Annotated in this window: 60 protein-coding genes, 1 other RNA gene and 1 riboswitch (2 of these 62 only partly in view); of the genes, 41 read left to right on the top strand and 20 right to left on the bottom strand. The window is 50.4% G+C overall.

Translation table 11 applies throughout. From position 1 onward, the window contains the following. The 8 genes from IPL17_RS02645 to IPL17_RS02680 all read right to left on the bottom strand — a co-directional run. Positions 1-674 carry the 5' portion of a glycosyltransferase family 2 protein gene (locus tag IPL17_RS02645; RefSeq protein ID WP_345305526.1) on the bottom strand. 331 nt of this gene lie to the left of the window's left edge, so the window shows 674 of its 1005 coding nt (coding positions 1-674); it begins with the start codon at positions 672-674; its stop codon lies off the left edge, out of view. A 60-nt stretch (positions 675-734) separates the two neighbouring features. Beyond that, positions 735-2120, bottom strand: coding sequence for a HAMP domain-containing sensor histidine kinase (locus IPL17_RS02650; RefSeq protein ID WP_345305527.1), 1386 nt, complete (start codon positions 2118-2120; stop codon positions 735-737). 109 nt (positions 2121-2229) lie between these two features. Beyond that, positions 2230-2910 (bottom strand): response regulator transcription factor, encoded by a 681-nt coding sequence (locus tag IPL17_RS02655; RefSeq protein ID WP_345305528.1) that lies wholly within the window; start codon positions 2908-2910, stop codon positions 2230-2232. A 50-nt stretch (positions 2911-2960) separates the two neighbouring features. After that, a complete protein-coding gene (locus IPL17_RS02660; protein WP_345305529.1) occupies positions 2961-3344 on the bottom strand; it encodes a RidA family protein in 384 nt (127 codons plus the stop codon). Between the two features lie 108 nt (positions 3345-3452). Further along, positions 3453-3986, bottom strand: coding sequence for a hypothetical protein (locus IPL17_RS02665; RefSeq protein ID WP_345305530.1), 534 nt, complete (start codon positions 3984-3986; stop codon positions 3453-3455). 934 nt (positions 3987-4920) lie between these two features. Beyond that, positions 4921-8181: a GAF domain-containing protein gene (locus IPL17_RS02670; RefSeq protein ID WP_345305531.1), complete on the bottom strand. Its 3261-nt coding sequence runs from the start codon at positions 8179-8181 to the stop codon at positions 4921-4923. Further along, positions 8178-8588, bottom strand: coding sequence for an ATP-binding protein (locus tag IPL17_RS02675; protein ID WP_345305532.1), 411 nt, complete (start codon positions 8586-8588; stop codon positions 8178-8180). Before IPL17_RS02675 ends, IPL17_RS02670 begins: the two co-directional genes overlap by 4 nt. A gap of 84 nt (positions 8589-8672) precedes the next feature. Then, positions 8673-9008 carry an STAS domain-containing protein gene (locus tag IPL17_RS02680; protein ID WP_345305533.1) on the bottom strand — a complete coding sequence of 112 codons (336 nt, stop codon included), beginning with the start codon at positions 9006-9008 and terminating at the stop codon, positions 8673-8675. 234 nt (positions 9009-9242) lie between these two features. Between IPL17_RS02680 and ffs the strand changes: the two genes are divergently transcribed. The 7 genes from ffs to gcvPB all read left to right on the top strand — a co-directional run bounded on the left by ffs (position 9243) and on the right by gcvPB (position 14955). Continuing rightward, positions 9243-9341: signal recognition particle sRNA small type (gene ffs / locus IPL17_RS02685), an RNA gene on the top strand. A gap of 31 nt (positions 9342-9372) precedes the next feature. Continuing rightward, the gene (locus IPL17_RS02690; RefSeq protein WP_345305534.1) at positions 9373-9732 is read left to right on the top strand and encodes a hypothetical protein; all 360 of its coding nucleotides are present in this window, start codon (positions 9373-9375) and stop codon (positions 9730-9732) included. Continuing rightward, complete coding sequence (locus IPL17_RS02695) at positions 9729-10661, top strand: hypothetical protein (RefSeq protein WP_345305535.1); 933 nt, start codon at positions 9729-9731, stop codon at positions 10659-10661. Before IPL17_RS02690 ends, IPL17_RS02695 begins: the two co-directional genes overlap by 4 nt. A gap of 64 nt (positions 10662-10725) precedes the next feature. Continuing rightward, entirely contained in the window at positions 10726-11241 is a 516-nt protein-coding gene (locus tag IPL17_RS02700) for a hypothetical protein (RefSeq protein ID WP_345305536.1), read from the top strand. A gap of 71 nt (positions 11242-11312) precedes the next feature. After that, a riboswitch (glycine riboswitch) is annotated at positions 11313-11455 on the top strand. A 229-nt stretch (positions 11456-11684) separates the two neighbouring features. Continuing rightward, on the top strand, positions 11685-12062 hold the full coding sequence (gene gcvH / locus IPL17_RS02705) for a glycine cleavage system protein GcvH (protein WP_345305537.1): 378 nt from the start codon (positions 11685-11687) through the stop codon (positions 12060-12062). Positions 12063-12115: 53 nt separating this feature from the next. Continuing rightward, positions 12116-13465 (top strand): aminomethyl-transferring glycine dehydrogenase subunit GcvPA, encoded by a 1350-nt coding sequence (gene gcvPA / locus IPL17_RS02710; RefSeq protein WP_345305538.1) that lies wholly within the window; start codon positions 12116-12118, stop codon positions 13463-13465. After that, positions 13465-14955, top strand: a complete 1491-nt coding sequence (gene gcvPB / locus IPL17_RS02715; RefSeq protein WP_345305539.1) for an aminomethyl-transferring glycine dehydrogenase subunit GcvPB — start codon at positions 13465-13467, stop codon at positions 14953-14955. The genes gcvPA and gcvPB overlap by 1 nt, the downstream gene beginning before the upstream one ends. Before the next feature lie 77 nt (positions 14956-15032). Here gcvPB and IPL17_RS02720 read toward each other — a convergent pair whose 3' ends face one another. Beyond that, positions 15033-16043, bottom strand: a complete 1011-nt coding sequence (locus IPL17_RS02720; RefSeq protein ID WP_345305540.1) for a hypothetical protein — start codon at positions 16041-16043, stop codon at positions 15033-15035. A gap of 213 nt (positions 16044-16256) precedes the next feature. Between IPL17_RS02720 and IPL17_RS02725 the strand changes: the two genes are divergently transcribed. The 7 genes from IPL17_RS02725 to IPL17_RS02755 all read left to right on the top strand — a co-directional run bounded on the left by IPL17_RS02725 (position 16257) and on the right by IPL17_RS02755 (position 21382). Then, positions 16257-17060: a class I SAM-dependent methyltransferase gene (locus IPL17_RS02725; protein ID WP_345305541.1), complete on the top strand. Its 804-nt coding sequence runs from the start codon at positions 16257-16259 to the stop codon at positions 17058-17060. Between the two features lie 88 nt (positions 17061-17148). Beyond that, the gene (locus IPL17_RS02730) at positions 17149-18021 is read left to right on the top strand and encodes a VIT1/CCC1 transporter family protein (protein WP_345305542.1); all 873 of its coding nucleotides are present in this window, start codon (positions 17149-17151) and stop codon (positions 18019-18021) included. A gap of 28 nt (positions 18022-18049) precedes the next feature. After that, entirely contained in the window at positions 18050-19210 is a 1161-nt protein-coding gene (locus IPL17_RS02735; RefSeq protein ID WP_345305543.1) for a DUF1786 domain-containing protein, read from the top strand. Positions 19211-19273: 63 nt separating this feature from the next. Beyond that, positions 19274-19705 (top strand): hypothetical protein, encoded by a 432-nt coding sequence (locus IPL17_RS02740; RefSeq protein WP_345305544.1) that lies wholly within the window; start codon positions 19274-19276, stop codon positions 19703-19705. 70 nt (positions 19706-19775) lie between these two features. Continuing rightward, a complete protein-coding gene (locus IPL17_RS02745) occupies positions 19776-20174 on the top strand; it encodes a VOC family protein (protein ID WP_345305545.1) in 399 nt (132 codons plus the stop codon). A 107-nt stretch (positions 20175-20281) separates the two neighbouring features. Further along, positions 20282-20473 (top strand): hypothetical protein, encoded by a 192-nt coding sequence (locus IPL17_RS02750; RefSeq protein ID WP_345305546.1) that lies wholly within the window; start codon positions 20282-20284, stop codon positions 20471-20473. Between the two features lie 168 nt (positions 20474-20641). After that, complete coding sequence (locus tag IPL17_RS02755) at positions 20642-21382, top strand: DUF2202 domain-containing protein (RefSeq protein WP_345305547.1); 741 nt, start codon at positions 20642-20644, stop codon at positions 21380-21382. A 57-nt stretch (positions 21383-21439) separates the two neighbouring features. On the opposite strand, the gene IPL17_RS02760 is transcribed toward IPL17_RS02755, so the two are convergent. Next, on the bottom strand, positions 21440-21766 hold the full coding sequence (locus IPL17_RS02760; RefSeq protein ID WP_345305548.1) for a luciferase family protein: 327 nt from the start codon (positions 21764-21766) through the stop codon (positions 21440-21442). A gap of 258 nt (positions 21767-22024) precedes the next feature. On the opposite strand from IPL17_RS02760, the gene glmS reads away from it, so the two are divergent. The 5 genes from glmS (at position 22025) to IPL17_RS02785 (ending at position 25773) form a co-directional block, all read left to right on the top strand. After that, positions 22025-23812 (top strand): glutamine--fructose-6-phosphate transaminase (isomerizing), encoded by a 1788-nt coding sequence (glmS, locus tag IPL17_RS02765; protein WP_345305549.1) that lies wholly within the window; start codon positions 22025-22027, stop codon positions 23810-23812. A 242-nt stretch (positions 23813-24054) separates the two neighbouring features. Continuing rightward, on the top strand, positions 24055-24354 hold the full coding sequence (locus IPL17_RS02770) for a type II toxin-antitoxin system HigB family toxin (RefSeq protein WP_345305550.1): 300 nt from the start codon (positions 24055-24057) through the stop codon (positions 24352-24354). Further along, complete coding sequence (locus tag IPL17_RS02775; protein ID WP_345305551.1) at positions 24338-24736, top strand: helix-turn-helix domain-containing protein; 399 nt, start codon at positions 24338-24340, stop codon at positions 24734-24736. Before IPL17_RS02770 ends, IPL17_RS02775 begins: the two co-directional genes overlap by 17 nt. 5 nt (positions 24737-24741) lie before the next feature. Beyond that, a complete protein-coding gene (locus IPL17_RS02780) occupies positions 24742-24996 on the top strand; it encodes a DUF559 domain-containing protein (protein ID WP_345305552.1) in 255 nt (84 codons plus the stop codon). Positions 24997-25281: 285 nt separating this feature from the next. Beyond that, positions 25282-25773 (top strand): alpha/beta hydrolase, encoded by a 492-nt coding sequence (locus IPL17_RS02785; RefSeq protein WP_345305553.1) that lies wholly within the window; start codon positions 25282-25284, stop codon positions 25771-25773. Between the two features lie 473 nt (positions 25774-26246). Here IPL17_RS02785 and IPL17_RS02790 read toward each other — a convergent pair whose 3' ends face one another. Further along, positions 26247-27404, bottom strand: coding sequence for a patatin-like phospholipase family protein (locus IPL17_RS02790; RefSeq protein ID WP_345305554.1), 1158 nt, complete (start codon positions 27402-27404; stop codon positions 26247-26249). 205 nt (positions 27405-27609) lie between these two features. Between IPL17_RS02790 and IPL17_RS02795 the strand changes: the two genes are divergently transcribed. The 11 genes from IPL17_RS02795 to IPL17_RS02845 all read left to right on the top strand — a co-directional run bounded on the left by IPL17_RS02795 (position 27610) and on the right by IPL17_RS02845 (position 38089). Then, a complete protein-coding gene (locus IPL17_RS02795; RefSeq protein WP_345305555.1) occupies positions 27610-28128 on the top strand; it encodes a hypothetical protein in 519 nt (172 codons plus the stop codon). Between the two features lie 194 nt (positions 28129-28322). Beyond that, on the top strand, positions 28323-28673 hold the full coding sequence (locus IPL17_RS02800; RefSeq protein ID WP_345305556.1) for a hypothetical protein: 351 nt from the start codon (positions 28323-28325) through the stop codon (positions 28671-28673). A 91-nt stretch (positions 28674-28764) separates the two neighbouring features. Beyond that, positions 28765-29697, top strand: a complete 933-nt coding sequence (locus tag IPL17_RS02805; protein WP_345305557.1) for a hypothetical protein — start codon at positions 28765-28767, stop codon at positions 29695-29697. 142 nt (positions 29698-29839) lie between these two features. After that, on the top strand, positions 29840-31534 hold the full coding sequence (locus tag IPL17_RS02810) for a hypothetical protein (RefSeq protein ID WP_345305558.1): 1695 nt from the start codon (positions 29840-29842) through the stop codon (positions 31532-31534). A gap of 211 nt (positions 31535-31745) precedes the next feature. Then, positions 31746-33554, top strand: a complete 1809-nt coding sequence (gene pepF, locus IPL17_RS02815; RefSeq protein ID WP_345305559.1) for an oligoendopeptidase F — start codon at positions 31746-31748, stop codon at positions 33552-33554. A gap of 96 nt (positions 33555-33650) precedes the next feature. Then, positions 33651-33962 carry a metalloregulator ArsR/SmtB family transcription factor gene (locus IPL17_RS02820; protein ID WP_345305560.1) on the top strand — a complete coding sequence of 104 codons (312 nt, stop codon included), beginning with the start codon at positions 33651-33653 and terminating at the stop codon, positions 33960-33962. An 84-nt stretch (positions 33963-34046) separates the two neighbouring features. Next, a complete protein-coding gene (gene arsM / locus IPL17_RS02825) occupies positions 34047-34844 on the top strand; it encodes an arsenite methyltransferase (protein ID WP_345305561.1) in 798 nt (265 codons plus the stop codon). A gap of 167 nt (positions 34845-35011) precedes the next feature. After that, the gene (locus tag IPL17_RS02830; protein ID WP_345305562.1) at positions 35012-35605 is read left to right on the top strand and encodes a TetR/AcrR family transcriptional regulator; all 594 of its coding nucleotides are present in this window, start codon (positions 35012-35014) and stop codon (positions 35603-35605) included. 5 nt (positions 35606-35610) lie between these two features. Then, positions 35611-36585: an NAD-dependent epimerase/dehydratase family protein gene (locus tag IPL17_RS02835; protein WP_345305563.1), complete on the top strand. Its 975-nt coding sequence runs from the start codon at positions 35611-35613 to the stop codon at positions 36583-36585. A gap of 35 nt (positions 36586-36620) precedes the next feature. After that, entirely contained in the window at positions 36621-37484 is an 864-nt protein-coding gene (locus IPL17_RS02840) for a DegV family protein (protein ID WP_345305564.1), read from the top strand. A gap of 71 nt (positions 37485-37555) precedes the next feature. Further along, positions 37556-38089: a GNAT family N-acetyltransferase gene (locus IPL17_RS02845; RefSeq protein WP_345305565.1), complete on the top strand. Its 534-nt coding sequence runs from the start codon at positions 37556-37558 to the stop codon at positions 38087-38089. A 7-nt stretch (positions 38090-38096) separates the two neighbouring features. Here IPL17_RS02845 and IPL17_RS02850 read toward each other — a convergent pair whose 3' ends face one another. Next, positions 38097-39221 carry a M48 family metallopeptidase gene (locus IPL17_RS02850; RefSeq protein ID WP_345305566.1) on the bottom strand — a complete coding sequence of 375 codons (1125 nt, stop codon included), beginning with the start codon at positions 39219-39221 and terminating at the stop codon, positions 38097-38099. Positions 39222-39382: 161 nt separating this feature from the next. Between IPL17_RS02850 and IPL17_RS02855 the strand changes: the two genes are divergently transcribed. Next, positions 39383-40201: a GNAT family N-acetyltransferase gene (locus IPL17_RS02855; protein ID WP_345305567.1), complete on the top strand. Its 819-nt coding sequence runs from the start codon at positions 39383-39385 to the stop codon at positions 40199-40201. 65 nt (positions 40202-40266) lie between these two features. Here IPL17_RS02855 and IPL17_RS02860 read toward each other — a convergent pair whose 3' ends face one another. Genes IPL17_RS02860 through IPL17_RS02870 form a run of 3 tightly spaced genes read right to left on the bottom strand, consistent with a single transcriptional unit; the run spans position 40267 to position 43114 of the window. Continuing rightward, positions 40267-40836, bottom strand: coding sequence for a cysteine hydrolase family protein (locus IPL17_RS02860; RefSeq protein WP_345305568.1), 570 nt, complete (start codon positions 40834-40836; stop codon positions 40267-40269). Between the two features lie 51 nt (positions 40837-40887). After that, positions 40888-42483 carry a tetratricopeptide repeat protein gene (locus tag IPL17_RS02865; RefSeq protein WP_345305569.1) on the bottom strand — a complete coding sequence of 532 codons (1596 nt, stop codon included), beginning with the start codon at positions 42481-42483 and terminating at the stop codon, positions 40888-40890. Between the two features lie 7 nt (positions 42484-42490). After that, positions 42491-43114: a ribonuclease H family protein gene (locus IPL17_RS02870; protein WP_345305570.1), complete on the bottom strand. Its 624-nt coding sequence runs from the start codon at positions 43112-43114 to the stop codon at positions 42491-42493. Positions 43115-43257: 143 nt separating this feature from the next. Here IPL17_RS02870 and IPL17_RS02875 point away from each other — a divergent pair, with 143 nt between their 5' ends. Continuing rightward, positions 43258-44097: a sulfurtransferase gene (locus IPL17_RS02875; RefSeq protein ID WP_345305571.1), complete on the top strand. Its 840-nt coding sequence runs from the start codon at positions 43258-43260 to the stop codon at positions 44095-44097. Between the two features lie 54 nt (positions 44098-44151). After that, the gene (locus IPL17_RS02880; protein WP_345305572.1) at positions 44152-44586 is read left to right on the top strand and encodes a SufE family protein; all 435 of its coding nucleotides are present in this window, start codon (positions 44152-44154) and stop codon (positions 44584-44586) included. A gap of 53 nt (positions 44587-44639) precedes the next feature. On the opposite strand, the gene IPL17_RS02885 is transcribed toward IPL17_RS02880, so the two are convergent. From IPL17_RS02885 to IPL17_RS02905, 5 genes are all read right to left on the bottom strand, one after another. Further along, positions 44640-44996: a Gmad2 immunoglobulin-like domain-containing protein gene (locus IPL17_RS02885; RefSeq protein ID WP_345305573.1), complete on the bottom strand. Its 357-nt coding sequence runs from the start codon at positions 44994-44996 to the stop codon at positions 44640-44642. Continuing rightward, entirely contained in the window at positions 44987-45568 is a 582-nt protein-coding gene (locus IPL17_RS02890; RefSeq protein ID WP_345305574.1) for a hypothetical protein, read from the bottom strand. The genes IPL17_RS02885 and IPL17_RS02890 overlap by 10 nt, the downstream gene beginning before the upstream one ends. Before the next feature lie 12 nt (positions 45569-45580). Beyond that, the gene (locus IPL17_RS02895; protein ID WP_345305575.1) at positions 45581-46609 is read right to left on the bottom strand and encodes a hypothetical protein; all 1029 of its coding nucleotides are present in this window, start codon (positions 46607-46609) and stop codon (positions 45581-45583) included. Positions 46610-46715: 106 nt separating this feature from the next. Next, positions 46716-47906 (bottom strand): acetyl-CoA C-acyltransferase, encoded by a 1191-nt coding sequence (locus IPL17_RS02900; RefSeq protein WP_345305576.1) that lies wholly within the window; start codon positions 47904-47906, stop codon positions 46716-46718. A gap of 14 nt (positions 47907-47920) precedes the next feature. Next, positions 47921-49552, bottom strand: a complete 1632-nt coding sequence (locus IPL17_RS02905; RefSeq protein WP_345305577.1) for a phospholipid carrier-dependent glycosyltransferase — start codon at positions 49550-49552, stop codon at positions 47921-47923. A 148-nt stretch (positions 49553-49700) separates the two neighbouring features. Between IPL17_RS02905 and fabL the strand changes: the two genes are divergently transcribed. The 8 genes from fabL to IPL17_RS02945 form a co-directional block, all read left to right on the top strand. Beyond that, entirely contained in the window at positions 49701-50477 is a 777-nt protein-coding gene (fabL, locus tag IPL17_RS02910; protein ID WP_345305578.1) for an enoyl-[acyl-carrier-protein] reductase FabL, read from the top strand. Between the two features lies 1 nt (position 50478). After that, the gene (locus tag IPL17_RS02915; RefSeq protein WP_345305579.1) at positions 50479-51414 is read left to right on the top strand and encodes a multidrug resistance efflux transporter family protein; all 936 of its coding nucleotides are present in this window, start codon (positions 50479-50481) and stop codon (positions 51412-51414) included. A 16-nt stretch (positions 51415-51430) separates the two neighbouring features. Beyond that, positions 51431-52192, top strand: coding sequence for a site-2 protease family protein (locus tag IPL17_RS02920; protein WP_345305580.1), 762 nt, complete (start codon positions 51431-51433; stop codon positions 52190-52192). Positions 52193-52322: 130 nt separating this feature from the next. Then, positions 52323-53159, top strand: a complete 837-nt coding sequence (locus tag IPL17_RS02925; protein ID WP_345305581.1) for an NAD(P)H-binding protein — start codon at positions 52323-52325, stop codon at positions 53157-53159. Between the two features lie 15 nt (positions 53160-53174). Continuing rightward, a complete protein-coding gene (locus IPL17_RS02930) occupies positions 53175-53738 on the top strand; it encodes a PadR family transcriptional regulator (RefSeq protein ID WP_345305582.1) in 564 nt (187 codons plus the stop codon). A 16-nt stretch (positions 53739-53754) separates the two neighbouring features. Next, the gene (locus IPL17_RS02935; protein ID WP_345305583.1) at positions 53755-55869 is read left to right on the top strand and encodes an NAD(P)/FAD-dependent oxidoreductase; all 2115 of its coding nucleotides are present in this window, start codon (positions 53755-53757) and stop codon (positions 55867-55869) included. A 17-nt stretch (positions 55870-55886) separates the two neighbouring features. Continuing rightward, a complete protein-coding gene (locus IPL17_RS02940; RefSeq protein WP_345305584.1) occupies positions 55887-56615 on the top strand; it encodes a type II CAAX endopeptidase family protein in 729 nt (242 codons plus the stop codon). Position 56616: 1 nt separating this feature from the next. After that, positions 56617-57187 carry the 5' portion of an NAD(P)H-binding protein gene (locus IPL17_RS02945; protein WP_345305585.1) on the top strand. Its footprint extends 308 nt past the window's final position, so the window shows 571 of its 879 coding nt (coding positions 1-571); its start codon is at positions 56617-56619; its stop codon lies beyond the right edge, outside the window.

The following is a 57187-nucleotide window of genomic DNA, read 5'->3' on the forward strand; positions in this document are numbered from 1 at the left end:
TGAACCGCGAGTTTCTTTAATGTACTTCGCGAAAAATAAACCGAACGAATGGCAGGATCCAGCCAGACCGTCCCGCCCGATTCGCGCACACGCGTGTTGAATTCATAATCTTCATTCGACAAAAGCGTCTCGTCGAACGCTCCGATCCTTTCGATCAAGCTGCGGCGGAACGAGCCGAACGGCACGGTATCCACCGCGCCCGCTTTTGCGTTGAGCCGATACATCGCATCGCCCACGCCCAGCGGATGCGCCGCCGCGAATGAAATCGATTCCGCGATCCAGGTATCTGCGCCCGCGCGGATATCCCACACGCCACCGACATTTTCACCTTTACCTGCTTCAAGCGCGGATACAGAGCGTTCCACATATTCTGGAATGGGCATGGAATGCGCATCAAGCCGCACGATGATCTCGCCTCCGGACTCGCGAATGGCTTGATTCAGTCCCGAGGGAATTGTCCGCGTCGAATTATCCACCACACGCACAGCGAGATCCGCATGTTCCTTTTGGAACTCAGCAATGACAGCGCGTGTGCGGTCTGTGGACAGCCCGTCAGAAATGACCAACTCCATCTGCGCGCGCGGATAGGTCTGCGCGAGAACAGCATCGAGCAGGTGGCGAATGGTGGTCTCTTCGTTATAACAAGGGACAATGATGGAAACAAATGGTGGCATAAGAGTTACAAAACGACAGCCACCCTCGCTTGGGTGACTGTCACTTCATTATAATAATGTTCATTTTTTCATCAGCGGCAGGAAGACATCGAAAGAGGTTCCCTCACCCAGGCGGCTGCGGACGCTTATTTTACCACCATGCGCCTGCACGATCTCATGCGCGATCGCCAGCCCAAGCCCCGCGCCGTGTTTCTCGCCGCCTTTGCGGGCAGGGTCTGCCTGATAGAAACGGTCAAAGATATGCGGCAGGTCATCAGCCGAAATTCCCGCGCCAGTATCTGAAACCGAGACCAGCATGATTCTGCCAGACAGCAAGCTGTCTGACTCCAGAGTAACACTTAACGTAATCACACCGCCCTGCGGGGTGAACTTTAGTGCATTATCCACAAGATTGGTAAAGACTTGCGCCAAACGGTCGCCATCCGCGCTGAAGGCCGGCAACGCGGCAACCGTTTTCACTTTTATTTCCACACCTGCCCGCTGCGATTGCGGCGTGAATTTTTCAGCGATCGCATTCAGCAAAGCAGAGATGTCCACAGGCGACATGGTGATATCGGCTGTGCCGGCATCCAGCCGCGCGAGGTCGAGCAGGTCTAACACCATACGGTGCATGCGCGCGGATTCATCGTAAATGATCTGCGCGGCTTGCTGACGCGATTCGACGGTATCGGCTGTGCCATCTATAAGTGCCTGGGCAAATCCCTGCACCGAGGTGAGCGGTGTCTTTAATTCATGCGAGACGTTGGCAACGAATTCGCGTTGTGATTTTTGACTGGCCTGCGTGCGTTGGATCATGCCGTTGAATGCGCGCGTTAATTCCTGAACCTCGTGCGGACCCTGCGGTTCCACCGCTTTTATCGCCGCTGACGGCATTTGGCGCGCGGCGATGACAACTTTCTGCAGGGGGTCTGCGATCCAGCGCGCAAAAAAGAACGCGACCACCAGCGAAAGCAGTAATGCGAAAATACCGCTTTGCAGGATCAACGGCAGGAAGTCATCGGTGAACACGTTCGTCAACGCAATCCGCGGACGAGGCGCGGCAACCATGATATAGGAATTATCCGGCAATTTTTCAAGGGAATATATCCAGGCAGACTTTTTCTCGTCACGGAGAATGGGCGTACTGCGCGGCAATATTTTTTCATTGGGAAATTGTAGTGCGGGTTCTTTTTTTGCAGCGGTATCCAAAAGAACCTGTTGATCGGCAGAGAATAAAACAATTCGGACGTTGAAATTTTTGGAAGCGCGTTGAGCGACAACAGAAAGAGATTGTCCATCCCGCTCCAGAACAACGGTTTGAACCGCCTGCAGGCGTTCCAAAGTTTGACGGTACAAAAATGGATTGCGGATTAAATACACAAACAAGATGATCGCCACAACACTTAACGCTGTGACGACCAGCAGGGCATAGCTTAACCAGAGGCGGGAACGTAATGAGGAAAACATGGAAAATTTTATGTCGTTGCGAGGACGTCTTTGCTCTTCGTCCGAAGCAATCTCCAATCAATTAGGAGGTTGCTTCGTCGCTCACTAGCGTTCGCTCCTCGCAACGACATCAAGACACCAATTTATACCCAACCCCAGTGACAGTTTCTATCTTCACAGTTGAGCCTTCGATCTTTTTGCGGAGGTGGGCAATGTGGACATCCACGGTGCGGGTCTGACCGTAGAAGTCAAAACCCCAGGCGAGCTGTAATAATTGTTCGCGGGAAAAGACTCGGCCGGGCTGCTCTGCCAGGGTGAGAAGCAGATCAAATTCCTGGGCACGCAGGTCAAGGGTCCGATCCATGAGGCGCACTTCACGGGCAGCGGGCAAAATCGTCAAGTCACCGCGATGAACGGGATCGGTGTCCGCTTGTTTTTTGTTGTCGCTTCTTCTTAATATCGCTTTTGTTCGAGCAACCAATTCGCGCGGATTGAACGGCTTGGTCAGGTAATCATCCGCCCCGAGTTCGAGGCCGAGGATCTTATCTATATCTTCGTCGCGCGCGGTGAGCATGATGATAGGAGTTGAATCTCCGCCCGCGCGCAGTTTTCGGCAGACCTCAAAACCATCCAGTTTGGGGAGCATCACATCCAGCACGATCAAGGCTGGATGATATTTTGCAACCGCTTCCAACGCGGATTCGCCGTCCATGACTTCCTGAATGCGAAAACCATCACGCTCAAAATACAGGCGCGCGAGTTGAAGGATGGATGGTTCGTCGTCAACGAGCAGGATCAGTTCGGAGGACATGGGATTTAAACCCTAAAGGTCTTTAAGATCTTTAGGGTTTGATAATAAATTTACGCGATCAACGCCACCGCTTCGATCTCGACCAATCCGCCTTTGGGCAATCCCGCCACCGCGACCGTGCTGCGGGCGGGCGGATTCTCGCCAAAGAATTCGGCATAGATGGGATTCATTTTTGAAAAATCATTCATGTCTTTCAGGAAGACCGTGGTCTTGACCACATGCCCAAGCGAAGAACCAGCCGCTTCGAGCACGTTCTGTAAATTGGTGAGCACCTGACGGGTCTGCGCTTCCACTCCACCTTGGACCAGTTCCCCGCTGACTGGGTCAAGGCCAGTCTGACCTGCGGTATAGATCATCGAGTCGGTGCGGATGGCTTGTGAGTATGGACCGATGGCTTTGGGCGCTTTATCTGTATGAACAATGTCTCTGGTCATGATTACCTCTTGTGATATGGTATTTTTTCGTGATGAAACATGTTCATTTTACCGCTTGTTGTAAAAATTAAGAGCGCGGGTCAGGAGACCCGCGCTGAATTTCATGGATTAAGAATCGCTCTTGGGTGGTTTATTCGCTTCGCGGAAGGCCTTGAACGCTTCACGCAGCGCCTTGCCTGTTCCGTCCATTGAGGATTTGACTTCCTTCAGCTTCGCGCCCAGCGCCTGCACAGTGGACTTGGCTTGCGCGGCATCGGTGACCTTGCCATCCGCATCAAATCCGTTGTGTGCGTTGACAATGGCTTCCAGGCTGTCATAGACTGGTTTCGAACTTTTCAGCGCGGCTTCGAAGGCATCCAGCGCGGCTTGCAGGGCAGTGACATCCTTGCCGTTCTCGGCAGCCTTGTCAATGCGCTTCTGGAATTTTGCGATCTGGGCGTCAATATCTTCGAAGCCTTTGCCGAGGTTGTTGTATAACTTCAACTGGCGCGCCCAGGCTTTCTCCAGCTTTTCATTGCTGACCTCGCCATTTGTGGTCGGCGGGTTTTCGCCCTGGGCAAATGCACTGGTTGCAGGGAATGCCGCAAAGACGAGGGCGGCGGTCATGACCGCCAGGATCATTTTCTTGAATACATTTTTCATCGTAAGCTCCTTTTTGATTGGTTACGATGTGATTTTAGATGCGCAAGGTTATGGGGATATGGCGCGGGTGTAAAATGGTTGTAAATTGGGACGGTGTTGGTCAGGAGACCACCCAAAGCCAACACTATATTTAGGAACCAAAAGGTGTAGCCAATCGGTGGGGGAAAGCTACGGTTTATTTGGGAGGTGTAGCGACCATGCGCCAGTTACGAGGGGATCTGCCAATTTTGTAACTATCTAAAGATAGCGGCGCCACAAGTTCCCGGATCAGTTATCTTTATTTGTTTTGGATTAATATATTACAGTATGCAAAGAAAGCATGAAAACAGAAATCAAAAAATAAAAGCCGCGATTGGGATTGGTTTAATATCGCTTCTTATACTCATTGTGATTTTTGCAGATATAGGGATTTATTTTTGGGTGACAGTCTGGAGACTTTCGCGCAGCATTAAGTTTTTAATGTGAGCAATATAATAGGCGATATTAATGATGGATTTGTCCTCAAGCCTTACAATGCCTCTCCAACAACCATACAGTCACGGCCCTAGCTTTCTATTAAATTTTGAAAGTCATCTTTATCAAGGAGTTTACTATGAGTTACGAATCTTTTACTCTGCTTACTCTTGGGCTTTATCTAGCCCTCACGGCAATTCTTTTGTATCAAAGTTGGATGAATCTAGCAAAAAAAACAATTCACAAAATATTCTTGGGATGCTCTTTGGTTGATATCAATTAGAGCACGGCGTGGAAAAAAGGCACTCAGCGATGTTAAAAAATTGTTCACGCAAGAGCCTAATCGAATGAGGGTTTTTGGATTAGTTTCATTCCTTCAAGGGTGCGTATCTTTTTACCTTGCAATCGAGTGGTATATGGAGCATTTTCGTTGATTTATTCCTTACAGGATATGTACCGCCCTCAGCTGACCCGCGTCCCTTTACATCCTCTTCACCGAAAGCATCGTCAGATCATCCCCAAGCGGAACTGTCTCGATAAATTCATTCAAGCGATGTTCAACCAGCACAAGGACTTCATCGGCGGTATGTTTTTGGATGGAGATCAGCGCGTCCATCAAACGCGAATCACCGAACAGATTTCCGTCGGGCGAGAAGGCTTCGGTCAGGCCGTCGGTGTAAAGCAACAGGTTGTCCCCTACTTCAAGCGAGATCGTGCGTTCCTCCATGAAAGGCTGGTCCAATACGCCCAGCGCAACCGCGGTGCGGGTCAGTTTTGCGATCTCGCCGCTTCCCTTGACCCAGAACGGCGGGTTATGTCCCGCGTTGACGTAGGTAAAAGTCCCAATTGTAGTATCCAGCACGCCATAGACCGCGGTCACGAACATGCCCTGCTGGGTATCTGGCAAAAGCTGGTCGTTCACGCGCCGCAATACTTCAGCGGGAGAATTCATCTCGTTCACAGCCGCCCGCACCAGGGTGCGCGTGAGCGCCATGAATAACGCGGCGGGCATGCCCTTATCTGCCACATCCGCGATGAACAGACCGAAATTCCCATTCGGCAATTCGATCACATCGTAAAAATCACCGCCCACCTGACGCGCAGTCCGCCAGCGCGCCGCGAACTGCCACGAGTCATGCGTCGGCAGCGACTGCGGGATGAAGGTCTGCTGGATCTGGCGCGCAAGCTGCACTTCGGTCTGCAGGCGTTCGCGCACCACCATCTCCTGCTGCAACAGGTCGTTCTGGATCGCGAGCGCGGCCTGCTGGGCGATGCCGTTGATGATCTCGATACGGCGCGCGCGGAAGCGGCGTCCGTTCTCGGCTTCTTCGATCAGCACGACGCCGAACATGCCATTCTTGATCGAAAGCGGGACCGCCATCAGCAGCCGATCCGCATTGAGGGCATCCGCCTCCCGCTCTGCCTCTGGCTGGATCTTCAACCACGACATTGGCGCAGCCTTGAGCTCGATCGGGTGGATCAACATGCGGTTCTGTTCACAGGCGGCATCCAGCAAAGGGAACTCTCCCAGCTTGAATTCCTTTTCGGTCATCTCGGCTTCTTCCTCTTCAGAAAAGCCATACTCATGGGAAGCGCTGAAGATATTGCGCTCTGCATCAAACCGATATAACGCGACCCGATGCACACCCACCAAAATAGGCATGATGCGTGTGATGGTGCCGAGGATCTCCTCGACATCGTTCAAACTGACAACCGCCTGCGCCACCTGCAACAGCGCCGCGGACGCATAGGCCTGTTCCTGCGCCGAATCATACAAACGCGCATTCTCTATCGCGACCGCGGCATAACTTGCAAAGGTGGTGGTAATGGCTTGGGCCTCGTGTCCATAACGGCCAGAGGTATGGTGCGCGAGGGTCAGCACGCCTAGCGGACGGTCGCTCACACGCAGCGGCGCGGCAATGGATGAATAATTACTTTCATAACCAGCCGTCAGCCCCGACGGCCAGAGCGGGTCATCAGGGCGGCGGATCACAGGGACATCCGCCATCAAGGCGTCAGCCATGGAATAGATCGCATCTGGATTCGAGATGCAGACGCTTTCAAGCTGACTCGCATCCGTCCCATGCACGGCAGAAAGACAAAGATCACCATCCTGCAATAACCAGATCGCGGAAATATCGATCGGCAGATTGCGGTCCAATTCAGAGAGGATCGTTTCCAAGACCTCATCCACGCCGACATTGTCCGAGACCAGACCCGCCACTTCGCGCAGGCTGTCAGATACCTGCCGCCGCCATTGTTCCGAGCGGTACAGGTCCGCGTTGCGGATGGCAGCCGCCATTGTGTCCGCGACCGCTTCGAACATGATCTGGTCATCTTCGGTGAACGCGTTAATTTTGTCTGATTGAATATCGAGCAGGCCGACCACTTTATCATCAAAGAGCAGGGGCACGCACAGTTCAGAATGTGTATTCTTCGGGGGCAGCAATGAGGGGACGTAGCGGTCATCCATGCTGACATCGTTGACCAGGATCGTTTTCCCAAGCCGCGCCGTCCAGACCATAATTCCCTTCGGGCTGTCCAGGGAGAGCGTAAAGCCTTCCAGTTTCTTACTGCGCTTGCCGCTGCCCGCTTCATAGGCAATGATCCTTCTATTCGGGTGGACCGTAAATAATGAAACATGCGGATACCCGAATTTTTCATGGATCAGATTCGCGGCTTCCCGCATGATCGTCGAAAGATTCAGTGTGGATGTGACGCTCTTGCTGACTTCCGATACCAGCGTGAGCTGGTCGGCTCGGCGGCGCAGGCGGCTGTATAAGTGCGCGCCATCCACTGCGCGCGCGATATTATCCGCCAATGCGTGCAGGATCAAAATATCGTTTGGATGAAAAGCCTTTAGTTGATTGCTTTGCACATCCAAAATACCCAGCACACGGTCTTCAATTTTTAGCGGAAAGACAACTTCGGATTTTGTCTCAGGCAGGCTGTCAATGAAGCGGTAGCGGGCATCCGCGCGGACATCGTCACACACGATCTGTTCTCCGTGCAGGGCGGCTTCCCCGATCAGTCCCTCTCCGATCTCCACCTCCAGTGGAACGGAGGCTTTCTTTTTGCCTTTGCGGGCCGCCACGGCGCTGAATCGAAAACGGAGCGCGGTGGATGCCGGCTCCAGCGTAAAGATCGCAACATAGTAATAGTTGAACGTTTTTTGGATCAGTTTGGTCACGCGCGCAGAGAGTTCATCCACATCCAAAACATTGGCGATCTGCGTGCTGACCTCGCGCACCAGGTTAAGCTGCCGAAGGCGGAACTGCTCAACCTCGGCACGATGCGAAGAGAACAGGCTCATCGCCACGATCTGCCCAAGGTCCTGAAGCAGTGTCAACTCTTCAATCGAAAAAGCGAGCCCCTTGGCGCGGGAGATCTGGAGCGCCCCCAGCGTGATGCCATGATCCTCGAGCGGTATCGCAGCCACCGCTCCGCTGGATGCGTTCTTTTTGGTAAAAAGCCTGCCCGCTTTGATGGCGCGCTTCATTCCATCCGATGTGGGCTGGGGTGGAAAGATCGTTCCATCCTCCCAATCCGGCAGACGGAAAAAATTCTCATTCAACCAGACATCCACCCGGCCTTTGATAAGGCGGCTGGTCATTGCAATGATGCGGTCGCGCTGTGCGCTAAAAGAGTCCTCGCTGCGAATCTGTTCCCCAAGGCTGGCGAGTTGACTCCATTCCAATGAGTCGGTTTTCCCGGTGCGTGCCTGGACAGTCATGCGGGTCATCCCCTGCGCTTGGTCATGGTCAGCAAATTGCCTGTCTTTGGATTTGATGCGTAGGAAACCTCATCCATCAGTTTCCGCATGAGATACACCCCAAGTCCCCCGATCTGGCGGTCAGATAGATCTGCCTTCAAGTCGGGTTTCTTGACCTTTGAAGGATCAAAGGACAGGCCCGTATCCCGCATGGTGATCACAAAGAGATCGCCTTCCATATCGCAATTGATATCGATCGACGCATCAGAAATGCCCTCATATGCGTGTTCAATAATATTGGAGGCGGCTTCATCAGCGGCAAGCTGCAAAGAATAGATCACTTTCTCGGTAAAGCCGCCTTCGCGTGCGATTTGCGCCACAAGGTCACGGATCTCATCCAAGAACTCGAACCTGGCTGGAAAAGTTTTTTTTGACATAATAAATAAAAAAATTAAATGCCGCCCCAGGATAATAAAGGCGGCATTTTATATTTGGGCTGATCGGGAAGCTCTAACTTTTAATTAGAAGCTGCCAACTGCGTCTATTGTGTTATCGAAGGACTTGAATAATTCAGTAAAACCTGCAAGCTCGAGAGCTTCACGAATCCGCTCGGAGACACTTACCAACACCAATTCGCCACGGTTGTATTTCTTGCAGTTCCTTTGTGTGGCAAGCAGCGCCCGAAAGCCCGCGCTGGACATGTATTCAAGACCGCTCATATCCACTGCGATCTTATAACGCCCGGCATTATTGATCTTCTCAAGCGCCTTGGAAAAATCGGGGGCAGTGGCGCTGTCTACGCGGCCTTGTACTTTGACCAAATCACAGTGCTTATATTCCTGAGTCGTGATTTCCATGTTACTCCTCCGTCAGTAAAATAAATTTTATTCCTGAGTTCAAAATTATATCACGCTCCCGGGCGGTCTTTTCATTTTTTTGGCGGAGTCATGTACAATTCACAAATCCATACTGGGAGCGGGTGAACCCAAACACGGATATTTATTTCCATCCGCGTTACATGAAACACTCCATCTGAGAATAAAAGCCAAAGTTGACACCCCCCCTCACTTCGGGTATGCTTGCACCCGTCCGGGCAGGCCCGGCGCGGCGCAGCCTTTCGAACCCCGCCAGGATCGAAAGATAGCAACGGTAAGGAAGTGTCTACGGGTGCCGCCGGTCGCCTGTCCGGATATTTTTAATAATTGTGTTTATAATCTCATCATGAGCATATCAAGTTGGATCAGGATCATCCTCGCCGCGATCGCTGGCATTGCGCTTGGGCTGGTCTATGGCTGGGTCATTGACCCAGTCGAATATGTTGACGTTACGCCAAATATTTTGCGCGCAGATTTTCGCGCAGATTACGTCATGATGGTCGCGGAGGCTCATCAGAGCGAACAAGACCTGGAAACCAGCGCCAAACGGCTTGCCATGCTGGGCAGTGAATCCCCCGCACAGATCGTTACATCCACTTTGGACTACGCCAAAAAGAATAACTTCACGCAAAATGAAATAGATCTTTTGCAGGAATTGCTAACTGCCATGCAGACCTATCAACCGCAGGAGGCAGCCGAGCCATGAAGATGATCCACCTCCTGATCGCGCTTCTTCTCGGACTTGGGCTTGGTCTGGGGTACTCGTGGATGATCTCCCCTGTGACGTATGTGGACGCGAGTCCGGACATTTTGCGCGCCGACTTCAAAGATCAATATCGCAGCGTGATCGCCGCCTCATACGCATCCACCCATGACCTGGGACGCACGCGAGCGCGGCTTGAATTGCTCGGTGACACAAACCCTGGCGGCGAACTCAACGCCCAGGCTCAGCGCATGGTTGCCGCAGGAGAATCCCCTGAGGCCATTCAACCGATCACGCAGCTCGCGCAGGATCTGCAGCAGGGATTTGCAAGCATTCCTGTCACAAGCACATCCACTGCGATCATAGCGACTTCAAGTCCAGCGAACACCCCCAACGCAGTTGCTTCCGTCACCACAGCCCCAACAAAAATACCATTGGCAACTGCCACGCCGGTGACACTGGATGCAACAGCAGAAAGTTCGACAACAGATACTCCCACCCCGGCCCCAACCACTTCATTCGCACAAACCGCGCTCATACCACTGGCTTCCTCCACATTTGCACCGCGCCCAACATTCACCGCAATGCCGCCACCCGGCAAACCATTCGAGCTCATCGATCAGGAAACGGTGTGTGAACCCGCAGCACAGCCAGGTTTAATGAAATTTATCCTCACGGACAAGCGGCGAAAACAAATCCCCGGCATTGAGATCATCGTCACGTGGGACGAGGGGGAGGATCACTTCTTCACCGGATTCAAACCCGAGCTTGGGAATGGATACGCGGATTTCGTCATGCAGGCAGATACCATTTACAGCGTCCGAGTGGTTGAAGGCGGGGCATCCATCCCGAATATTTCCGCTCCCATTTGCAAAGACTCAAACGGGGTTGAGTATATTGGCGGGTGGCTGCTTACCTTTCAACAACCGTGATCACGCCCTGCAACCAAATCCCCCGTCATTCGTTATATCTGGCATACAAAACAAGGAGCAACGAATGAATACAACGGTTCAAAATCAAAAACCCGGTTTGTTCACAGCGGTCGCTGTGATGACACTTATCAGCGGTATCATTAATCTCTTTTGGGGATTTATCGCATCAGCAACTGCGCTTGGCACACTGGTTGGCATTGTCTGCCTGCCGATCACGATCCTGCCAACCATTCTCGGTGTCTTCGAGATCATTTACGCGGCAAAATTGTTAAGTTCGCAGCCGCAGCCTGTAAAACCTTCGCAGTCGATCGCCATACTTCAGATCCTTACTTTCTTAATTGGGAATGTCTTTTCCATGGTGGTCGGCATTCTATCGCTTATCTTTTATAACGATGTGAACGTCAAGGAATATTTTGCGCGGATCAACGGCGTGCAGGTTTCCACACCCGCGCCGGCACCTGAATCAACGCCTGCGCCAGAGATTTTGGAAGTCACCCCAGAACCCGTTGAGCAGACTGCCCCCGAACCAACTGAAGACCCTGAGAAACCAAAACGCATCCGAAAAATTGCCGGCAAATAACCATCCATAAATCAAGGATGTTTGTCCCTTGACTCTCAACCCTCTCAACCGTAGAATCAAAAAATAATTGAACGGAGTGCAGGGAAGAGACTCTCTTTGACCTGACAGGTTTTTGAAACCTGTCAGGTCTGATAAAGAATGAGCGCCGAAGGTGCAAATCTGGCAACAGGCGAAACCAGACGAATCTCTCAGGCAAAAGGACCCCGCATCCGCATAAGGCTCTGGAAAGTCTCAATCGACCGAGACACCGACGGTGTAAAGTTATTTGGTCAAATAGTCTGCTGGTTTACTGGTCTGCTAGTCATTGCGACTAAGAGAGCAGCTGACCAAAGACAAGGTGACTGACTGACTAATCTCTCAGGTTCCATTACAGAGGACGCGCAATTCTATAGTTGCACGTCCTCTTTTGATTCGCCAAAACCCACAACAGGAGACATATAACAATGAACGTTCCATCCAACCTCAAGTACACCAAGTCTGATGAATGGTTCGACCCTTCGAGCGGCGCAATGGGCATCACTGACTTTGCACAGAGCCAGCTCTCCGACATCGTTTTCGTTGAATTGCTCGTCGAGGAAGGCGAAGAAGTGGCCGCAGGCAAAGCCATCGCATCGGTTGAATCTGTAAAAGCCTCCGCTGAGATCTACTCACCCGCAGCAGGCAAGGTCAGCGCTGTCAATAAAGGACTCGCGGATAAACCTGAAATCCTCAACTCGGATCCATTCGGCGAAGGCTGGATGATCAAGGTCGAAGGCGGCTCCACCGGTGAAATGATGGACGCTGCCGCGTACGAAGCAGACACAGCAGGCAGAGCACATTAAATAAATCTTATGTAGGGGCGGGGTAACCCCGCCCCTACAATTAAAGAGGCAACATGACCTATATCCCGATTTCCCCCAACGAACGGGATGCGATGCTCAATACGGTCGGCGTTAAATCACTCGATGATCTGTTCGACGCCATTCCGCAGAAACACCGCTTCCCCGAACTTGACCTGCCACCGGCGCTAACCGAAATGGAAGCCGCCGCCTTATTAAATGACATGGCGACCACGAACGAGAACGTGCGCGAGCATTTGATCTCATTCCTCGGAGCAGGCGCATACAATCACTACGTCCCGTCTGTCGTGGATCACATGCTGCGGCGCGGCGAATTCTACACAGCCTACACGCCCTATCAACCCGAGATCTCACAGGGCACACTGCAAGCCATCTTCGAATATCAGTCGCTGATGACCAACCTGACCGGCATGGATGTCTCGAATGCGTCCCACTATGACGGCGCGACTGCCACAGCCGAAGCGGTCAACCTTGCCTTCGCGCAGTTCCGCGGCAAACGCAAGAAAGTCGTCATGTCCCCCACAGTCCACCCGCAATACCGTGAAGTGGTCCGCACGTATACGCAGGGCATGGGACTGGAAGAAGTCGGGGATGACGTATCCATCGACCCCGAGGTCGGACCCGAAGCGATGATGTCGCTCGTCGATGAGAACACCATGCTCGTCGTTGTCCAATATCCCGATTTCTTTGGACGCATCCACGACTACACAAAGCTGATCGAAGATGCACACGCCAAAGGATCGCTCGTCTGCATTGTTGCGAATCCAACCGCGCTGATCATGCTCAAGACTCCCGCAGAAATGGGCGCGGATATAGTTGTCGGTGAAGCACAGCCCTTCGGCATTCCGCTTTGGTATGGCGGACCGTATCTCGGATTCTTCACCACGAAAAAATCCTACGTTCACAAAATGGCCGGGCGGCTGATCGGTGAAACCGTTGATAACCGCGGACAGCGTTCGTATGTGTTGACGCTCACCTCGCGCGAACAGCATATCAAACGCGAACGCGCCACATCCAACATTTGCTCCAATCAAGGCTTGCTCGCGCTCGCAGCCGCAGTTTACATGTCAACGCTTGGCAAGACCGGTTTACAGCAGGTTGCCAATCTATGCTATCAAAAAGCGCATTATGCCGCGAGTGAACTCAGCAAGATCGACGGCTTCGGTCTTTGTTACATCGAGCCGTTCTTCCATGAATTCGTTTTGTGCTGTCCCAAGCCTGCCAGTGAGGTCAATGAATATTTGCTCGACCACGGCATCCTCGGCGGCTATGCTCTCGGGGACGATTATCCTTCCCTTGAAAATCATATCCTGATGGCCTTCACTGAGATGAACAGCAAGCAGGAAATTGACACCCTCGTGGAAGTCTTAAAGGAGATGGAATAATGGCTACCGTTGTTGAACCTACCATCTTTGAACTTTCCTCCCCCGGCCGACTCGGCGTGACCATGCCCGCCTCAGACGTGCCCGAAACTGCCCTGCCTCCCAAGCATTTGCTACGCTCCGAGCTGCCCCTGCCCGAGCTGGCCGAAGTGGATGTTGTGCGTCACTATATGCGGCTCAGCAAATTCAACTACAGCGTGGATGACGGCTTCTATCCTTTGGGTTCATGCACCATGAAATACAACCCGAAGATCAACGAAGATACCTGCCGCCTGCCGGGCTTCCTCTACTCTCATCCATTACAGCCGATCGAAACCGTGCAGGGCAATCTGGTTTTGATGTATGAATTGCAGGAGTGGCTGAAAGAGATCAGCGGTTTCGCAGGCGTGACCTTACAGCCCGCCGCCGGCGCCCACGGAGAATTCACCGGCGTGCTGATGATGGCCGCCTATCACAAATCACGCGGCGACAGCAAACGCACCAAGATGCTCATCCCGGATGCCGCGCATGGGACGAATCCCGCTTCCGCCGGTATGCTCGGCATGAGCGTGGTCACCATCCCATCGGATGCGCGCGGCAATGTTGACCTGAAGGCTCTCGCCGCCGCCTGTGACGATACCGTTGTCGGCATGATGCTGACCAACCCCAACACACTCGGCATGTTCGATGAGAACATTGAGCAGGTTGTAAAGATGGTCAAGGACTGCGGCGGCTTGATGTACGGTGATGGCGCGAACTTGAACGCGCTGCTCGGCATTGTCCGCCCCGGCGATCTCGGTTTTGATGTGATGCACTTCAATCTGCACAAGACCTTCGCCGTACCGCACGGCGGCGGCGGACCTGGCTCTGGTCCCGTTGGTGTCAGCGAACGGCTATTGGATTTCCTGCCCTCTCCGTTGGTCGGCATCGTCGAAGGCGGCGATGATGATATTCCTCCGCTGTATGGTTTTGTCACACCGAAGCAAACGATCGGACGCATGAAAGCCTTCCACGGCCATTTCGGCGGCGGACTTGTCCGCGCGTACACATACATCTCCATGCACGGACCCGACGGCTTGAAAGCGATCTCGCAGTACGCAGTGCTTAACGCGAATTATCTGCAGGCGAAATTGCGCAGCACCTACAAGATCCCTTATGACCGCATCTGCATGCATGAATTCGTGATGGAAGGTCAGTTCGCTGGCAGTGATGTCCGCGCGCTGGATATCGCAAAGCGCCTGATGGACTATAACTTCCACCCGCCCACGAACTACTTCCCGCTGATCGTGCATGAAGCGTTGATGATCGAACCGACCGAAACCGAAAATAAAGACACGCTCGATCGTTTCGCAGAGGCGTTGATCAAGATCGCGGAAGAAGCCAAGACACAACCTGAACTATTGCACGACGCGCCGCATATCACTCCTTTCGGCAGAATGGATGAAGTGAAAGCGGCGAGAGAATTGGTGCTGTGCTGCTGGCTGCCTGAAAATTACGAGACCCAATATCAATAATTCCCATTGAGATTAAAAACAATGACCTCCGATCTTGCAGTCGGAGGTCATTTGATTCAAGCGTTTATTTTCAGCGCTTATGGCGTGGTTTCATAATGGCGGGTTAGTGTATAAGTAATATAATTTTCCCAGAGCGGTTGAACAATATCCCACTTGTAATCGTGAGAGGAAAAAGTCTGGATGACCATACGCCCGTCCAGGCAGGATGCCAGCACGCCATAATCTGATTTGCGGTCTTGATGCACACCGCCAACCAGCACAGCATCTCCGCCGGAACCCAATTCCAGCAGATCGCCCGCATCCGTAAACCATTCCGGGTACGGGTAGGAAGGCGGCAGAACTGTATTGGGAGAGGATAACAGAGGATGGGATTTATCCAGCCAATAAATGGAATAACTGAATGGATCATACTGGTAATTGCGCTCCCAATCACGGAAAAATTTAACACCGCATTTGCTCAGGATCGGGGCTATTTTGCCGTTCGCGACCTCATCCAAATACCAGACCTCAATGATGACCGCCCCGCCATTGTTGATGTGGTCATACATCATCTCGAACATCTCGCCGCTGAAGGCGATGCGCGATTCAGCAGCCACGATCATCAAATCCCATTTTGTGGAAGAATTCGCCTGTGACTTAAAATCGCCCAAACGGTCGGCGGTATTCATGATCTTTCCCCCGGAAAAATTCATGGAACTGACAGTTCTCTCCACGATCGGCAGGAGATCCGGATATCCCGCCATATCTTCATAGATCAAAATATTGGAAGTTTTTATCAACTCCTTGATATCCAATGGAGCAGTATCCAGGGTGAATGCGGTCGGTGGAACGACCACAGCGGTGTCGGCCGGCGCCGCCGTGTAGGTTGGGTAGGGAGTGTAAGTCGGCTGGGAAGGCGCGAGGGTTGCAACTTCCCCCCCTGACGAGACTGCCGTCTGTTGAACAGCCAGACTGGTCTGCTGAACAGCCAACGCCACCTGCGTTTCTCCAATACCAGTATCTGAGTCAGATACTGCGGGCATGACGCTGCATGCCAATACCGCGATGATCAATAATAAAACTGCCGGGAGCCATGTTGATCTTTTCATAATGAGTTCTCCTTTGACGCGCCTTGATCGGAATAAGAAAGCAGCGAACACAAAATACCTGAAGCATCTTAATATTATATTTCTCATTCTTGAAAATCAAGTGTAATTCATCACATTTCCCGATCATCAAAGGAATCCGTGGTATGGTATCTTCCCTGAGAATGCAGGGTTATAACTTTCTACTTTCAGATCAAATCTAAAAAAGAGGATAACTTGTTAAATAAACTGTTATTTCACCGCTTCCCGAATGTCAAAAGCTGGCTGACACGTCTGCAATATGAGTTGATATCCATGCTGGATAAGGACAGGAATGCCATCTTCATGAACTTTGGCTACACATCGCATCAAAAAGGGAATGATCCGCTTCCTCTCGCGGTTGAAGACGAAATACATCGCTATCCTCTGCAGCTCTATCACCATGTCGCCAAATCCATTGACTGGTCAGGCCGCGACGCGCTTGAGGTCAGTTCCGGTCGCGGCGGCGGGGCGAATTTCATCATGCGCCACTTCAAACCAAGATCGTATACCGGCGTGGATTTTTCCACCCGCGCCATCGAATTCTGCCGTACTCATTACAACCATGATGGTCTTAAATTCCATCACGGCAACGCCGAAGCGCTGGCTTTCCCCGATAATTCCTTTGACGTGGTCATGAACGTCGAGGCTTCCCTGTATTATCCGAATATCACAAAATTCTTCGAACATGTAAAACGGGTGCTCAAACCAGACGGCTACTTCCTTTACACTGACCTGCGCTATGAAGAAAAAGTCGAGATCTGGCACGCGCAATTAAAGGCCATGGGATTAAAACTCATCAAACAGGAGGAGATCACAGACAATGTTCTACAGGCCATGGAACTGGACCGCGAGCGCCGCATGCAGCTGGTGGATAAATATGTGCCTGTCATTCTGCGCAAGCAGTTCTATCATTTTGCGGGTCTGACGCCCGACTCGCCCGATGGACTGCCGCATCTTGATAATAGAAGATACTGGTTTTTTGTACTTCAAAAGATATAAGGCATAAAAGATGCGCCGCATGGCGCATCTTTTTGATTATCAAAATCGCTTACAATTACAAAAGAAAATTCACACAAGGAGTCTCATCATGCAGTTAAGCGAAGACATTCGCAAACAAGTGATCCTGTTTCAACAGACCGAGATCACTGAATACCACATCTACAAACGACTGGCGAAACGGATCAAATCTGTAGAAAATGCAAAGGTACTTGATCAGATCGCAGAAGATGAACTGCGTCACTATAAAGGCTGGAAGGAATATACAAAAGAGGATGTACAGCCGCGCTGGTTTTTTGTCTGGTTCTATTACATCGTCAGCATCGTCTTCGGATTCACATTTGGCGTCAAGTTAATGGAAATGGGCGAGGAAGCGGCGCAGGGGAACTACGCTGCTGTTTCCAGGGAAATTCCCGAAGCCGCGATCTATCAACATGAAGAAAATGTTCATGAAGAAAAACTGATCGAGATGCTGGACGAGGAACGCCTGCAATACGCAGGATCCGTTGTGCTCGGGCTCAATGACGCCCTGGTGGAATTGACAGGCGCTCTGGCCGGGCTGACGCTTGCCCTGCAAAACACAAAGTTGATCGCCCTTTCAGGACTCATCACCGGCATCGCCGCGTCGCTTTCCATGGCGGCCAGTGAATATCTATCCACCCGTTCTGAAAAGACGAGCAAGCATCCAGTGCGCGCCGCGATCTATACAGGCATTGCTTACATCACCACTGTCACTCTTCTTATCCTGCCCTATCTGCTGCTTGATAACTACTATATTGACCTTGCCATTTCACTCAGCACAGCAGTCGTCATCATCGCTGTATTCAACTATTACATCTCAGTTGCCAAAGGCGAATCCTTCCGCGAGCGGTTTATTGAAATGGCAGGCTTGAGTCTCAGCGTGGCGGCGTTCTCATTTGTCATTGGCTATTTCATTCGTCAATGGCTTGGAATTGAAATTTAACTCAGTACCCTGCCCCGGGAGGGGACCCATGAAAATATTAACGGTAGATATCGGCACGGCACGCAGGATATTTTTCTTTACGATTCCGAATCTCGACATCGAGAACGGATTCAAACTCATTCTACCATCCCCCACCATGATGGTTCATCGCCGTCTCAAGCAGGCGCTTCCGCTTCGCCCGATCCTGTTGACTGGACATCAAATGGGCGGCGGCCCTTCAGCATGGGCGATCGAAGAAGTTGCGCGCGCGGGGATTCCAGTGTATATGACACCCTCCGCCGCGACAACTTTGAATGATGAGTTGGATAAGGTTGAGAAGTTGGGGATAAAGATCGTTGGGGAAGATGAAGTTCAAGGTTTGCAAGTTGCAGGTTTGAAGGTTGAAAGGTTGGAGTTGAGGGATTTTGATTTTGAGTTGATCTCAAAGACCTTCAGTGATTATGGTGTTTCGTTGGATGATTTATCTGCCATCGCGGTGGCAGTCTTTGACCACGGCAACGCGCCCGCGGGAGTTTCAGACAGGCAATTCAGGTTTGATTATCTCGATGAAAGAATTAAAGAAAAGAATTCGCTTTCAGCCTTTGCTTATTTATCAAACGATATTCCCAAGATCATGACCCGCCTGCAATCTGTAGCGGACTCAGCTCATGCGTTACCTTGTCCGTTGGTTGTAATGGACACGGCTCCAGCCGCAGTCCTCGGTGCGAACTTTGACCCGACCGTCATGAAGCGCCAACGGAAGATCATTGTCAATGTCGGGAATTTTCATACGCTGGCATTTCGTCTCGGTGATGGGATCGAAGGAGTCTTTGAACATCACACGGGTGAAATTGATCTACCAAAACTGGAAAACTATATCCGCGCCTTGGCGGATGGTTCGCTCAAACATCAGGATATTTTTGACGACATGGGACATGGCGCATTGGTGTATGGGACAAATCCATTTGAGTTCGGCAAGGACGAATTTGATGTGGTGGTGACAGGGCCTAGGCGTTCATTGTTCATAGGAGCTCAGCATGCTGCGCCCCTACGCCCGTATTTCGCCACCCCATTTGGTGACATGATGATCGCGGGATGTTTTGGTCTGCTGGCCGCTACAGCGGAGATTCTGCCCAATTTGGCAGAACCAGTTATGGAGTCGCTGCGAGGCGGGCGCGGGCGTGGAGTCGCTCCATGGGATGCGGGGTGAGGCCTGATAGGAATTGAGAAACGCTGACAGAGTCTTACAGCGCCATTCCTGTATAGTTTGGACATGTCCATTTGCACCCGTATTTCAACATCGCTCTTCACGGCATTGCCTGGCGCTATGTTCTTTGCATTAGTTGTCATCAGCAAGGAGATGCGTCAGGAATATTTTTGGATATCCATCCTCGCGGGGGTGTCGGTTCTATTTGGAAGCGCAATTGTTTTTGGCTTCGTCCTGCCGGCTAGATTACACCCAAAGTGGTTTTGGATCATGGCGGCAGGATTCGCGGCGATGGTGTGCGCGTTATTTGTAACCGCAGTTTTGGATGCCACACCCTTATGCGTGGGGCAGAACAATGGAGATGGTAACAATGATCTCGGTAGATGCATGGGGTATGTGGTGTTGTATGCCATCTTTTACGGCATCCCATATATGATGCTGTTGACAGTGAGCGCAGTGACGGGACATTGGGCAATGAAGATATTCAGAAATCCATGACAAGAAAGCGAGTAATATCATTTCGTTCGGCGGAAAGGGTGGAATATAATCACACCACTCAGGAGTGATCATGAACCAGCATCTACATATCGTCACATTGGGCGTGAGGGATTTCAAAAAATCTGTTGAATTTTATTCAAAGATACTTGGATGGAAACCATCCAGTAATACCAATGATGATATTGCATTTTATCAGGCGGGCGGCGTGGTGCTGGCAGTTTATCCGCGTGAGAAGTTGGCAGAGGATGCGATGACTTCGCCAGAGTTCAGCGGATTTTCTGGAATCACGCTGGCGTACAATGCCAGAAGCGAAGCGGAAGTGAATGAGATCATTGGGGATTTGAAATCCAAAGGTGTGAAAATCGTCAAAGAACCGCAAAAAGTTTTTTGGGGCGGATATAGTTCCTATTTTGCCGACCCCGATGCGGGTAGGTTACTAATAAAGAAGAAGCATTCGGTCCCATTCTGATCGCGGCGGCAGAGAGATTAACTTATCGTGGATACGACTCTGTCGGCGCGGCGACCATCAACAATGGAAAGATTGATTTACGCAAAGATACTGGCAAGGTGGATTCGGTGGCGGCGAAATATAACATCGCCGAGATGCGCGGACAGCGCGGGATTACGCAGTTGCGTTTGGCGAACCATCACGAGACTATTCACAGCCGCATTTGGATTCAACCGGTGGCATGGTGGCAACGTGGTGAACAAGGTGGGACTACGTTTGGAATTCATGGCGGAAGGCATGACAGTCCGTTCGCAGAATGATGATGTGACATGCGTCCATGCGGGAAAATCATAATTTCCACACTCTAAAAATCATTTTCAAATCTTGAAGCTATCTTTACATGGGCTTTATATGGGGAAACTATCATGGGGACATCGTTGCAGGAAGCAGCGAACAAAATTCAAAAATAACTTTTATAAGGAGTTCCCATGTTAAACAATTTCAAGAAGATTACGATCGGCATTCTGTTGGCGGCTTTGGGGATCGCGGCAGGTGCAACTACATTCAACGCATATGCACAATCTGCGACTGCACCCACTTCGTACGGAAGCGGCGTTGACCTGATCAACATTCCCGCATCGACCTTGAGCGCGGATGAAGCTGCCAGCCTGCTTTTCATGCGTGAAGAGGAAAAGCTCGCGCGCGATGTGTATAACGCTCTTTATGCGACCTGGGCGTACCCGACCTTTCAGAATATTGCAGCCAGCGAACAGAAACACATGGACGCGATCAAAGTATTGCTCGACCGCTACGCTCTGACCGACCCCGCGCTTGCTCCTGGAAAATTCACAGACCCGACCCTGCAGGCGCTTTACGACCAGCTCGTCGCACAGGGATCCATTTCACTGGTGGAAGCATTCAAGGTCGGAACTGCCATCGAGGAGATCGATATCCGTGACTTACAGACCCGCACCCCGCTCACCGACAATGCCGACATTCAGTGGGTTTACAACAGCCTGCTGAACGGTTCCTACAACCACTTGAAAGCTTTCGCCAACGCACTCTCAAGACAAACAGGTGAGACCTATCAACCACAGTATCTCTCTGCTGATGCGTACCAGAGCATTGTGACAGGCTCCATGAGCCAGGGGAATCAAGGTGGTAACGCTCAAGGCATGAGCGGACGTTCGCAAGGTATGGGACGGGGCGGAAGATGGCAGAAACCGTAATTTACATGTAAATGAAACGATCACCCTGAAGGGTCATTCTTCAGGGTGATTTTTATTTTAACTTCTCTTTTGTTTCAATGCGATTTCGTAAGAGCGCTTGAGCAGTGCAATCGCCCGCTCCACGTCCGCTTCTTCACGCAGGTAAAAACTGACCCAGCCTGTCTCGGGCAAAATGTGATGCGGTTCGGCTTCTTTTGCGGCTACGATCTCATCACGGATCTTTTTGGGGAAGGGAATATCCACAAGCGAGTCGCCGTGGATGTGACCGATCTCGCGTTTACCGATGCGGAATTCCGTGCCGCCGAAGCGATGTGGATGAGTTTCGATGCCCTGCCAGGTAAGTAAGGTATCAACTATTTGTTTTGATGCGCCGCGAACTGACATGTTTTCTCCGATATAGAAGAGCGACCCTGCAAGATCGTTGAGAAGACATGTGTAGTCTGGGCGGGTCGCCCCTACGTGATAATCACAGAACGTATGGCGGAAGGTACTTCTTACTTAGTGAGTATCATCATCTATTCGAGGACGGGGGATGGCATATAATCCATCAAATAAACATTTTCAATTATTGTAGGGGCGGAGCAATACCCTAACGGGCACATGTGCTCCGCCCCTACGTAATCAACAAGGAGAAAATATTACATGTGTGGAATTTTCGGTTACGTTACCAATAAAGAAGAAGCGCTCGGGCCTATTTTGATCGCGGCAGCGGAGAGATTAACTTATCGCGGGTATGACTCGGTGGGGGCAGCGACGTTGAATAGCGGGAAGATCGATCTGCGAAAAGATGTGGGCAAGGTGGATTCGGTGGCGGCGAAATATAACATCGCGGAGATGCGCGGACAGCGCGGCATTACGCAATTGAGATGGGCGACGTTTGGCGAGCCATCACAAGTTAACTCACAGCCGCACCTGGATTCGAATGGCGACATGGTTGGCGCGCATAATGGTAACGTGGTCAACAATGTGGAACTGCGTTTGGAATTTATGGCGGAGGGAATGACTGTCCGTTCGCAGAATGATGGCGAGACTTGTGTCCATGCGGTGGAGAGATATATCAGCCGCGGATATGAATTCATTGATGCGATTCGACTCGCGTACGGCGACCTCGAAGGTGATTATGCCTTTGTCATCGGGCGCGCGAATGATGACAAGTTGTATGCGTTCAAAAAAGGTTCGGGCATGGTGATCGGCATCGGAGATGGCTTCACTTGTCTTTCGTCTGACCTGCCTTCGATATTGCCGCTCACCCGCGAAGTGATCCGCCCGCAGGATGGGGAGATCGTGACGTTGTGGGCGGACCGCGTGGAAGTGCGCTCTGTCAAAGATGGAAAAATAATTCAACGAATACCAGAAACAGTTACGGAGTCGATGGATGCGGTGCAGAAGGGTGGGTATCCGCATTTTATGTTGAAAGAAATCCACGAGCAGGCACAAGTCGCCCGTGAGTTGATCCACTTGTTGGATGGCAGTCCCGATGTGCAGCCGTTGGTCGAAAAGATGAAGAACGCGCGTCATCTGTATTTGATCGGATGCGGCACGAGTTATCACGCGGCGGCGGTGGGCTCGGTATACATCGCGCAACTGGCGGGGCTGACCGCTATCCCCGTGCTTGCGCCGCAGTTCATCGCGCAATACGCGCCTGCGGTTGGATATGAAGACGTGGGGATTTTCGTCAGCCAATCGGGCGAGACCAAGGATGTGCTGAATGCGTTGGAAGCCGCCGAGAAGCGCGGCATGGCTTGTTTTGGATTGGCGAACGTGGTGGGCTCGACGTTGACGAAGGCGACTTCGTTCTGCCTACCCTTGTGCTGCGGATACGAAATCAGCGTGCCAGCCACGAAGACATTTACCAACCAGGTCGTGACGTTCCTGTATCTGGCGTATCGACTCGCTGGCAAAGATACGAGCGAACTTTTGCGCATCCCTGAATTGATGGAGCAGACGATCGAGATGGTCGGACCGCAGATCGAAGCGATCGCAAAAGATATCAACGAGTGGAACGATATGTACTGTCTCGGCTACGGCGCGACTTATCCCATTGCCCTGGAAGGCGCATTGAAATTAAAAGAAATCACCTACGCCCACTGCGAAGGCATGCTCTCGACCGAGTTCAAACACGGACCGCTCTCCGCGGTGAGCAAGGGATTCCCGATCGTCTTTGTGGCGGGACCGAACGATGTGCCGCTCATCATCAGTGGGATCAACGAGGTCAAAGTCCGCGGCGCACGCACGATCACCATCGCCGAAGAGGATGCCCGCCTGCGCGCCAACGGCGATGACTTGGTCGTCATCCCCAAGTCAGATGCGCAGATCAGCGCGTTGTTGGGAGTCCTGCCGTTGCAGTTGTTGTCGTATCACATGAGTGTGCTGCGCGGGTTTGATCCTGATTTCCCGAGGAATTTGTCTAAGACGCTGACGGTGGATTAAGGTAGCGGATTTTTGAAGCGAATAAACGGATAGCAATTGGGAGACCATTTCAGCCCCCCCAGACTTTCCCTAAATACGACGCTTCAAACTTTGAATCGTCGTATTTAGGGAGAATAGGTGGTCCGCTTTCGGAATGAAGAGGTTATGAAGAATTTGTCCGCTGTGGTGGGAAAGATAGGCGAGATGATTGAAAAGTGATTTTACGCGTTGCTATTTATCTCAAATTGAGATAAAATCTTTTCATGCACATCATCACCCGTAAAACGCTGATCCAGTTTTGGGAGAAACATCCCGATAGCCAAACAGCATTAATGCGTTGGTTTAAGATCGTGCAAAAAACCGAATTCATTAGTTTTTCCGAGTTGAGGCAGGTTTTTCCTTCTGCTGATAAGCTAGACCATTGGATCGTTTTCAATATCGGCGGCAACAAATACAGGTTGATCACATCAATTCACTTCAATCGTGGCAAGGTATATATCCGTCATGTTTTGACTCATGCAGAATATGACAGAGGAGATTGGAAAAATGACACTCCTAAATAAAGAACTCCAAATTCACTGGAAAAATGTTGCTCCCCTGCTGACCGTCCGCAACGAGCGTGAATATAACGCGGCTGTAAAACGACTTAATGAATTATTGGATGAAATCGGGGATAATGAGAAACATCCACTTTATAGCTTGATGGACACTCTTGGGACGTTAATCCATGCTTATGAGGAAGAGCACTATCCGATTCCAGATGTCACTGGTGCGGAGGTATTACGCTTTCTGATGGATGAACATGGATTGACTCAATCTGATTTGCCAGAAGTGGGCTCGCAAGGCGTGGTATCTGAAATATTGAATGGCAAGCGCGATCTGAATGTTCGTCAAGTCCGCTCGTTAGCGGAGAAGTTCAAAGTTTCAAGCGCGGTGTTTGTGTAAGGGAATTGCGCGCGAATAAGTTGGGAGTCCATTTTCGAAGGCAACAGGTCGTTGCAGGATTCGTCGTTGATTTTTACTGTCACAAAGCGGCATTGGTCATTGAAGTGGATGGAGATATCCTTGATCTGCAGCGGGAAGAAGATGCAAGGCGCGAAAAGGTTTTGAGAGTGACGGGGCTGAGGGTGGTCCGCTTTCGGAATGAAGAGGTTGTGAAGAACTTGTCCGCGGTGGTGGGGAAGACTAGCGGACTTGTTGTATGATGGGCTTGGTAAATTTCAGCTAAAATTTCTTGACACATAATATCCCCTCGCATAAAATAAGAGCAATCTCGTCCAAAATAAAGAAAAGGAGGCACGAAAAAATATGACAACCATTCACTCACCTAAAAATTCTGTTTTGAGCGCGCCTCCCGCAGTCGGATTTTAGCAACGATTCGATTCATTCCCTTTGACACTTCCAACCGCAGGCGTGGACTCAGCCTGCGGTTTTTGATTCCCTAATCATCGCATTTGTTTTTTTTCTGGATATTTACAAAGGAAAATAAAATGAATCCATCAAATCCCAAAAGTGACTTTGTACATGTAAACGGAATCCGCTTGCATTATCTGGATTGGGGCGGTGTCGGTCGGACCTTGATCTTTCTGACAGGTATGGGAAGTTCCGCTTACATCTTTGGCGGATTCGCTCCGCGCTTTACAAACAAGTTCCGCGTCCTGGCCCTCACCCGCCGCGGACAAGGTGATTCTGATACTCCCGAAACCGGCTACGATGCGGATACGCTCACAGAAGATATTCGTCAGTTCATGGATGCATTGCACATTAAAAAAGCCATCCTTGCCGGTCATTCGCTGGCAGGAGTCGAACTCACTCACTTTGCCGCTACACACCCAACCCGGGTTGAAAAATTAGTCTACCTCGATGCGCTGGATGACCGACGAGGGCTTCAAGCCATTCAAGAACAAAGTCCGCTCAAAGGGATTGAGATCAAAAAAGAAGAAAGCTCCCGCATACTTTTGAAGAATATATTGCCGATATAAAAAGGGACCTACCATATTTCGCAGAAATATGGAGCGATGTATGGGAGCAGGAATTTTTCCATAATACCAAAGTCAACGAGGCGGGAGTCTTCGTTGACAAAATGCCCGCATCCGTTGAAACAATGATGGTTGAATATCTGATCAAAGGGTATGTCCCAAAACGAGTGGATGCCAACATCCCAACCCTTATTTTTTATGCTTTCGGAATACCCACATTACAAAACGGCTACACCGAGGAGCAAATCGCCTCGTATGGTCAATATTTTCGAAATGTAAGGGAGCCTGTCTTAAGGTCTGTCATTGCCGAATTTCAAAACAGATTCCCTCACGCAAATATTGTTGAGATCCCCGATGGGCACCACTATGTTTCATCATCCAGGAGAAACTGGTCCATGACGAGATGCTGAAATTCCTGGATGGATGATCCATTATATTCAGTCCTCGGAAGTCTTAAAGATTTCCGAGGATTTTTTTTATTCCAAAGTTGGGAAGGACTTCTCAAACAGATTCTTCGCCGCCGCGTATCCCTTCTCCACCAGCATCGCTGAGACATCTCCGTCGTAGTCAATGATGCGTTCAACGGGCAGAAAATCATCGGGCGCAGCGATCAACACTTTGACCTCGCGGTATTTATAAGGCAAATTTCCTTCGGCACGTTCACGGGCTGCAAGATCATTGAATGTATTAATTAATTTCAAACTCTCGCGGAAGGAGGAAAGCAGCATCCAATCCAAAGTCCAGGTGATGGCGTCGCCAAAGGATTCAGGGAGTTTACGGGCGGTATGCGGAGCGGGGTCGTCAACTCCCCACCAGGGCGTCATCAAGACCACCACGATCTCGGCCGGCACATCCATGGGGACATCCTTCATGACATCCAGCGCAACTCCGATGGGCGTGTTCGCCACCAGCGCGCCATCCCAATAGAAGGCGTTCGTCTGAGGGTCGAAGGTCCACGGGTAGACGAGCGGAATCGAGCACGAAGCCAGGATTCGGTCGGCTGTGATACCGGTGGATACATCCCGCCGCGCTTCGCCCGTGTCCCGCCGCTGGATGGCGCGGTTGCTGAAGATCATCCGCTCCCCGGTCTGCACATTGGTCGCGGCGATCAGCAATGCCTTTTTACTTTCGGATAATTTTTCAGGGTCAAATTTAAAGCGGGTATGCAGGGTCTTGCGGAGCGGCCCCGTATCCAGCAGGTTGATCCAGCGTCCGATAAATTTCTCGCCCCACCAAGTGGAGACCATTGGCAGGGGCGGCCAGAATTCTTTCGGCATGGGCGAGGTCGCGTCCTGCGGCTGGACCTGCGGCAGGTTTGCATCCATGATCGCGCCAAAGGCTTTGCGCGCGAACCAGCGCGCGAGTCCGCGCATGCCGGGCGGCAGGCCTTGAATATCTTTTTCTTCAAGAGATTTCCAGACGCTCACCAGTTCATCCGCAGACATGCCCTGCGCAATCGCGGCTCCGTTGACCGCGCCAATGGATGTACCCACCACGACCTGCGGATCCCACGCGGATGCATGGGATGAATCCACGCTTTGCTTGCGCGTCTCCATCAGATATTTATACACGCCTGCGTGGAATGCCCCGCGTCCGCCCCCGCCAGAAAGAATCAACGCCCGAATTTTGTCCATGCTGTGCTCCTATGTTTATTCGTTTATAGGGCAATTCAAGGCGCATGTCAACCACGAATTTTTCGGAGAATCCACAGCGATAAAATAAGCATGATTTTCACTCACATTATTCTTATGTTTGGAAAAGTAACTTTTTTCCAAGTTATGCGACTTAAATAACAACCAAGCCAACCTACTTTAGCAGAGAAAAAAAGGAGACCTTACCATGGCAAAAAAGACATTAACCACTTCAAAGGGAAACAGCCGCACATGGCAGCAAACAAGTACAGACAATAGAGTTGATCTCACCCGCCAAAGCGCTTTATATGGAGGTATCCTTGGAGAGATCGTTGGCGCGGTACTCGGAACCGCAACAGGCGCACTGACAAAATCCCTGACCGGCACCTTGATGGGGTTCACAGCGGGAATCATGCTGGGCGCGCTCGCGGGCCTATTAATCGGGGTCATTGTCAGCCAGACAGCGGGGACGCGCGGAGGCGCAAGCATCGGCGCATACACCGGGATGGGTTCCGGTGCAATTCTCGGCATTGCGACCGGCTTGATCATTCCAGACTCTTTACGACTGAGTGCGAACACGCTGCAGACACCGGTGCTGAACGCGCTCATATCCAGCCGATTCGAAACTGTCGTGCTTTTCTCATTCCTAATTTGTATATTAGGCATGACGGTCGGAGTATGGGTCAGCGGAAAAAATTTCATACCGGAAAGAATACTTCGCTCATAAATAAACCAAAAGTGCCTGAGAAAACTCGGGCACTTTTTTTATCCAAAAATGAACAACGTGTAAAGATCGCGGATTTATATTGGGTATAGCGCAAAAGTATCGGAGAGAATAAGAAAACTGGAGTAGACTGTGGTAAGAGGAGTAAAAAAAACATGACCCGACCCCAGTCTCGCGCCAAACGCCAAGCGGCATTTATGGAAGAAGCAAAACGAATGTTTGACCAAATGGAAGAATGGTATGACGTGCATCCGCAAGCGAGCTTTGGAGAGATAGAGACAGAAGCTCGCAAGCGACGACGAGAGTTGATGGGAAAAGTGATCGCACAATTAGTGAATGGACGAGACGTAGGTGCGCAGGTTGAATTGCCAAAATGCAAGCAATGCGGACGAGGAATGGAAATTGAGGGATATCGAGATTGGAACGTTCATGGCTTGGAAGGCGATAGCCAATTGGAGAGAGCCTATTATGTCTGTCCTGAATGTGAAGGGCAGACACTTTTTCCCCTTGGATGGAAAACTAAACCTGCGAGCCGATCATTGGAGTGAGGGAGCGGCGCGAGTGGCGGTACGGCAAGGGTTGTTGGGGAAGTCATTTGAGTTGGCAGCGGAAGCATACAGTGACGCGACGGGCGGACATATGTCAAAAGATAGTTTGAGACGGGTGACAGAAGGATGGGGAGAGGAAATGGAAGAAAAGAGAGAGGAAGAAGCAAGGCTGTTGTATGTAACAGAAGTTCCGCAACCTGTGAGCAAAATCGTAAGAGTGAATAAGCCTATCGAGGAACTGGCGAACATCTCCAGCGATGGAGGAATGGTGTTATTGCGTGAAGAAGGTTGGAAAGAGGTAAAAATGAGCGTGATTTCAGAGGTGAAGCCGAAAATGGCAACATCCACAAAGCAAGAAGTCTCGCCCGAAATATGCACGCCGCGCCACGCCCTATCGGACAGAGCGGCAGTCCTGACACGACATAGTTATCAGGCTGGGCTGTGGAACGCAGACGAGATGGGGCAACATCAGTATTTGGAAGGAGCGCGACGACAAGTTGGATTGTGCCGACGCCTCAGTTCAGTCAATGACGGCGCGCCTTGGATTGACCGTATCACCAGCAGCAACTATCCCCAAGCCGTCCAAATTATTGATTGGTATCATGCGGATGAACGATTGTGGAAAGTATCCAAAGCTGCTTTCGGAGAAGGCTCACTTCAATCTCAGCAGTGGGTTGAAAAACAAGCCGATCTTTTATGGTATGGACGTGTCAAAGAAGTCGTGAGCGCTTTACATGCGCTGGATTGGAATCACATTTCTTGTTTGGAAGATGTTCGTCAATCCCCCGCGTATTTTGAGAGTCGTCAGTCCAAAATGGATTATGCCTATTTTCGACAAGCAGGTTATCCCATTGGAAGTGGAACCGTTGAAAGCGGTATTAATACTGTTGTGCATCATCGCATGAAAAGGCAAGGTCGTGGCTGGAAACGAAAAAACGCGCAAGCCATGTTGGCTGCATTGAGCGAATTCCATAGCGGACGTTTTCAGATTGCCTGGCATTCTGGACTGCCCATTTTGACCTGATTTCATTTCCCCGATACTTTTGCGCTTTACCCATTTATATTCACAAGAATACAAGTCGGTTGATAACAGTGTAAAATCACTCATTCTCAAAATACCAGATGGTATTTTGTCAACTTACTTTTCCCACTCAAAAAGGAACCCGATGAAAAAATCCGCCCCGCTCTACATTTTATTTTCGTTACTGATCACGCTTGGCCTGTTGTTGTCTTCCTGCGGCACCGATGAAGAATTCTATGATGAAGCATATGCCACCGAAGAGGCCGCCACAGAGGAAGTTTTCACAGACGCGACCGAAGCGCCCGTGGCAGAATCCGCACCGGGTGAGATCGTCTATGACCTGGGTTTTACCCCGCAGGAAAATGGATTCAACTTCAGCAATTATGGCGATGACATTCCCGCCACAAACCTGACCGCCGGCGAAATGCGCCGCATGTTCGGCGACCAGGTCTGCTCGCGACTCGATGGAGATGACTGCACCCTGACCCCTCCCGCCGAGCAGTGGATGGAAGAGATCAACGGCAGCATGGCAGGCGGTCACTGTGAAGGCATGGCAGTCCTCAGTCTGATGATGTACACCAATCAGGTCTCCCCGTCTGAGTTTGGCGGAAGTGTCGCCAGCGATCTGGATATCAACGACGAAGCTCTCCAGCGTGAAATTGCCTATTGGTGGGCAACCCAAACCGTTGCGCCGACATATACGAGCGTCATCAAAGGCACGCCGATGGAAATCCTGGAAGTCGTCCAGCAGATGGATGCCAGCGGTGAGACTTACAGCATCGGCATCTACAAGGAAGATGGTTCCGGCGGCCACGCCATCACGCCCTTTGGTGTGGAAGATAAAGGCAACGGCTTGTATGCCATCCTTGTGTATGACAACAATTATCCCGGTGAAACACGCGAACTATTTGTAGACTCGCGCGATAACACCTGGCTGTACGAAGCATCCATCAATCCGCAGGTCGAGTCCGAGCTGTACACGGGCAACGCCGATACCCAAACCCTTGACCTGACTCCCACATCCGCGCGGCTTGGCACACAGGAATGTCCCTTCTGCGATGGCGGCGGAGTTTCGCTCAAAGGCGGCGGTGTTCTGGCAGCCCCAGACCAAAAACTCAATCAGGTATTCCTCGACGGCGAAGGGCACATCCTGATCACCGATAACGATGGCCGCAGACTGGGATATGTGGACGGCAAGATCGTCAATGAAATCCCCGGCGCCGCCTACACCGCCTATCGCATGGAAGCCAGCGGAAACGCGCCCGAGCCAATCTACTGGATCCCCGAAGGATTGGACATCACCGTGGAAATTGACGGCTCAGCCCTGACCGAAGAAACGCTCACCGACCTGATCATGATCGGACCCGGCTTCAGCATCGGCGTCGAAGGCATCTATCTTGAACCCGGTCAGGTGGACACCGCATATTTTTATCCCGCCGACCAAACCATCGCTTATGAGACCGCGGCGGACGAATCTCCCTACATTGTGATCGGGATTGAAAACCCTGACGCCGAAGCCGATTATTATTTCGAAGTACAAGGCGCAGACATTCAAGGCGGCGGTATCATCACTGTCTACCTCGATACCAAAGCCGGCGATCTGTTGATCAACGCCGAGAAGCTGAACAACGAAGGCACCTTTGACTTCTACCTGACCCGCATCACCGATGAACTCGAGGAGGAGTTTGCTGCTGAAGGCATCGTGCTCAACCAGGGTGCGGTCGTCTACGTCAACTACGCCGAGTGGACGGATGCCAATCCCCAAGGCATGTACTTTGGCGTGGACCTGGATGACGACGGCGTGATCGACGATGAATACGTCGTAGATGATTCACAGTAACTAAACTGCAAGGCTAAACATGGACTCCGACGATTTGGTCTACGGCTAAATCGTCGGAGTTTTTTTATGAGCATGAAAAACCATATGTCGTTGCGAGCGCACTTCGCGAAGTAACCCCCAAAATAACAAAGAGCCGCTTGTTCATCGCAATGATGTTGGATTATCATATATGTCTCTCTGCATATTGATGTTATCAAAAGGAGAATAAAATATGACCACTTCCCTGCCCCGCTCCAAAGTTAAAAAGAATCAAACCTGGAATGCTGAAAGCGTTTTTTCTTCGCCAAAGGCATTTGACGCCGAAGTAAAGAAATTATTGGAAGACCTTGTGCCAATCAAAGAATTTCAAGGACATCTTGGCGACAGCCTGGATACTTTCATCAAAGCGATGGACGCAATCGAGAAGATCTCACAGCGGGCCGCCAAAGTGCAGGTCTACGCCACCATGTCCAGCGCAGTGGATACGGGCAACCAGCAAGGCGCGGCCATGAACGGCAAAGCTATGAGCGCACTGGCTCAAGTCGGCGCAGTGACATCTTTTGTTGACCCTGAACTCCTCGCCATCGGCGAGACCAAACTGCGCCAATGGCTCAAAGATGATCTGCGCATGAAACTATATGAGCATTATTTCAATGACCTCTTCCGCAAACAGGCGCATGTCCGCAACGCGGAGGTGGAGGAATTGCTCGGCATGCTGCGTGACCCGTTCAGCAGCACGCGCATTACAACCACCATGCTGGCGAACGCGGATTTCAAGTTCAAGCCGGCTCGCAATAAGAACGACAAAAAAGTTGACCTGACCCAAAGCACCTTTGACGCCATCCTGAACGGATCAGACCGCAAGGCTCGTCAAACCGCGTGGGAGAATTACAATGATCAATATCTCGAGCATAAAAACACGCTCGCCGGCAATCTGACGACATCCATCAAACAAAATGTGTTTAACATGCGCGCGCGGAAATTCAACTCATCGCTTGAATCAACACTTTTCAACGGGGATGTGCCTGTCGAGATGTTCCATAATTTGCTAACCATCTTCAAAAAGAATCTGCCGCTCTGGCATAAATATTGGAAGGTCCGCCGCAAGGCGCTGGGGGTGAAAACACTTCATCCGTATGATGTCTGGGCGCCGCTTACCACGAAGAAGTACAAGGTGCCGTTCGAGAAGGCTGTGGACTATATCTCGGAAGGACTCGCTCCCATGGGCGATGAATATGTCAGCGTGATGAGAAAAGGCTGCTTAAAGGATCGCTGGGTGGATTGGTCGCCCAACGCAGGCAAACGCCAGGGCGCGTTCTCGACCCGCGTTCCGCAGGACACGCATCCCTTTGTTTTGATGAGCTACACAGATGACATTGGCAGTATGAGCACGCTCTCGCATGAGCTGGGACATTCCATGCACGCCTATTACGCCAGCCGCGCCCAGCCGATGTTCTACTATCTTTATCCATCCATTATCGCAGAGACCGCCTCCAACTTTAATCAGGCCATGACCCGCGCGCATCTGCTCAAGACCAATCCTGACAAATTTTTCCAGATCGCCCTGCTCGAAGAAGCCATGGATAACTTCCACCGCTACTTCTTCATCATGCCCACCCTGGCCCGCTTCGAACTGGAAACGCATCAACGCATCGAAAAGGGACAGCCCCTGACGGCTGATTCGATGATCGAGTTGATGGCCGATCTTTTCAGCGAAGGCTTTGGCGGCAATATGAATCTCGACCGTGAACGGGTCGGCATCACCTGGGGTACGTTCACCACCCATCTTTACATTGATTACTACTCGTTCCAATATGCCATTGGGATTTCCGCGGCGAATGCCATCGCCAAGCGCATCCTGGAAGGCGCACCGAACGCCGCCGAAGACCACATCAATTTCCTCAAAGCAGGTTCCTCTCAACCGCCGATGGATGTCTTTAAGAGCGCCGGCGTGGATATGACCAGCACACAGCCCATCGAAGATGCGTTTGAAGTGTTGGGCAGTTATATAGATCGTTTGGAAATTTTGACCAGCAAATAATGAATTAGACTTCCGAGTTCTGTGAGAACTCGGAGGTCTTTTACATCTTGACAAATAGATGTTTATCTATATAATATCAAATAGAAGGTCATCAATATGAAATTTAACCCTGTCCTCTTTGCCAAAGCCATCTCCGACGAGACCCGTCAGAAGATCATGAACATCTGCTGCTGTGAATCGCTGTCAGTGACCGAAATTGTTGAGAAGCTGGATGTCTCCCAGCCGACTGTTTCGCATCATCTCGCCATTCTGCGCGAGGCGGATCTGGTCACGGTCCGCGAAGAAGGCAAGCAGACCTTTTACTCGCTCAATCAGGAAAATGTGGCTGTTTGCTGCGGACAGTTGATGATCAAGTTTGCGCCTGAAAGCATCACCACCGAAAAACTCCTCAAAACCCTCAAGGCTTGATCGGGACGCGTCTTCGGCCGAGGCATGTCCCGTTTTTTTAGCAACATACATAGACAAACTTCTATATAACACAAGGAGACTAAAATGACCCAATCCCCCACCCCCATCCACGAAACCGTCCGCGAACATTACGCAGAGCGGATCAAAAGCAGCGCCTCTTGCTGCGGACCTTCAGACTGCTGCGACACAAGCAACAATCTCTACCCGATCGATCTGCTCACCACGGTCCCGACAGATGTTGCGAACACAAGCTATGGTTGCGGCGATCCGATCACGCTTGCCTCGCTGAAACTCGGTCAAACCGTGCTTGATCTCGGTTCAGGCGCGGGCCTCGACTGCATTCTCGCATCCCAAAAAGTCGGCGACAGCGGCAAGGTCATCGGTGTGGATATGACCCCCGAAATGATCGAACGCGCACAAGCCAACGCGAAGCGGGTCAACGCGGCGAATGTTGAATTCAGACAGGGTTATCTTGAAGAACTACCGGTTGACAGTAATACAGTGGATGTCATCATTTCTAATTGCGTGATCAACCTCTCGCCTGACAAGGAAAAGGTTTTCAACGAGGCCTTCCGCGTCCTTGCGCCGGGCGGCAAACTTGCCGTATCCGATATTGTGACGGACGGTGAACTCCCTGAGATCATTCGAAAAAGCCTGAGCGCCTGGGCCGGCTGTGTGGCAGGCGCAGTCGAAGCGCAGGAATACATCGGCATGATGGAGTCCGTCGGCTTCACAGATATTTCCATCAAACCAGTTTTCTTCGACAAAGCTACTGTGGACAGCGCACTGGATGAAATGAAACTGGATGTAACCGAATATCCGCGCGAGGCTGTTTACAAGGCAGTGTATAGCGCCAAGATCACGGCTTATAAACCTGCTTAATAAAATATCCATCAGCAAATGATGGACTCCAGAATTGATGCAAAATGGGATGACGATCGTCATCCCATTTTCATTTAAAAAAGTTATGTATTTCATCCTATTGACAGCACAATCTTTCAGAGGTAAAAACATACCGACTAGTCGGTTTTATTATTTCGAGAGGCAAAATGCAGCAGCGCAGTGAAGAAACCCGCTCAAAGATCATTTCGTCCGCCATCAAGTTATTTTCCACACGCGGATATAACACCGCGAGCGTGGATGATATTTGCAAGGACGCCGAGATCAGCAAGGGCGCGTTCTATCATCACTTTGAAAGCAAGCAGGCCTTATTTCTGGCCTTGTTGGATGGATGGCTGACGACCATCGATCAGGGCATCGAGGCTTCACGGGAGAGTTCGGTACCAGAGACCTTCTTTTTGATCACACAAGCCTTCCCTTATATTTTCAAAACTGCCAATGAAGGCTTGCCAATGTTCCTTGAATTCTGGCTGCAAGCCAGCCGCGACGAAAAAATTTGGCAGGCCAGCATTGCACCTTACCGCCGTTATCATAAATATTTCACCTCTCTCATCAAGAGAGGTGTGGATGAAGGCTCGTTCGTGGATGTGGATCCTGAGTTGACGGCGCGCATGATCGTTTCCATGGCGATGGGGCTTTTGCTTCAAAGCCTGCTTGACCCCAAAGGTGCCAAGTGGGAAAAGACGGCGAGAGAGATCACGACCATGATGATGGATACATTAATGAAAAAAAGTGAGGCTTGAGAACTATGTGGCTGGTGACTGGCGCAAGCGGACATGTTGGCAATGTCCTTGTGCGAAAACTTTTGGAACGCGGTGAAAAGGTGCGGGCGCTGCTCCTGCCCGGCGAATGCCGCAAATCAATTTCGGGATTAAATGTTGAAGCGTTCGATGGCGATATCCTCGATCTGGATACGGTCTTTGAGTCCATGCGCGGCGTGAAAGGCATCTTTCATCTCGCGGGCGTCATCTCGATCATGCCGGGCGCAAATCCCTTCGTGCACAAGGTCAATGTGGAGGGCACAAAAAATATTTTGCGCGCGGCGATGGAAAGCGGGATCAAAAAATTGATCTACACCTCATCCATCCATGCCATCCAGCGTGTCGAGGATGGCGTGATCGACGAAGCACTGCCATACGATATGAACAACCCTTACGGCGCATACGACCGTTCGAAAGCGGAGGCAACGCTGGAGGTGTTGAACGCGGCTCGCTCCGGGCTGGAAGCTGTTGTGACCTGCCCCACCGGCGTGATTGGCCCTTATGATTTTCGCAGATCGATGATGGGCGCGGTCATCCATGATGCGGCGGCTGCGAAACCTACTCTGTATGTGGATGGCGCGTATGATTTTGTGGATGTGCGCGATGTGGCAGACGGGTTGATCGCGGCGGCGGAACACGGCAAACGCGGCGAGAGCTATATTCTTTCAGGGCAAAAGATCACGGTGCGCTATATGCTTGAAACCGTACGTGAGATCACAGGCAAAAATTTCTTCCAGATGAAGATCCCGTTTGACCTGGCAAAGTTCGCTGCAGTCTTCACGCCGATGTACTATCAACTTGCAAAAGCGACACCGCGTTTTACTCCCTATTCATTGGAAGTGCTGCAGTCCAACTCGAACATCAGCCACGCAAAAGCGACCAGGGAATTGGGTTATACACCACGTTCATTGTTTGAAAGCATCAAAGACACAGTAAAGTGGTTTTTGGAAAAGAAACAATAGTTTGTAATGACTTGTAAAACCAAAGGAGACTACATATGAAAATAGTAACTGATTGCGCGGCGGACATGTCTGCCGAAGAACTTGAACAGCTTGGCGTCACTGCCGCACCCCTGTTCATTAACTTCCCTGAAGGCGAGATCAACGCCACTGAAATTTCAGCGGATGATTTTTACAATCGTCTCGAAGCCATGCGTCCCGCCATCCCAACCACGGCGCAGCCATCCGCGGGGATCTTTGCGGAGCTATATCGCAAGCTCGCAGAAAAAGATAAGGATATCTTTTCGATCCATATCTCATCCGGGTTGAGCGGAACACTTAACTCAGCTCATGATGGCGGCGGGCAGGCATCTCCCGATGCAAAAGTTAATTATTGGGATACGCTGACCCTTTCAGGCGGCGAACGCTTCCAGGTGATGGCGGCGGCGTTGGCGATCAAAGCAGGCTGGGCCATGGACGCGGTCCAGGAACGCCTGAAGAAAATCCGCGAAAACACTGAAGTGATCTACACATTGGACACATTGGAATATCTCGCACGCGGCGGACGCATTGGACGGGTCAAGGCACTCGCAGGTGCATTGCTTAACCTCAAACCTGTCATTCGCGTGGATTCGGACGGCAAGTACAGCACAGTTGGCAACGGACGCACATTAACGAAATCCATGGGCATGATCGCAGACAGCGTCCGCGAGAAATATGGAAATAAGCCGTTGTGGGTAACCGTACTGCACGGCCGCTTCACAGAAAAAGCGGATGCGCTTGCCGCAGAGTTCAAGGAAAAATTAAATATCGCAAAATTGGAAGTGGTGCGCATCTCCCCTGTTTTGGGCGTCCACACGGGACCCGGCATCGTCGGCGCTGGAATTGTGCCGATGGAATTGATGAGCGATCTGGTAAAGTAGTCGATTAAAATTTGAATATAATCAGTCCCAAGGTGTTGAACCTTGGGACTTTTATTTTACAAAGAGAGACAATGCAAAAAAATATTCCCAATCTCACGACCAAGAATCTGACCTTACGCCCTTTGACCATGGATGACCTCGATGCCATGTTCCGTTTGTTTAGCGAACCAGATATGTTGAAGTATTTTCCGAACCCCAACCCACCCACGATGGATCGCGCTCAAAAGATGATCGAAACTCAGATCCAGCAATGGGAGAAATATGGTTTGGGGTCGTGGGGAGTTGTCCCGCATGGTGAGACGGAGTTGGCTGGTTGGAATGGACTGCAATATCTGCCAGAAACTAATGAAACAGAAGTGGGCTATATGCTAAGCAGGAAATTCTGGGGCAAGGGATATTCCACAGAAGGCGCCCGCGCGGGAGTGGAGTTTGGATTCAAAAATCTTGGGCTGGAGGCAATTATTGGTCTTGTACACCCCGAGAACGTCGCTTCCCAGCGGGTCCTACTTAAATGCGGGATGATATTCACATATCAAGCCAATTATTTCGGCATGGAAATGTTCCGTTACCAGATCACGCGCGAAGAATTTTTTACAAGCGTTTGATAAAAGGTTATTTCCAGTTTTTTGCTTTTTCGATCCGCTCGCCCAATGGCGGATGGGAGTAGAACATGAAGACCACCCATTTTTCGGGGTCGATCTCGCCAAGGTTCTGATTGGCTAATCTTGTAAACGCAGAGGCGAAGGCTTCGTTCTTGCCTGTGGACTGGAGAGCATAATCGTCAGCCATGTTTTCGCGCCAGCGGGAAATGGCGTTATCGAGCGGAGAGGTTAGAAAGCCATATATACCGAGGATCAAGCCAAGCGCGGGAAATGCGGCGGGGTCACTGACACCCGAAAAGCCAAAGGTATTCACTGCCCAATTCATCCCAAGGGATGCCAGATAAAAGCCGATGGTTGTCGAGAGTGTCCCAAACGCAATAAGGAGTGGAATATCGCGATGGACCTGATGTCCCAATTCATGCGCGAGGACGGTTTCGATCTCGTCTGTTGAAAATTCATTGATAAGTGTGTCACCCAAAATAATTCGGCGCGTGCTGCCAATGCCAGTCAATGCGGCGTTGGCAGATTTCGTGCGCTTTGACATATCGAATTTAAAGACACCGCGCACTTTGGTATTCGCGCGCTCGGCTAGCTTCATCAATCTGTCAGCAAGTTCTTTATGTTCATCGCCCAGCGGAACATATTTGTTGAACAACGGCATGATCAGGATCGGGGCAAGATTGGACATTAAGACAGAGAAGACCAATAATCCGCCCGCCACCCACAGCCACCACAGGTCGCCGGTGACTCTCAAGGCAAGATAAAACAATTCAAGCAGGATCAAACCAAGGGGTGCGCCGATCGCAAGTCCTTTGAGCTGGTCAATGACCCAGTCTTTGAGCGTCTGGTTGGACTGGTCAAAGCGATGCGGGAGGATAAATCCACTGTAATATCCGAGCGGCAGATTTATTACAAAATAAACACCGCCAAACACCGCTACGAAAAGAGCGACCAACAGCCAATCATTGACGGTAATGGACAAAAGAAAATTACGCAATGAAACGGCCCAGCCAAAGAAGAGCCACGCGAGCACATAGACAGCGCTAAAGAGATTATCGGCCAGCCAGAGCCGTCGGCGGATGCGGGAATATTGTTTTGCAAGTTTTTGTTTTTCGGGGTCGAGGGTGATTTCCATGAAAATATTATAGCACTCGACAAAAAGATATAATGCAAGCAATGAATACGCCAAACACGAAAAATCAGCCGCAGGCATGACGGCTTTACAATTGGCTCCAACAGGCGTCCTCTAGCAGAATTATTAGACCACGATCAAATGCAGAAACTGGAGAAATCACAATGACAGCATTAAACCCCGACTCTTACGAACTTGTCCGCCCACTTTTGCTTGGTATGGATTTTCACCTCGTAGGACGCTCGATCCTTGCGAAGCAAACACCTGTGCAAATTTTTGTAGACAATCACGAACACCCCAAAGCGATATTCGCACAGGCAGGTCACAGATATATTCTAGCTGGCGATCCTGAAATAGATAGCTTCAATCTTGGGATTCGGAAACTATTTGCGAATGTCATAGTTCCGCGGGCACTCGCTGAAGGACAGGAAGGTTTTGCAATTTACTACGATTCGGCAGCATGGGAGGAAAAGATGCAGGCTCTTCTCATGGATAAAGAAATAATCCATGCTGACCGCGAATATTACACCTGCAAGGAATTGAAACACAAGTGGCAGGACTTTATGCCCGAAGGCTTTCAACTTCAAATGGTGGATGCGGATCTACTGGCAAACGCAGACCTGAAACATCTCGACACACTTAAAGAGGAAATGACCTCTGAGCGCCCCAGTGTGGATGATTTCCTCGCCAAAAGTTTTGGCGTGTGCGCGATCCACGAAAACGAACTTGCAGGCTGGTGCCTCTCCGAATACAACGCGGATGGCCGCTGTGAGATCGGCATCGAGACCACCAGCGACTACCGTCAACGCGGCATTGGCACAGCGCTCACGCTCGCTTTTCTTGAACACGCCTTATCAAATGGCATCAGTGAAGTTGGCTGGCACTGCTATAAAAGAAACGCGCCATCTGCACAGACGGCGCGTAAGGCTGGTTTTGATAAGATCTGTGATTACAAGTCTTATATTTGCCTGCTGAAAAAATGATGCCTTATGTGCACAGAGTTGGATTTGTAAAAATATTTCCGTTCGATCTGCAAAATTCCGCGTATCTAATTCTCTTTTCCCTGCTCTGACGCCAGTTGCGCAATGATCTGCGCCGCTGTCATCACCTGACCGTAGGATTTCAAGGCCGCCAAAAACGCCTTGTGAACATGCTCGGCAGGGATGACTGTCTCACCATATTTTAGGTCGCGTGTAGCGCAGGCATCTTCCGCGACCCAGACTTGAAAGCCAAAGTCCGCGGCGGCGCGGGCGGTGGCGTCCACGCACATGTGGGTCATCATACCTGAAATAATGACTCGCTCAATTCCCCAATCCTTCAACATTTCAAGCAGATTTGTTTCGCGGAAAGAGTTGGGGTAATGTTTATACACGATCGGCTCGCCTTCAAAGTGCGCGGTCACATCATGAATATCAGAGCCCGTTGTGCCTTTTACAAAAAACGGAGCATCGGGCTTTAGCGCGATATGCTGAATGTGGACATGATGCCCGCCATGTTCGCGGAAGCATTGAAGCAGCATATACGCTTTCTTCCCAGCCTCAAGCGGATTGACCAGTTCCATTTTGCCGCCCGGGAAATAATCATTTTGAATGTCAATTATCAGTAATGCTGTTTTCATTTTTACTCCTAATGACAATTGGTCTCGATACGGCCTCAAAGAGCGCTCGGCCTACTCGACCACCATAATATGATGAATATTTTTCAATAATTCTTCCACCTGTCTTTTCAAATGCAATTTATCAGTCACGGTTAATATTGTTTGAAAATCTTCTCTTGCCTTATCCATTTGATTTAACGCGGAATAGGATTTACCGCGCCCCAAGTATAAACGCGCCTCACGTGGATTAATTGCAATGGCGCGGGTGTAATCTGCAATTGCCTTATCATATTCATTGTTAACGCGGTATGCATCCGCGCGGCCTTGATAGGCATACCCGGAATTGGGTCTGGTCAGTAGTACGCGTGCATAATAATCCTCCGCCCAGTCGAGATAGGATTCGTAGATCTGCAGATTTGGCTCAGACATGACCAGCGCATCTTTTTCGGAAAGCCCAAGAGCCGTATCTTGATCCTTATGCGCGGAATCCAGATTTCCCAATCTGAAATAGATCATGGATCGGATAATGTAAATCAAGGTGTATGCCGGCTGAAGGGAACTGCCTTTGTTAAGCTCGCTCAAAGCCGGCAGAAACTCCTTTTTTTCGAGCAGGACCGATCCGCGGTCAAAGTAAGGAACCGCCCAGTTTGGGTTAACTGCCTGGGCGCGCGCAAAATGATCCAGCGCAGAATCATAATCTTTATCCAGTGCGTATATTTCGCCGCGCAATTCCAAAGCGATCGCATGGGCTGGGGCAAGATTTAACGCCCGTTCCACATCCGCCAGCGCGCGCTCCTTTTGAAGCATATTCAAATAACAAGCGGAACGCGCCAGATAATGATTGACCTGGCGGGGCTCGCGTTCAATGTCACGGGTATAGATCTGAACCGCGCGCTCAAAATCCTCGAGCATATAGTAATAGCCCGCGCGGCGGTAAAAGTAATTGATCTTTAAGTTGATCCAGCGCAAGGCTGAGCGGTTGAGGGTGGTCATGGCAAATCCGATCAAGACGCAGGAGACCAGCAGCAGGTAATCACGGGTGAATACGCCGAACAGGAACAGAGCCACCAGCACGGGGATGCCGATAATGAGCGTGATCAGGTCGGCATTTGTCCTGCCAAAAAATATCTCCATGATGGAATGCGTGATATTGCCCCCGTCCAACGGATATATAGGGAACAAATTAAAGACAGCCAGGATCAAATTCACGAGCGTGAGTGAAAAAGACAGGTTGACCAGCATCTGCGCCCAGAGAAAAATTTGGACGTTCTTAATAAAGGGCATAAAGAGGACTGAAACAACAATATAAAAAAGAACAAAAAGAAAGGCAAGAAAAAAATTGACCAGGGGGCCAGCCGCAGAGATGACCAGGTTGTAAGCAGGCTTTTCCGATCTGCGGCTGAGATTGGTGAATCCGCCCAAGAGCCAGATGACGATGCTTTTTACTTCCACGCCCACCAACCTGGCGGCAAGTGTATGACCAAGTTCATGCAGGAAAATGCACGAAATAAAACCGATCACCCACAACAAAGCCACCACCACATCCATGATATTGAGCGGGCGGAAAAGATAATAAGCGGCGGGAATGCTGAATAAAATAGAAAAATGAAAGCGAAAATCCACGCCGCGAAATCGGCCGAAGGACCACGACCAGGAAAGCCAGTTCATTAAATTTTTATTTCCTTCCAAAGTCTGCCGGATTCTCGCCCCATAGGTCGGTTTCCCACTTCTTGATCTTATCTTCGGGTAATTCGTTCTCTGCAAGCCAGTTCTCTGCGCTGTGAATGATGGCGAACAAGACCGCGTTTTTAGAGGTGTGTTTAAGTTTTGTTTTGCACTGGCCGTTATTCACCCATAAAATGGCGTTCTCTGAATCGGAATAGATGGGAATATGCGTATTATGTTTTGCCTGCCAGGTAAGCGCATGGACGATGGCTAGAAATTCCCCAATATTGTTCGTTCCATCTGAATACGGACCGGCATAAAAGATCTCCTCGCCAGTTTCCGTATTCACGCCGCGGTACTCAAGTTTGCCCGGCGCACCGCTGCAGGCCGCATCCACACAGATGGATGGAAGCAAGGGCTTTCTGCTCGCGGACCTCCACCTTCCATGTGTGGAGGCTTTGCCTTTATAGTCTTCATATTTGGCAAGGAACGCCGCTTCAGCCTCGACATCGCTGTCAAACGCCTTGAACTGAGCGCCGACAACACCCTTTACCTGCTTCTCACACTCCGTCCATGAAGTGAAGATGCCTGTCTTGCGTCCTTTCCAAACGACGTAATATTTTGGCTTCGGCATGCATCAATTTTACATCAAAGCACCGATAAAACAGAGTATCGCCTGCACAGGGGTTTTGATTTTTTGGCTGTGAACTTTTACAAGGTTGTGGTAAAAGTTAAGCGGTTAATTTTTGAAACAAACTTTATAACAGGAGTAATCGCATGTCATACGCACATCCCGAATATTTAGTCGACACCGAATGGGTCGCAAATCATCTTACAGATGCAACCGTCCGCATTATTGAATCAGACGAAGACCCATTGCTTTACCCGATGGGGCACATCCCAGGCGCGGTACAGGTCGATTGGTTCAGCACGTTACAACATCCTGTCCGCCGTGATTTTGTCACCAAGGAACAGTTTGCAGAAATGTGTTCCAAGCTCGGCATCGCCAACGACACAACTGTCGTTTTTTATGGCGACAAATCCAACTGGTTTGCCTGCTATGCTTTGTGGCTCTTCGAATATTACGGTCACAAGAACGTAAAGATCATGAACGGCGGACGCGCCAAATGGGAGCAGGAAAAACGCCCGCTCGTGAGAGAAACTCCCTCGTATGCCCGAACAGTTTACAGCGCGAAAGATGCGGATAAATCCATTCGCGCATTCCGTGATGAGGTCCTCGCGCACAGCAACGCGAAGAAAGCATTGGTGGATGTCCGCTCGCCGAAAGAATACTCAGGCGAAATGCTGCACATGCCGAACTATCCGCAGGAAGGGGCGACTCGCGGCGGGCATATTCCCGCGGCTGTCAGCATTCCCTGGTCGCAGGCAGTCAACGAAGCTGATGCAACGTTCAAGACGACCGAGGAGTTGGCTGCTCTTTATGAAGGGAAAAATATCAAAGCTGACGGAGAAGTTATCGCCTATTGTCGTATTGGTGAACGCTCTTCATTAACCTGGTTCGTGCTGAAGTATTTGCTGGGTTATCCCAATGTCAAGAACTATGATGGTTCATGGACCGAATGGGGCAATCTTGTGGATGCGCCGATCGAAAAATAAATTTTGTGTTGTAGGGGCGCACGCGAAGCGTGCTGCGCCCCTACATGAGGAATTATGTCCTTACCTCCTAAATTACAAGAGATCGTGGATGACTTCGCCGGTATGAGCCGCGAAGAAAAAATTGAAACGCTGATCGGTTACGCCGAGTCATTGCCAACTTTGCCAGAGCGCTTTGCTGAAGAACGCGCGAAGATGGAACCCATCCCTGAGTGCATGACACCTGTGTTTCTATTTGGCGAAAAACAAGATGACGGCGGCGTGACCTTTCACTTTGACATTCCCCCGCAATCCCCCACCGTGCAGGGTTTGGCATGTATTCTCGCCAGCGGATTGAATGGCAGCAAGCCCGAGGAAATTCTGGCAGTGCCAGCAGATTTCTTTGCTCCCATGAATTTGGAGGAAGCCATCTCCGGGCAGCGTCTTAACGGGTTTCGAGGCGTGCTGGCGCACATGAAACAAACCGCAGTTAATTTGATGAATGGTAAATAAAATCAGCCCCGTTCTTATACGGGGCTGATTTTATTTTAGGTCCTTTTGGAATTCTATTTCACGATCAATTTCACCGCATCCAAAGCCAATAGAGAGCCATCTGCTGCGCTGAGGTCGTGGATTTCCAAATAGATGGTTGTGTCCGCGGGAATCCCTGCCAGCGGAATTAACTCACTGAAGGTGCCGGGCGCACCAAAATCAGGCGCAGTGACTGTAATAGGGCCAACACCAAGTTGATTACCAGCTTCATCGTAAATGAAATAGGACAGGTTATTTTCAAACGGAGCAATACTGACCGTTCCATTCACCTGCACAAACTCAGTGACTTGTGTCCCATCGGCGGGAGACATGATCTCAATGCTGCGAATCGCTCCGTCAGGGGTGGCAGTCGTGTAATTGGTTATGCGCAATTTATTATTAACCAACGCATACCTTCGGGTGGTCGGTAATTGAGGACAACATCCGGGTCTTCAAATCCGTGGATGACCGCATCAAGGAATACTTCACCGCTTTCAATGGCAAGACCATTGATCATCGGGCGGTCATCGATCATTGTGGAAGATAGGAATACGGGCAAGCCATTCACATTGGTATAAATGGCAAGAAAACCAAAATTGCCTGTGCCGCCATAATTCTCAAAAAAGATCGCCGCGGCTTCATCAACGCCATCACCCGTAATATCTCCAAGCGAGGTGAATTCACTCATACTCACATGAGCAAAATCCAGCGTAGTGGCATCTGTGCCCTGCTGCCATTGACCATCGGTCAACTGCACAGATGCGCGATCGTCGCGTGCACCGAGTTGATATTGGGCCTTCTGAAGTTGATCGGCGGTCAGGGTCGGTGCAGGAACCGTCGGCACTGGAATTGTTGGTTGGATAGGATCAGGCATCGGTGAGATGGATGCGGGTGAAATCAATCCACAGGAGAGGGTTGCCAGAGTCAGGATCAGAAAAGACGCAACGAAACTTCTATGGGTCATTTCTGCATCCAGTTATTTAATGTTGAACGTGTCAAAAATATCACCCAGGCTTTGCATGATGGCATTGCTGTCAAACTCAGTGACAGTACCGGGCGTGTAATTGCCAATATTTGTGTAATGGATAAAGTAGATCACTTCATAGCAAATATTTTTATTGACCATTCGATAAATTTCCTGCTGATAGTAATTGCCCGCGCCCGCGCCTTCGGCAGTGCTGTGAACAAAATCGAATCCATTGACAACCTCATTGCCAATCAATTGTTCGGGTCCGCCGCCATTGGGGTTTGGGTCTGTGCATGTCGCGACAGTTTGCCCATCGGACGCGGAGCTGACAAACAAATAAACTTCGCTAAGATTCGTCTTGTCATATGCTTGCGAGTCAATATAGTGAAGCGTCAATTCGGGGCTTATTTTGTAATTTCCTACAACAGGGAGCGCGGGAACAAAAGAATCGGGATAGGTTAATGAAATACCAGTTTGGGAATTGCTATACTGAAAATCTTGAGACTTTTTCCCGGGCGGGTTGACTGTAACACGCATAGTAAATTGAGGCACGTCGCCGTTGGGCGTGAGTGTCACAAAATAATCCTGTGTCGCGGGCAGTGCGCCGCGCCAAAACATACATTCAGCATCAGGGAGCTGCGGGCAAAGAATACTTCCATCCGCGCCCTGGATCTGCATGGGAATGTATCCCCAACTGCCATCGGGGATCTGCGGAAGAATGGAGATGGACATGATCTGTCCCTTCATGGCATTGATGGAATATGTTTTGTTTGCGCCCAACGCAATGGTGTCTGTGATATCCACATAGGTTCCATTGGCTTTGAACTTAATCTCATTCAATTGACCGACTGGCATGGCGGGAGGTGTAAGAGTTGGTTGAACCGCGGTCTGAACTTTTGCAGTGAGCGTGGGGATCGGAGTAAATTGAACAGGCCTGGTGGGAGTCGCTGTGTTTTCAACATTGGTGGTTTTCGCAGGAGCAACGCAGGCGGTGATGAGTAGGAAAAGAAGGAGGGAGAAAACAATATTTTTTTTCATTTGATCTCCATAAAAGCACAGTCAAAAGTCAAAGGTCGAAGGTTGGTTTGACTTTTGACTTTCAACCTTTGACCAGCATCACTCAAGATATTCAATGACCGTCGCTTCACCCTGACCGACGCCGACACAAAGTTGCCACGCCGTATTTCACATTGCCGCGCAATCTCATTTCATGCACAAGTGTCGTGACAAGCCGCGCGCCCGAACAACCAAGCGGATGCCCGATGGCGATCGCGCCGCCGTTCACATTGACCAAGTCGGGATCAATTTCCAAGCCTTCGATCACAGCCAGAGATTGAACAGCAAAGGCCTCGTTCAATTCCATCAAACCAATATCCTGAATATTCAAACCTGCGCGCACAAGGGCTTTCTTCGTAGCTGGAATGGGGCCGTATCCCATCACGCGCGGAGGTACGCCAGCCGATGCTGAGGTTACGATCCGTGCCAAGGGTTTGAGGTTCAATATTTTGGCTTTTTCTTCGCTCATGATCAGTAAAGCGGAGGCTCCATCATTTAATCCAGACGAATTTCCCGCAGTAACAGTTCCCCCATCTTTGGCGAAAGCGGGCTTGAGCTTCGCTAACGATTCCATGCTTGTGTCACGGCGCGGGCGTTCATCTGTGTCGACGATCTTCGGTTCGCCCTTCTTTTGAGGAATGGAGACAGGGACGATCTCTTGCTTGAATCTACCCGAGTCGATCGCGGCGATGGCGAGTTGATGCGATCGCACCGAGAACGCATCCTGTTTCTCTCGGGTGATATGCGGACGTTCTTTGGCGATATTTTCGGCGGTCTCACCCATTGAATCAGTCCCGTACATTTCCTTCATTTTAGGATTCGGATAACGCCAGCCGAGGGCTGTATCGTACGCTGTTAAATTGCCGAAGGAATAACCCGCTTCCGCCTTGGGAAGTGAATAGGGTGCGCGGCTCATGGATTCGACTCCACCCGCAATGTAGATGTCTCCCTCGCCCGCCTTGATGGCGCGCGCTGCCTGGTTGATGGCGTTGAGTCCCGAAGCGCACAGACGGTTCACGGTCACACCGCCGACTTCAAGCGGGAGACCAGATAACAGCGCTGCCATACGCGCTACATTGCGGTTGTCTTCGCCAGCCTGATTCGCGCAGCCAAAAAAGACTTCTTCCACCAGCGCGGGGTCGAACTGATTGCGGGCGAGAATATTCCTTATGACCAGTGCAGCCATATCGTCAGGGCGAAGCGAGGCAAGAATCCCTCCCAATGCGCCAATTGGCGTGCGAATCGCATCTATGATAACAGCGGTTGTTTTATCCGACATTGCAAATTCTCCAATTAAGGGGTTGAAAAGAAATGGTCATACAACGGAGTACTGGCATAAACAATGCCAAAATCATCCTGATAAGCCTGAGTAAAGCCAGCCACTGTCCCATTGAGAATATCATTGTAGAACTGAATGGTCAGTGCAAAATCGGGATCAGAAGCTGTTTCCAATTGTCCGGGCTGGGTGTAATCATACAAGTGCTGTTTGTTCATGATCAACACGTCAGGGTTATTCTTGAGCGCGATATCATAATTGGAAACGCCCCACTTGAAATGGTCATCATAACGCGGTTCATTTGGGACATACATCATCACATCCCGAAATATGACCAGTTGGCGATCCAATACTATTTTTGAAAGATAATCCTGCTCGAGCGCAGCATAAAACTGAATGCTCGGACTGGTTTCCTCGCGATGAATATTCTCCTGAATCATGGAACTATCACGCCCAAGGCTGTAAAAAACCTGCGCACCGACGATGGCAAAACCAGCAATCGACATCACCAAGCGTAATCCATTTTTCTTTATGTAACCCCCCAGCGGATTTGTGAAAGGTGGCAAGGCAAAGAATGTGAAATAAGCAGGCAGTGCCGAAAATACAGGCAGGAGAATGGGCAGGGGAAAATGCTTGGCGCGGATCACCAATGCAACAGCGATATACGCCATAAAAGGAAATGCCCAAAATGCGATCAATTGATTAAGCAGCCGCTTTTCACCTTTGAACGCGCCGATCACCACCGCTACGACTGCCAATAAAACAAAAATAAGCAAGCCATACCATTTTTCGATCACCTGCAGCCACAACAAGGGACTATTGTTATAAGCGACAATAAAGCCGCCGCCCATGGCATCGTGCAGGTCAGACTGGGTCTTCCAGGCGAAGGCTCTTTCAGACGCCCAAAACAGGAAGGGATTTGCAAGCACAAATACTGAGAACATGATGCCGACAAAAGAAGTCGCCACGATCAATGCTTTGCGCGTGTCAATCCGCGCTTGACGCCAGCCGAGGAAAATATAATATGGAATCGCAAGGAAGAAAAACAAGCCGATCAGCTTGGTCGCCACCGCCAACCCGCAGAATAATGCAGCGAGATAAAAACTTTTCCCGAACCGCAGGTTATCCTTATCGAGGAAGAAGAAAGTGAGAACGATGAACAGGAATACAAGGCTGTCGGGATGGATCCACATGTTGTTGAAGACAACCGCGGGCACAGCCAGCAGAATCACAAATAGAGAAATTGATTTTAGATAAGATTCAAATCTGGTCTGCAAATAAACCAGGATAAGAATCGCCGCGATCATTGGCAGGGTATTTACGAACTGCCTAAGGAGCAGCATGTTCAGAGAAATACTTTCCCAGCCAGCGGAGAGTCTGGCCGGCAATAAAACAAGCGCTGAATAAACATAATAAGGAAATCCGAAATAATAGTGCTGATAGGCGAAGACTCGATAAAGGGTTTGTGGAATCGTATCGCGGATCTCCAATCGTCTGATCACATGCGGATATTGCGCAGGCTCGTCCTGCTCAAAAATAAAGGTCATATTGAAGTCCTGCGCGCCAGTGGAATTGGGGAACCAAAACAATATAAAATACCCCGCACCGATGAGAAGTAAAATCAACAGGACAATGGATCTCTTTTGCATTACCACGTACTCCATATGTGAAAAATTGAATTACATGCAATTTGATTCTACCATTTATAAATAAACGGCGATGAAGCCCTATTCCATTGTAGAGATAAATTTCGTGAAATTTCAGGGCTATGTACACATGTTATACTAAAAAAATTCAATGAAACCATTATTTGAAAACAAGATTGCCCTCGTCACTGGCTCAGGGCGCGGCATCGGCAAAGCCATAGCCCTGCATTTCGCGCAACACGGCGCAGACGTTGTCATCAATTTCTTTCGCAACCGCGTCTCCGCAGAAGAAATTGCGCGCGAAATCGAAAAACTTGGCCGCCGCGCATTACTGGTCAAAGCGGATGTTGGGGATCTGGATGATATCACCCGCCTGTTCGATGAAATTGAAAAAGAATTTGGCGGATTGGATATCCTCGTTCATAATGCGGCTTCGGGGTATAACCGCCCAGCCATGGAACAGAAGCCCAAGGGTTGGGATTGGACAATGAACATCAATGCGCGCGCGCTGCTTTTCTCAGCGCAACGTGCTGCGGCGCTGATGGAGAAACGCGGCGGCGGAAAAATTGTCAGCATTTCGAGCGCAGGTTCAACGAGAGTGCTGCCAGATTACATTGTGGTCGGCGCGAGCAAAGCTGCTTTAGAATCGCTGACTCGCTATCTGGGTGTCGAGTTGATCTCAAAGGGAATCAATGTCAACGCCGTGTCACCCGGCGTCGTTGAGACTGAGGCGCTGAATCATTTCGCATCCATGGGCGACCAGGAAAATATCCTGCAAAAATTTATCGCGCAAGTCCCTGCGGGCCGCCTTATCACACCTGAAGAAGTTGCAGAGGTCGTTGCATTTCTTTGCTCGCCTGCTGCATCCATGATCGTCGGGCAAACCATTGTAGTGGATGGCGGCTACACGTTGCCGATCCCAAAATAACATGGCCAAGCTCATCACCATTGGAAGTTTGGCGGCATTGTTTTTTAGCAGCACGTTCATATTAAACCGTGCCATGAGTCTGGCGGGCGGTCACTGGGCATGGACAGCCAGTTTGCGTTTTGGTTACATGCTTATTTTTTTAATTTTGATCCTGCTTGTGACGCAGGGTAAAAAAGTGCTGATCGAAGTTAAAAACATTTTTCTGCAACACTGGCTGTTCTGGAGCATCGCGGGCAGTATCGGCTTCGGCGTTTTTTATGCGCTGATCAGCTTCAGTGCAAGTTACTCCGCAGGCTGGATCATGGCCACCACCTGGCAGACAACCATCCTCGCGACACCGATCGTTCTGATTTTCTTTGGCAGAAAAGTTCCGGCCAAAGGACTGTTATTAATTGGGGCGATCTTTATCGGCATAGTGTTGGTCAACATTGAACACGTTTCCCTGACCACGCCAAAAACTTTGATCTACAGCGCACTGCCTGTCTTGATCGCGGCATTCGCCTACCCGATCGGGAATCAACTCGTTTGGGAAGCGCGGATGGGAAAGAGCAAGCACATCCCGTATATTCAACACCCCATTTTGGAAAATGGATTTGCGCGCGTCCTGCTCTTAACCCTGGGCTCGCTCCCGTTTTGGATGGCGATTCTCCTGTCTACATCTCCCCCCGCCCCTTCCAATGGACAGTTGATCAGCACCGCTCTGGTGGCATTATTCTCTGGGGTGATCGCAACTACTCTCTTTTTATACGCAAGGCATTTATGCCGCGAGCCCCACGAGATCGCTGCAGTAGATGCGACACAATCTCTTGAAGTCATCTTTTCCCTTTTGGGTGAGATCATTTTTCTAAGCGGAGCATGGCCGGGTGCGCTTGGAATGACTGGCGTTGCATTAACTATTTTTGGATTGATCGCCTATATCATCATGCAATCTAAATAAAGGAAAATACAAATTTATGTTTCTACTTCAAGTTCCTCCTCCAACGCGTTTCGATCTGCGCTTCTCGATCACTGGAATTCCAGTACGCGTTCACCCGTTATTTTGGGTGATCGCGCTTTTGTTCGGATCGTCATCCAACAGTATTATCGGTCTGCTGACCTGGATCGTCGCCATTTTTGTTTGTATTCTGATCCATGAATTGGGACATGCGTTCGCCATGCGCCGCTATGGGCAGGACTCACAGATCATTCTTCATTTAGGGGGCGGATTGACCGTCCCAGAATCAATCGCATGGGGTGGAAGATATGCAAGCGTAGCAGTCTCAGCGAACCAGCAAATTTTCATTTCTCTGGCTGGGCCATTTGCGGGGTTTTTGTTCGCCGCTTTGGTAGTCGCTATATCTGCGGCCCTCGGCGGCATGGTTATCCCAAACTTTATCCTGGGTTTTATCCCATTTCCAATTGTAGTTCTACCGATCGGCGGCGATTTTTTGAATTCGCTTGTTATGGACTTGTTGTGGGTCAGTATATTTTGGGGCTTTATCAACCTGATGCCTGTCCAGCCATTGGATGGAGGTCATATCTTGAGAGATATTCTGACTCAGACAGATCCGCTTAATGGATATCGTACTGCGCTTTGGGTTTCGGTCATTACAGGCGCGGCGCTTGCATTTGCTGGTTTTGTATTTTTAAGAAGTACTTACATGGCGCTCATGTTCGGTCTGCTGGCATTTCAAAGCTTTCAAGCATTACAAGGGGGGGCGGGAAGAAGTTATTAAAAAGGCGCAAAAGAGCAGATATCAAACTCCCTGAATTCTCAGGGAGTTTTCTTTTTAACCCTTGACAGATGTAAACCTATTTAGTAATATATCTATATAGACATATAAATCAAGTAAGGAGATACCACTCATGGATAAGAAGATTCTCGTCATCGGCGCGGCAGGATTTGTCGGCGCTCCCGTAGCAAAACAACTTCTGGCAGACGGATTTGCCGTCCGCGTGCTGGTTCGCAATGCAGACAAAGCCCGTCAATTACTCGGTGACAAAGTCGAGATCGTCACTGGCAGTTTCGAAGATAGAACCACCCTCGAAAAAGCGCTTGCGGATGTGAGCGGAGTCAACATCAGCGTGCCTTGGCAGGCTGAATTTCAAGTAACGAGGGATGTGACAGAGATCCTCGCCAGGCAGGGACGCAAGAATGTCCGCGTCAGCTATATCTCAGGCACAACTGCCCTGACCGAGAATCGCGGATACGCCATGATCGATGAAAAAATCAAGGCGGAAGATGTACTGAAGAGCAGTGGTGTGGAATACACCATCCTCCGCCCAAGCTGGTTCATGGACGCGCTTGCATTATTCGTCAACGACGGCCGCGCCACTGTGTTTGGCAAACAAACTCAAGCCTATTATTTCCTCTCACTCGCAGACTTTGCCCGCGCTGTTTCAAAAGCCCACCAGACCGAAGCCGCCGCGAATAAGACCTTCGTGCTCAACGGACCCAAGTCCATGTTGATGACAGACGCGCTCCAGCAATATTGTGACTCCCGCCACCCTGGAATCAAAGCCGCATCCATGCCGATCTGGCTCGTGAAAATGCTGGCGATGATGATGAGAAGTGCGCCGATGAAAGACTTCGTTCAGATGATGGCCTATTTTGAAAAGTCACCCAAGGTCAGCCAGCCCAACGGCGCCGAATCCATCCTTGGTGCGCCATCCATAACCATGAGCGACTGGCTCAAGAATTAATATAAGGAGACTACTATGCCCCTCTCACATGCAATCCTCGGTTTTCTCGAATACAAACCTATGTCTGGCTATGATTTGAAAAAGTTCTTCGATCAATCCATTACACATTTTTGGTCTGCCACGCAGAGTCACATTTATAAGGCGTTGGAGAATCTGGAAAAAGAAGGCCTCGTGGAATCGGAGGTCATTCAACAGGAGGGGAAACCCAACAGAAAACAGTACCAGATCACAGATGAAGGAAGAGGCGAGCTGCGTCGCTGGGTATCCACTCCCCTGCCATTGGAAATCACACGCGAGGCGTGGTTGATTCAAGTCTTCTTTGCGCATGGAATTACAAATGAAGAAATTGTCACCCTGTTTGAAAAACGGATCGAAGCCATTCAGGAATATTTAAAGCAATGTGAAGTTGCGCAGGCAAATATTGATGAGAACTTCAAGCAGGTTGGCATCAAACGTCTGCGTGATCTTTGGCAGTTGACTTTGGATTACGGTACGGACTATTACGAGAATGAAATTGCGTGGCTGAAAAAAACAATGCCGCGCGTTCGCAAATTACCCAAGATGGAATTACCGAAATAATAAAAGGAAAAATAAAATGGAAAAATTTGACATAGTTATCATCGGCGCAGGTCTAGGAGGGCTAAGCGCCGCTGGATACCTCGCAAAGGCGGGGAAGAAAGTTCTCGTGCTCGAGCATCACACCGTCCCTGGCGGATACGCTCATGAATTTCGGCGCGGAAAGTATCGCTTTGAAGTTGCCCTGCACGCGCTGGACGGGGCGGCGCCTGGCGGCTGGTCGTATCCCATTCTCAAAGATCTGGAAGTGTTCGATCAGGTTCACTTCCATCGTATTGACCCGTTTTATACGGTTCAGTTTTCCAAACAGAAAATTGTGGCGTATGCCGATTTAATGATGTACGAATCTGAAATGGTAAAGCACTTCCCGCATGAGCGCGATGGTATTCACAAGATCATTGCGGACATGGTGGAAACTTATTGGCAGGTGCGCCGCTTTGACGCGGAAGGTCAGTTGGGGATTCGCCCGCCGCTCGAGAAAATGCCCGCGCTGTATCCCAACATGATGTCAGCCATGAACATTTCGCTGGATGAATACATGAGCAAGTTCCTTCAAGATAGCGAGCTCAAGACAGCCTTTACTACGCTCTGGGGCTACTACGGACTTCCGCCTGAAAAACTGAATGCTGCTATTTTTATTTTCCCCTGGGTCAGTTATCACCTGATGGGCGCGTACTATCCCGAAGGCGGCAGCATGGCGATGAGCCGCGCACTGGAAGCCACGTTGAAAAAATATGGCGGGGAGGTTCGCTACAAGCAAACAGTTAACAAGATCGAGATCAAGGATGGACGCGCGGTGGCAGTCGTCACAGAGAAGGGTTTGCGTGTCGAAGCGGATGTCATCATCAGCAACGCCAATTCTCCCGATACTTTGCTCAAGTTCGTCGGGCGTGAACATTTGCCCGCAGACTACGTGCGTGGCATTGAAGAAGCCAAACCGTCCATTTCAAATTTCGTGTTGTATCTCGGTTTGGATCGCGACCTGCAAGCCGAAGGTTTTACCGATCACGAAATGTTTGTGGTGGATGGTTACGACAGCAATGCCAGTTATCAAGCCGCGCTGGACGGCGATTTCGCACGCACGGGACTTTCGATCACCAATTACAGTATTGCAGATCGCGGCAGCGCACCCGAAGGCGGGACGGTTCTGAATATTTTTTCGCTCGCCGATTGGAACAGCGACAATCAATGGGGCACGGGCGGCAACCTTGAAAACTACAGCGACAATCCGCAGTACAACGAGTTGAAAAAAGCCGCGACCGAAATTCTTCTCGACCGCACCGAAAAACTCATCCCTGGTTTGCGCAAGTCAATCAAGTACATCGAAGTCGGCACGCCCATCACCAACTGGCGCTACAGCCGCAACATCGGCGGCGCGATCTATGGCACCGATCAAACCGTGGATAACTCCTACGGCGCGCGCCTAAACGCAAAAACGCCCATCAAAAATCTTTTTCTCACTGGCGCTTGGACATTCGGCGGCGGCATGAGCGCCGCGCTGCTTTCGGGCCGCGACACATCCCGCATGGTGATCGGCTACATGGATGGGACACCTGTGATATTGATGACCGCGCCAAATATGGATGAAAATGAAACCCCGCTTCCCACCCCGCCGACAGTTGCTCCCGTCAAACAAGCAGTGACCAGCACGTCAACATCTTCCACTTCCGTCCCAACCGTGACATTCAAAGCCGCAGGCTCTGGTCGTCAAGTAACTCTCAACTCCATTGGCAGGCGCAGTGTTCTTCTCTTCCACACTGCCGATACCTCCGAAGACGCAGAAAGAATAAATAAGGCTGTCCGCGCTGTTGACGAATATCAAGCCTGCACATCCATCACCATCGCCAACGTCGTGGACTTACATTCTGTGCCAAAGTTATTCCGTAGTTTCGCTGAAAAATCCATGCGTGACTCTTTTGATAAAGCGAGTAAGTCCATTCCGCAGGGACAAGACCCGCAGGACTATGTCATCATCCTTCCCGATTGGGACGGCAAAACCACCAAAGGCTTTGGCCTTGGTGACACGAGCAAAATTGTCGGTCTCGCCGTGCTGGACGAACAAGGTGGCGTGGTCGGTACATACCAAGGCAATGAGCCAGAACGTCACGCACTGGAATTGTTGAGCAAAGTGTAATTACAGGAGTAGTAACAATGAACAATGTCGTTCCAAAATCCAACCGCCTCTGGTGGACTCTACTCGCCGCGCCGCTTCTCGCGTTGATCTTGATTGTCCTCGCGTCTGTTTATTTTGGTATTGTCACGCAGGGACAAAACGTGGAAGCGATGCCGCAAATGGTCGCCGACTCCACACCGTATCAGCTGTCGGCATTACAGATCTGGCTGTTATTCATTTTGATGAAATCCATGAAACGTGATGGAATGACATGGAAGGATCTCGGCTGGAAAATCGGCGAGGGTCAGCAACTGTGGCGTGAAGTGATCATTGGCGCTGTCCCTGGAATTGTGCTTGCCCTGCTTTATGTTTTCATCCTCTCCCCTATGTTGACCAGCCTCCAGCAAATTTGGGATTATGTTCCAGCGGGCGAATTGTTTACAGCATTGGGCGCGTCCCTCATTCCCTTCGCCATTGCAGATGTATTACTCGCACCGTTCGTTGAAGAAAGTATTTATCGCGGCTATGGGCTGACGCGCCTGTTGGGAAAATTCAGTCAGCCTGCTGCGATTGCGATCTCGTGTTTCTTCTTCGGCATTTTGCATTGGACGGGCGGCTTCTGGTACATCCTGCTGACAGGCATTATCGCGGGAGGACTCTTCGTGTGGCTGCGCATGTCACGAAAAAATATCATCGCGCCGTTTGCCGCGCATTTAGCCTTGAATATCGTTGAGACGATTTTCATCGTGATGACGATTGGAGGTTAATTTGACGAACAATAAAACCATCCTCGTTGTCGGCGGGACGGGGATGCTCGGCAAGCCTGTGGCGCAACAACTTAAGGTTGATGGATTCAACGTCCGCTTGTTGGCGCGGAATCCTGAGAAGGCGCAAAAACTTTTAGGCGATGGATTTGAGATTATCAAAGGGGATGTGGATGATCCTGCCGCATTGCGCTCCGCGCTGACTGGCGTGGATGGAGTCCACATCAGCTTGAAGGGCGGCCCAACCGAAGCGGACTTCGACCACATGGATCACATTGCCACGCGCGATATTGCTCAAGCTGCAAAAGAACTTGGCGTTGGACGTGTGACTATTCTCTCGGCGTACGCCGTCAGCGAGGAAAAAGCCGATACACCAGAGAGCAGGTCAAAGCTTAAGGGCGAAGCGGCTCTAAAGTCCAGCGGCGTGCCGTACACAATATTCCGCGCTTCATGGTTCATGGAAACCCTGCCGATGTTCGTCCAAGGCAAAAGCATATCTCTGATCGGAAATCAAATCCACCCACTGCATTGGATCGCCGCCGAAGATTACGCGCGCATGGTCTCGAAGAGTTATC

The organism is Candidatus Villigracilis saccharophilus, from assembly GCF_016711665.1.

Excerpts from the sequence above, each read along its gene's own strand:
- IPL17_RS02900 (WP_345305576.1), bottom strand. The coding sequence starts at position 47,906 with ATGTCGGATAAAACAACCGCTGTTATCATAGATGCGATTCGCACGCCA.
- IPL17_RS02670 (WP_345305531.1), bottom strand. The coding sequence starts at position 8,181 with ATGACCCGCATGACTGTCCAGGCACGCACCGGGAAAACCGACTCATTG.
- IPL17_RS02735 (WP_345305543.1), top strand. The coding sequence starts at position 18,050 with ATGAAAATATTAACGGTAGATATCGGCACGGCACGCAGGATATTTTTC.
- IPL17_RS02800 (WP_345305556.1), top strand. The coding sequence starts at position 28,323 with ATGGAAGAAGCAAAACGAATGTTTGACCAAATGGAAGAATGGTATGAC.
- IPL17_RS02745 (WP_345305545.1), top strand. The coding sequence starts at position 19,776 with ATGAACCAGCATCTACATATCGTCACATTGGGCGTGAGGGATTTCAAA.
- IPL17_RS02875 (WP_345305571.1), top strand. The coding sequence starts at position 43,258 with ATGTCATACGCACATCCCGAATATTTAGTCGACACCGAATGGGTCGCA.
- gcvPB (WP_345305539.1), top strand. The coding sequence starts at position 13,465 with ATGGCTACCGTTGTTGAACCTACCATCTTTGAACTTTCCTCCCCCGGC.
- IPL17_RS02850 (WP_345305566.1), bottom strand. The coding sequence starts at position 39,221 with ATGGAAATCACCCTCGACCCCGAAAAACAAAAACTTGCAAAACAATAT.
- IPL17_RS02915 (WP_345305579.1), top strand. The coding sequence starts at position 50,479 with ATGGCCAAGCTCATCACCATTGGAAGTTTGGCGGCATTGTTTTTTAGC.
- IPL17_RS02760 (WP_345305548.1), bottom strand. The coding sequence starts at position 21,766 with ATGTCAGTTCGCGGCGCATCAAAACAAATAGTTGATACCTTACTTACC.
- pepF (WP_345305559.1), top strand. The coding sequence starts at position 31,746 with ATGACCACTTCCCTGCCCCGCTCCAAAGTTAAAAAGAATCAAACCTGG.
- IPL17_RS02920 (WP_345305580.1), top strand. The coding sequence starts at position 51,431 with ATGTTTCTACTTCAAGTTCCTCCTCCAACGCGTTTCGATCTGCGCTTC.
- arsM (WP_345305561.1), top strand. The coding sequence starts at position 34,047 with ATGACCCAATCCCCCACCCCCATCCACGAAACCGTCCGCGAACATTAC.
- IPL17_RS02740 (WP_345305544.1), top strand. The coding sequence starts at position 19,274 with ATGTCCATTTGCACCCGTATTTCAACATCGCTCTTCACGGCATTGCCT.
- IPL17_RS02810 (WP_345305558.1), top strand. The coding sequence starts at position 29,840 with ATGAAAAAATCCGCCCCGCTCTACATTTTATTTTCGTTACTGATCACG.
- IPL17_RS02880 (WP_345305572.1), top strand. The coding sequence starts at position 44,152 with ATGTCCTTACCTCCTAAATTACAAGAGATCGTGGATGACTTCGCCGGT.
- IPL17_RS02890 (WP_345305574.1), bottom strand. The coding sequence starts at position 45,568 with ATGACCCATAGAAGTTTCGTTGCGTCTTTTCTGATCCTGACTCTGGCA.
- glmS (WP_345305549.1), top strand. The coding sequence starts at position 22,025 with ATGTGTGGAATTTTCGGTTACGTTACCAATAAAGAAGAAGCGCTCGGG.
- IPL17_RS02935 (WP_345305583.1), top strand. The coding sequence starts at position 53,755 with ATGGAAAAATTTGACATAGTTATCATCGGCGCAGGTCTAGGAGGGCTA.
- IPL17_RS02790 (WP_345305554.1), bottom strand. The coding sequence starts at position 27,404 with ATGGACAAAATTCGGGCGTTGATTCTTTCTGGCGGGGGCGGACGCGGG.
- IPL17_RS02655 (WP_345305528.1), bottom strand. The coding sequence starts at position 2,910 with ATGTCCTCCGAACTGATCCTGCTCGTTGACGACGAACCATCCATCCTT.
- IPL17_RS02695 (WP_345305535.1), top strand. The coding sequence starts at position 9,729 with ATGAAGATGATCCACCTCCTGATCGCGCTTCTTCTCGGACTTGGGCTT.
- IPL17_RS02865 (WP_345305569.1), bottom strand. The coding sequence starts at position 42,483 with ATGAACTGGCTTTCCTGGTCGTGGTCCTTCGGCCGATTTCGCGGCGTG.
- fabL (WP_345305578.1), top strand. The coding sequence starts at position 49,701 with ATGAAACCATTATTTGAAAACAAGATTGCCCTCGTCACTGGCTCAGGG.
- gcvH (WP_345305537.1), top strand. The coding sequence starts at position 11,685 with ATGAACGTTCCATCCAACCTCAAGTACACCAAGTCTGATGAATGGTTC.
- IPL17_RS02795 (WP_345305555.1), top strand. The coding sequence starts at position 27,610 with ATGGCAAAAAAGACATTAACCACTTCAAAGGGAAACAGCCGCACATGG.
- IPL17_RS02755 (WP_345305547.1), top strand. The coding sequence starts at position 20,642 with ATGTTAAACAATTTCAAGAAGATTACGATCGGCATTCTGTTGGCGGCT.
- IPL17_RS02805 (WP_345305557.1), top strand. The coding sequence starts at position 28,765 with ATGTCAAAAGATAGTTTGAGACGGGTGACAGAAGGATGGGGAGAGGAA.
- IPL17_RS02820 (WP_345305560.1), top strand. The coding sequence starts at position 33,651 with ATGAAATTTAACCCTGTCCTCTTTGCCAAAGCCATCTCCGACGAGACC.
- IPL17_RS02925 (WP_345305581.1), top strand. The coding sequence starts at position 52,323 with ATGGATAAGAAGATTCTCGTCATCGGCGCGGCAGGATTTGTCGGCGCT.
- IPL17_RS02700 (WP_345305536.1), top strand. The coding sequence starts at position 10,726 with ATGAATACAACGGTTCAAAATCAAAAACCCGGTTTGTTCACAGCGGTC.
- IPL17_RS02680 (WP_345305533.1), bottom strand. The coding sequence starts at position 9,008 with ATGGAAATCACGACTCAGGAATATAAGCACTGTGATTTGGTCAAAGTA.
- IPL17_RS02830 (WP_345305562.1), top strand. The coding sequence starts at position 35,012 with ATGCAGCAGCGCAGTGAAGAAACCCGCTCAAAGATCATTTCGTCCGCC.
- IPL17_RS02675 (WP_345305532.1), bottom strand. The coding sequence starts at position 8,588 with ATGTCAAAAAAAACTTTTCCAGCCAGGTTCGAGTTCTTGGATGAGATC.
- IPL17_RS02895 (WP_345305575.1), bottom strand. The coding sequence starts at position 46,609 with ATGAAAAAAAATATTGTTTTCTCCCTCCTTCTTTTCCTACTCATCACC.
- IPL17_RS02770 (WP_345305550.1), top strand. The coding sequence starts at position 24,055 with ATGCACATCATCACCCGTAAAACGCTGATCCAGTTTTGGGAGAAACAT.
- IPL17_RS02860 (WP_345305568.1), bottom strand. The coding sequence starts at position 40,836 with ATGAAAACAGCATTACTGATAATTGACATTCAAAATGATTATTTCCCG.
- IPL17_RS02660 (WP_345305529.1), bottom strand. The coding sequence starts at position 3,344 with ATGACCAGAGACATTGTTCATACAGATAAAGCGCCCAAAGCCATCGGT.
- IPL17_RS02940 (WP_345305584.1), top strand. The coding sequence starts at position 55,887 with ATGAACAATGTCGTTCCAAAATCCAACCGCCTCTGGTGGACTCTACTC.
- IPL17_RS02650 (WP_345305527.1), bottom strand. The coding sequence starts at position 2,120 with ATGTTTTCCTCATTACGTTCCCGCCTCTGGTTAAGCTATGCCCTGCTG.
- IPL17_RS02785 (WP_345305553.1), top strand. The coding sequence starts at position 25,282 with ATGAATCCATCAAATCCCAAAAGTGACTTTGTACATGTAAACGGAATC.
- IPL17_RS02930 (WP_345305582.1), top strand. The coding sequence starts at position 53,175 with ATGCCCCTCTCACATGCAATCCTCGGTTTTCTCGAATACAAACCTATG.
- IPL17_RS02905 (WP_345305577.1), bottom strand. The coding sequence starts at position 49,552 with ATGCAAAAGAGATCCATTGTCCTGTTGATTTTACTTCTCATCGGTGCG.
- IPL17_RS02840 (WP_345305564.1), top strand. The coding sequence starts at position 36,621 with ATGAAAATAGTAACTGATTGCGCGGCGGACATGTCTGCCGAAGAACTT.
- IPL17_RS02665 (WP_345305530.1), bottom strand. The coding sequence starts at position 3,986 with ATGAAAAATGTATTCAAGAAAATGATCCTGGCGGTCATGACCGCCGCC.
- IPL17_RS02730 (WP_345305542.1), top strand. The coding sequence starts at position 17,149 with ATGCAGTTAAGCGAAGACATTCGCAAACAAGTGATCCTGTTTCAACAG.
- IPL17_RS02690 (WP_345305534.1), top strand. The coding sequence starts at position 9,373 with ATGAGCATATCAAGTTGGATCAGGATCATCCTCGCCGCGATCGCTGGC.
- IPL17_RS02835 (WP_345305563.1), top strand. The coding sequence starts at position 35,611 with ATGTGGCTGGTGACTGGCGCAAGCGGACATGTTGGCAATGTCCTTGTG.
- gcvPA (WP_345305538.1), top strand. The coding sequence starts at position 12,116 with ATGACCTATATCCCGATTTCCCCCAACGAACGGGATGCGATGCTCAAT.
- IPL17_RS02845 (WP_345305565.1), top strand. The coding sequence starts at position 37,556 with ATGCAAAAAAATATTCCCAATCTCACGACCAAGAATCTGACCTTACGC.
- IPL17_RS02775 (WP_345305551.1), top strand. The coding sequence starts at position 24,338 with ATGACACTCCTAAATAAAGAACTCCAAATTCACTGGAAAAATGTTGCT.
- IPL17_RS02870 (WP_345305570.1), bottom strand. The coding sequence starts at position 43,114 with ATGCCGAAGCCAAAATATTACGTCGTTTGGAAAGGACGCAAGACAGGC.
- IPL17_RS02720 (WP_345305540.1), bottom strand. The coding sequence starts at position 16,043 with ATGAAAAGATCAACATGGCTCCCGGCAGTTTTATTATTGATCATCGCG.
- IPL17_RS02855 (WP_345305567.1), top strand. The coding sequence starts at position 39,383 with ATGACAGCATTAAACCCCGACTCTTACGAACTTGTCCGCCCACTTTTG.